Annotated in this window: 55 protein-coding genes, 2 tRNA genes and 1 rRNA gene; 31 read left to right on the top strand and 27 right to left on the bottom strand. The window is 71.3% G+C overall.

Going from position 1 to position 56,119, the window contains the following annotated elements; translation table 11 throughout:
* Nucleotides 1-37 precede the first annotated feature (37 nt).
* Nucleotides 38-628: a type III secretion system chaperone family protein gene (locus QSK20_RS22600; protein ID WP_285790595.1), complete on the top strand. Its 591-nt coding sequence runs from the start codon at nt 38-40 to the stop codon at nt 626-628.
* Nucleotides 629-789: 161 nt separating this feature from the next.
* Here QSK20_RS22600 and QSK20_RS22595 read toward each other — a convergent pair whose 3' ends face one another.
* The 8 genes from QSK20_RS22595 to QSK20_RS22560 form a co-directional block, all read right to left on the bottom strand.
* On the bottom strand, nt 790-1,176 hold the full coding sequence (locus tag QSK20_RS22595; protein ID WP_285790714.1) for a globin: 387 nt from the start codon (nt 1,174-1,176) through the stop codon (nt 790-792).
* Between the two features lie 149 nt (nt 1,177-1,325).
* The gene (locus QSK20_RS22590) at nt 1,326-2,756 is read right to left on the bottom strand and encodes an MFS transporter (RefSeq protein WP_285790594.1); all 1,431 of its coding nucleotides are present in this window, start codon (nt 2,754-2,756) and stop codon (nt 1,326-1,328) included.
* A gap of 256 nt (nt 2,757-3,012) precedes the next feature.
* Complete coding sequence (locus QSK20_RS22585; protein WP_285790713.1) at nt 3,013-3,990, bottom strand: mechanosensitive ion channel family protein; 978 nt, start codon at nt 3,988-3,990, stop codon at nt 3,013-3,015.
* A 324-nt stretch (nt 3,991-4,314) separates the two neighbouring features.
* On the bottom strand, nt 4,315-5,553 hold the full coding sequence (locus QSK20_RS22580) for a tyrosine-type recombinase/integrase (protein WP_285790593.1): 1,239 nt from the start codon (nt 5,551-5,553) through the stop codon (nt 4,315-4,317).
* A gap of 1 nt (nt 5,554) precedes the next feature.
* On the bottom strand, nt 5,555-5,740 hold the full coding sequence (locus tag QSK20_RS22575; protein WP_285790592.1) for a helix-turn-helix transcriptional regulator: 186 nt from the start codon (nt 5,738-5,740) through the stop codon (nt 5,555-5,557).
* Entirely contained in the window at nt 5,737-7,035 is a 1,299-nt protein-coding gene (locus tag QSK20_RS22570; protein WP_285790712.1) for a replication initiator, read from the bottom strand. Before QSK20_RS22570 ends, QSK20_RS22575 begins: the two co-directional genes overlap by 4 nt.
* A 136-nt stretch (nt 7,036-7,171) precedes the next feature.
* Nucleotides 7,172-8,116: a hypothetical protein gene (locus QSK20_RS22565; RefSeq protein WP_502888989.1), complete on the bottom strand. Its 945-nt coding sequence runs from the start codon at nt 8,114-8,116 to the stop codon at nt 7,172-7,174.
* The gene (locus QSK20_RS22560) at nt 8,113-9,201 is read right to left on the bottom strand and encodes a P-loop NTPase family protein (protein ID WP_285790711.1); all 1,089 of its coding nucleotides are present in this window, start codon (nt 9,199-9,201) and stop codon (nt 8,113-8,115) included. The genes QSK20_RS22565 and QSK20_RS22560 overlap by 4 nt, the downstream gene beginning before the upstream one ends.
* On the opposite strand from QSK20_RS22560, the gene QSK20_RS22555 reads away from it, so the two are divergent.
* Nucleotides 9,161-9,298 (top strand): hypothetical protein, encoded by a 138-nt coding sequence (locus QSK20_RS22555; protein ID WP_285790721.1) that lies wholly within the window; start codon nt 9,161-9,163, stop codon nt 9,296-9,298. The genes QSK20_RS22560 and QSK20_RS22555 overlap by 41 nt on opposite strands.
* Before the next feature lie 284 nt (nt 9,299-9,582).
* On the opposite strand, the gene QSK20_RS22550 is transcribed toward QSK20_RS22555, so the two are convergent.
* Entirely contained in the window at nt 9,583-9,819 is a 237-nt protein-coding gene (locus QSK20_RS22550) for a hypothetical protein (protein ID WP_285790590.1), read from the bottom strand.
* A complete protein-coding gene (locus tag QSK20_RS22545; RefSeq protein ID WP_285790589.1) occupies nt 9,819-10,094 on the bottom strand; it encodes a hypothetical protein in 276 nt (91 codons plus the stop codon). The genes QSK20_RS22550 and QSK20_RS22545 overlap by 1 nt, the downstream gene beginning before the upstream one ends.
* 78 nt (nt 10,095-10,172) lie before the next feature.
* Between QSK20_RS22545 and QSK20_RS22540 the strand changes: the two genes are divergently transcribed.
* Nucleotides 10,173-10,529 (top strand): GntR family transcriptional regulator, encoded by a 357-nt coding sequence (locus QSK20_RS22540; protein ID WP_285790588.1) that lies wholly within the window; start codon nt 10,173-10,175, stop codon nt 10,527-10,529.
* Nucleotides 10,530-10,791: 262 nt separating this feature from the next.
* Entirely contained in the window at nt 10,792-12,006 is a 1,215-nt protein-coding gene (locus QSK20_RS22535; RefSeq protein WP_285790587.1) for a helix-turn-helix domain-containing protein, read from the top strand.
* Between the two features lie 1,154 nt (nt 12,007-13,160).
* Here the strand turns inward: QSK20_RS22535 and QSK20_RS22530 are convergent.
* A complete protein-coding gene (locus tag QSK20_RS22530; protein ID WP_285790586.1) occupies nt 13,161-13,307 on the bottom strand; it encodes a hypothetical protein in 147 nt (48 codons plus the stop codon).
* A gap of 531 nt (nt 13,308-13,838) precedes the next feature.
* Here QSK20_RS22530 and QSK20_RS22525 point away from each other — a divergent pair.
* Both QSK20_RS22525 and QSK20_RS22520 read left to right on the top strand, forming a co-directional pair.
* Complete coding sequence (locus QSK20_RS22525; protein WP_285790585.1) at nt 13,839-14,327, top strand: hypothetical protein; 489 nt, start codon at nt 13,839-13,841, stop codon at nt 14,325-14,327.
* A 308-nt stretch (nt 14,328-14,635) separates the two neighbouring features.
* Nucleotides 14,636-15,193: an HNH endonuclease gene (locus QSK20_RS22520; protein ID WP_285790584.1), complete on the top strand. Its 558-nt coding sequence runs from the start codon at nt 14,636-14,638 to the stop codon at nt 15,191-15,193.
* Nucleotides 15,194-15,497: 304 nt separating this feature from the next.
* Here QSK20_RS22520 and QSK20_RS22515 read toward each other — a convergent pair whose 3' ends face one another.
* From QSK20_RS22515 to QSK20_RS22505, 3 genes are all read right to left on the bottom strand, one after another.
* Nucleotides 15,498-16,517 carry a class F sortase gene (locus tag QSK20_RS22515; RefSeq protein WP_502888987.1) on the bottom strand — a complete coding sequence of 340 codons (1,020 nt, stop codon included), beginning with the start codon at nt 16,515-16,517 and terminating at the stop codon, nt 15,498-15,500.
* Between the two features lie 12 nt (nt 16,518-16,529).
* Nucleotides 16,530-17,111: a hypothetical protein gene (locus QSK20_RS22510; RefSeq protein ID WP_502888986.1), complete on the bottom strand. Its 582-nt coding sequence runs from the start codon at nt 17,109-17,111 to the stop codon at nt 16,530-16,532.
* 168 nt (nt 17,112-17,279) lie between these two features.
* Entirely contained in the window at nt 17,280-17,759 is a 480-nt protein-coding gene (locus QSK20_RS22505) for an Lrp/AsnC family transcriptional regulator (protein WP_285790583.1), read from the bottom strand.
* A 144-nt stretch (nt 17,760-17,903) separates the two neighbouring features.
* Here QSK20_RS22505 and QSK20_RS22500 point away from each other — a divergent pair, with 144 nt between their 5' ends.
* The 4 genes from QSK20_RS22500 (at nt 17,904) to QSK20_RS22485 (ending at nt 21,163) form a co-directional block, all read left to right on the top strand.
* Nucleotides 17,904-18,806, top strand: a complete 903-nt coding sequence (locus QSK20_RS22500) for a tryptophan 2,3-dioxygenase (protein WP_285790582.1) — start codon at nt 17,904-17,906, stop codon at nt 18,804-18,806.
* 136 nt (nt 18,807-18,942) lie between these two features.
* Nucleotides 18,943-20,409 carry an amidase gene (locus tag QSK20_RS22495; protein WP_285790581.1) on the top strand — a complete coding sequence of 489 codons (1,467 nt, stop codon included), beginning with the start codon at nt 18,943-18,945 and terminating at the stop codon, nt 20,407-20,409.
* A gap of 54 nt (nt 20,410-20,463) precedes the next feature.
* A complete protein-coding gene (gene ctaJ, locus QSK20_RS22490; RefSeq protein ID WP_435830280.1) occupies nt 20,464-20,769 on the top strand; it encodes an aa3-type cytochrome oxidase subunit CtaJ in 306 nt (101 codons plus the stop codon).
* A complete protein-coding gene (locus QSK20_RS22485) occupies nt 20,756-21,163 on the top strand; it encodes a DUF5130 family protein (protein WP_285790580.1) in 408 nt (135 codons plus the stop codon). Before ctaJ ends, QSK20_RS22485 begins: the two co-directional genes overlap by 14 nt.
* A gap of 72 nt (nt 21,164-21,235) precedes the next feature.
* Here the strand turns inward: QSK20_RS22485 and QSK20_RS22480 are convergent, their stop codons facing one another.
* Together QSK20_RS22480 and pepN are read right to left on the bottom strand one after the other, a co-directional pair.
* Nucleotides 21,236-21,796, bottom strand: coding sequence for a Uma2 family endonuclease (locus QSK20_RS22480; protein WP_285790579.1), 561 nt, complete (start codon nt 21,794-21,796; stop codon nt 21,236-21,238).
* 78 nt (nt 21,797-21,874) lie between these two features.
* On the bottom strand, nt 21,875-24,424 hold the full coding sequence (pepN, locus tag QSK20_RS22475) for an aminopeptidase N (protein WP_285790578.1): 2,550 nt from the start codon (nt 24,422-24,424) through the stop codon (nt 21,875-21,877).
* Nucleotides 24,425-24,662: 238 nt separating this feature from the next.
* Here pepN and QSK20_RS22470 point away from each other — a divergent pair, with 238 nt between their 5' ends.
* The 4 genes from QSK20_RS22470 to QSK20_RS22455 all read left to right on the top strand — a co-directional run bounded on the left by QSK20_RS22470 (nt 24,663) and on the right by QSK20_RS22455 (nt 27,485).
* Nucleotides 24,663-25,283, top strand: coding sequence for a DsbA family protein (locus QSK20_RS22470; RefSeq protein WP_285790577.1), 621 nt, complete (start codon nt 24,663-24,665; stop codon nt 25,281-25,283).
* Between the two features lie 171 nt (nt 25,284-25,454).
* Nucleotides 25,455-25,685 carry a hypothetical protein gene (locus tag QSK20_RS22465; RefSeq protein ID WP_285790576.1) on the top strand — a complete coding sequence of 77 codons (231 nt, stop codon included), beginning with the start codon at nt 25,455-25,457 and terminating at the stop codon, nt 25,683-25,685.
* 46 nt (nt 25,686-25,731) lie between these two features.
* Nucleotides 25,732-26,931 carry a DUF1015 family protein gene (locus QSK20_RS22460; RefSeq protein ID WP_285790575.1) on the top strand — a complete coding sequence of 400 codons (1,200 nt, stop codon included), beginning with the start codon at nt 25,732-25,734 and terminating at the stop codon, nt 26,929-26,931.
* 86 nt (nt 26,932-27,017) lie between these two features.
* A complete protein-coding gene (locus QSK20_RS22455) occupies nt 27,018-27,485 on the top strand; it encodes a ribose-5-phosphate isomerase (protein WP_285790574.1) in 468 nt (155 codons plus the stop codon).
* Nucleotides 27,486-27,552: 67 nt separating this feature from the next.
* Here the strand turns inward: QSK20_RS22455 and QSK20_RS22450 are convergent, their stop codons facing one another.
* Complete coding sequence (locus QSK20_RS22450) at nt 27,553-27,879, bottom strand: hypothetical protein (RefSeq protein ID WP_285790573.1); 327 nt, start codon at nt 27,877-27,879, stop codon at nt 27,553-27,555.
* A 110-nt stretch (nt 27,880-27,989) separates the two neighbouring features.
* Between QSK20_RS22450 and QSK20_RS22445 the strand changes: the two genes are divergently transcribed.
* Nucleotides 27,990-28,529, top strand: coding sequence for a hypothetical protein (locus QSK20_RS22445; RefSeq protein WP_285790572.1), 540 nt, complete (start codon nt 27,990-27,992; stop codon nt 28,527-28,529).
* A gap of 313 nt (nt 28,530-28,842) precedes the next feature.
* On the opposite strand, the gene QSK20_RS22440 is transcribed toward QSK20_RS22445, so the two are convergent.
* On the bottom strand, nt 28,843-30,870 hold the full coding sequence (locus QSK20_RS22440; protein WP_285790571.1) for a hypothetical protein: 2,028 nt from the start codon (nt 30,868-30,870) through the stop codon (nt 28,843-28,845).
* Between the two features lie 245 nt (nt 30,871-31,115).
* On the opposite strand from QSK20_RS22440, the gene QSK20_RS22435 reads away from it, so the two are divergent.
* The 6 genes from QSK20_RS22435 (at nt 31,116) to QSK20_RS22410 (ending at nt 39,849) form a co-directional block, all read left to right on the top strand.
* Nucleotides 31,116-31,913, top strand: a complete 798-nt coding sequence (locus tag QSK20_RS22435; RefSeq protein ID WP_285790570.1) for a S1 family peptidase — start codon at nt 31,116-31,118, stop codon at nt 31,911-31,913.
* A gap of 345 nt (nt 31,914-32,258) precedes the next feature.
* Entirely contained in the window at nt 32,259-35,873 is a 3,615-nt protein-coding gene (locus QSK20_RS22430) for a non-ribosomal peptide synthetase (RefSeq protein WP_285790569.1), read from the top strand.
* Nucleotides 35,874-35,889: 16 nt separating this feature from the next.
* Complete coding sequence (locus QSK20_RS22425; RefSeq protein ID WP_285790568.1) at nt 35,890-36,873, top strand: aldo/keto reductase; 984 nt, start codon at nt 35,890-35,892, stop codon at nt 36,871-36,873.
* Nucleotides 36,874-37,090: 217 nt separating this feature from the next.
* Complete coding sequence (locus QSK20_RS22420; RefSeq protein WP_285790567.1) at nt 37,091-37,828, top strand: sulfotransferase-like domain-containing protein; 738 nt, start codon at nt 37,091-37,093, stop codon at nt 37,826-37,828.
* Nucleotides 37,825-38,670, top strand: a complete 846-nt coding sequence (locus QSK20_RS22415) for a family 3 encapsulin nanocompartment shell protein (protein WP_285790566.1) — start codon at nt 37,825-37,827, stop codon at nt 38,668-38,670. Before QSK20_RS22420 ends, QSK20_RS22415 begins: the two co-directional genes overlap by 4 nt.
* 12 nt (nt 38,671-38,682) lie before the next feature.
* Nucleotides 38,683-39,849, top strand: coding sequence for an MFS transporter (locus tag QSK20_RS22410; protein WP_285790565.1), 1,167 nt, complete (start codon nt 38,683-38,685; stop codon nt 39,847-39,849).
* A 51-nt stretch (nt 39,850-39,900) separates the two neighbouring features.
* Here QSK20_RS22410 and QSK20_RS22405 read toward each other — a convergent pair whose 3' ends face one another.
* The 3 genes from QSK20_RS22405 to QSK20_RS22395 all read right to left on the bottom strand — a co-directional run bounded on the left by QSK20_RS22405 (nt 39,901) and on the right by QSK20_RS22395 (nt 43,670).
* Complete coding sequence (locus tag QSK20_RS22405) at nt 39,901-41,013, bottom strand: NAD(P)/FAD-dependent oxidoreductase (RefSeq protein ID WP_285790564.1); 1,113 nt, start codon at nt 41,011-41,013, stop codon at nt 39,901-39,903.
* A 124-nt stretch (nt 41,014-41,137) separates the two neighbouring features.
* A complete protein-coding gene (locus QSK20_RS22400) occupies nt 41,138-42,367 on the bottom strand; it encodes a S8 family peptidase (RefSeq protein WP_285790563.1) in 1,230 nt (409 codons plus the stop codon).
* Nucleotides 42,368-42,437: 70 nt separating this feature from the next.
* Entirely contained in the window at nt 42,438-43,670 is a 1,233-nt protein-coding gene (locus QSK20_RS22395) for a S8 family peptidase (protein ID WP_285790562.1), read from the bottom strand.
* Nucleotides 43,671-44,126: 456 nt separating this feature from the next.
* Here QSK20_RS22395 and QSK20_RS22390 point away from each other — a divergent pair, with 456 nt between their 5' ends.
* Complete coding sequence (locus tag QSK20_RS22390) at nt 44,127-45,623, top strand: amino acid adenylation domain-containing protein (RefSeq protein WP_285790561.1); 1,497 nt, start codon at nt 44,127-44,129, stop codon at nt 45,621-45,623.
* A gap of 57 nt (nt 45,624-45,680) precedes the next feature.
* Here QSK20_RS22390 and QSK20_RS22385 read toward each other — a convergent pair whose 3' ends face one another.
* A complete protein-coding gene (locus QSK20_RS22385) occupies nt 45,681-46,184 on the bottom strand; it encodes a hypothetical protein (protein ID WP_285790560.1) in 504 nt (167 codons plus the stop codon).
* 82 nt (nt 46,185-46,266) lie between these two features.
* On the opposite strand from QSK20_RS22385, the gene QSK20_RS22380 reads away from it, so the two are divergent.
* A complete protein-coding gene (locus QSK20_RS22380; RefSeq protein ID WP_285790559.1) occupies nt 46,267-46,905 on the top strand; it encodes a lipoprotein in 639 nt (212 codons plus the stop codon).
* A 10-nt stretch (nt 46,906-46,915) separates the two neighbouring features.
* Complete coding sequence (locus QSK20_RS22375; protein ID WP_285790558.1) at nt 46,916-47,542, top strand: class I SAM-dependent methyltransferase; 627 nt, start codon at nt 46,916-46,918, stop codon at nt 47,540-47,542.
* Between the two features lie 44 nt (nt 47,543-47,586).
* On the opposite strand, the gene QSK20_RS22370 is transcribed toward QSK20_RS22375, so the two are convergent.
* From QSK20_RS22370 to QSK20_RS22355, 4 genes are all read right to left on the bottom strand, one after another.
* Nucleotides 47,587-47,976 carry a hypothetical protein gene (locus QSK20_RS22370; RefSeq protein ID WP_285790557.1) on the bottom strand — a complete coding sequence of 130 codons (390 nt, stop codon included), beginning with the start codon at nt 47,974-47,976 and terminating at the stop codon, nt 47,587-47,589.
* Complete coding sequence (locus QSK20_RS22365) at nt 47,973-48,305, bottom strand: PadR family transcriptional regulator (RefSeq protein ID WP_285790556.1); 333 nt, start codon at nt 48,303-48,305, stop codon at nt 47,973-47,975. Before QSK20_RS22365 ends, QSK20_RS22370 begins: the two co-directional genes overlap by 4 nt.
* 184 nt (nt 48,306-48,489) lie before the next feature.
* Entirely contained in the window at nt 48,490-48,819 is a 330-nt protein-coding gene (locus QSK20_RS22360) for a CPCC family cysteine-rich protein (protein ID WP_285790555.1), read from the bottom strand.
* Nucleotides 48,820-49,370: 551 nt separating this feature from the next.
* A tRNA-Gly gene (locus tag QSK20_RS22355) sits at nt 49,371-49,444 on the bottom strand.
* A gap of 268 nt (nt 49,445-49,712) precedes the next feature.
* On the opposite strand from QSK20_RS22355, the gene QSK20_RS22350 reads away from it, so the two are divergent.
* From QSK20_RS22350 to QSK20_RS22325, 6 genes are all read left to right on the top strand, one after another.
* Nucleotides 49,713-49,786: transfer RNA gene (locus QSK20_RS22350), tRNA-Pro, on the top strand.
* A gap of 139 nt (nt 49,787-49,925) precedes the next feature.
* Nucleotides 49,926-51,278: a trigger factor gene (gene tig, locus QSK20_RS22345; RefSeq protein WP_285790554.1), complete on the top strand. Its 1,353-nt coding sequence runs from the start codon at nt 49,926-49,928 to the stop codon at nt 51,276-51,278.
* A 170-nt stretch (nt 51,279-51,448) separates the two neighbouring features.
* The gene (locus QSK20_RS22340; protein WP_088982517.1) at nt 51,449-52,090 is read left to right on the top strand and encodes an ATP-dependent Clp protease proteolytic subunit; all 642 of its coding nucleotides are present in this window, start codon (nt 51,449-51,451) and stop codon (nt 52,088-52,090) included.
* A gap of 14 nt (nt 52,091-52,104) precedes the next feature.
* Nucleotides 52,105-52,767 carry an ATP-dependent Clp protease proteolytic subunit gene (locus tag QSK20_RS22335; protein ID WP_145836594.1) on the top strand — a complete coding sequence of 221 codons (663 nt, stop codon included), beginning with the start codon at nt 52,105-52,107 and terminating at the stop codon, nt 52,765-52,767.
* Between the two features lie 209 nt (nt 52,768-52,976).
* Nucleotides 52,977-54,272, top strand: a complete 1,296-nt coding sequence (clpX, locus tag QSK20_RS22330) for an ATP-dependent Clp protease ATP-binding subunit ClpX (RefSeq protein WP_091651797.1) — start codon at nt 52,977-52,979, stop codon at nt 54,270-54,272.
* A gap of 63 nt (nt 54,273-54,335) precedes the next feature.
* On the top strand, nt 54,336-55,133 hold the full coding sequence (locus QSK20_RS22325; RefSeq protein ID WP_285790553.1) for a carbon-nitrogen hydrolase family protein: 798 nt from the start codon (nt 54,336-54,338) through the stop codon (nt 55,131-55,133).
* Nucleotides 55,134-55,137: 4 nt separating this feature from the next.
* Here QSK20_RS22325 and QSK20_RS22320 read toward each other — a convergent pair whose 3' ends face one another.
* The gene (locus QSK20_RS22320) at nt 55,138-55,368 is read right to left on the bottom strand and encodes a hypothetical protein (RefSeq protein ID WP_285790552.1); all 231 of its coding nucleotides are present in this window, start codon (nt 55,366-55,368) and stop codon (nt 55,138-55,140) included.
* 641 nt (nt 55,369-56,009) lie between these two features.
* Here QSK20_RS22320 and QSK20_RS22315 point away from each other — a divergent pair.
* A 16S ribosomal RNA gene (locus QSK20_RS22315) occupies nt 56,010-56,119 on the top strand; the annotation flags it as partial.

Below are 56,119 nucleotides of genomic sequence, written 5' to 3'. Positions count from 1 at the left end.
GGCGTCCGGATCCGCTGGGGAGTGAGGTGCGCGAGTGATGCCGTGGTGGTCATGGCGCCCCGGCCACGCCAGTGGTGGCGAGCCGGACAGTCGGAGTGGGATCACAGTGGAGGGCAGTGTCCGGGTCGGACCACCGGCGCCACGCGAGCCGGGGGACGACTGTCTCGCCGCCGCGGCCGACCGGTCGGCACGCCAGGAGATGTCGGCCGCCGTCACCCCGGTGACCCTCGGCCGGGTCTGCGACGCGCTCGACCTGTTGGACGTCCGCTACCTGGCGGACGGCGACGGCAACCTGCTGGCCATGTGGGAACGGCACGCGGTGCTGGTCACGCTGGAGGGGCCGGAGGACGAGATCCTGGTCATGCGGGCCCGTCCACACGCGACCGTGCCGCCGGACTGGGCCGACCGGGCCTACCGGGTGGTCAACGAGTGGAACCACACGCGGCGGTTCTGCAAGGCGTACATCGGTGACCCGACCGAGCGTGGGCAGCTGCCGATCTACGCTGAGCTTCAGGTGCCGCTCGGGGCGGGCACGCACGACGCGCTCCTGGTCGAGCTGCTCGACTGCGGTGCGGCGGTCGCGACGAACTTCGTCGACTGGCTGCACGACGAGGGCGCTCTGCTCTGAGGCGACGACGTCGTCGGCGACGCCGGTCGGGATCCCCGACCGGCCGCCGACGTCGTTCTGCCGAATCTCCGCCCGGGGCTGCCTCGTGCCCGAGCTGCCCGGTTTCCGAGCCCTCCGAGCCCGGAGCCCTCCGAGCCCGCCCGGAGCGGCCCAGGGTCGGATCAGCGCGCGGCCGGGTCCTCCATCACGTTGACCATGAAGTACGCCGCCCGCTCCAGGTAGTCCCAGAGCACCGTGGCGACGTCCGGTGGCAGGTCCAGGGAGTCGACCGCCCGGCGCATGTGCCGCAGCCAGGCGTCCCGCTCGGCGGGCCCGATCCGGAACGGGGCGTGCCGCATCCGCAGTCGCGGGTGCCCGCGCTGGGCGGAGTAGGTGTTCGGCCCGCCCCAGTACTGCATCAGGAAGAGCGTCATCCGGTCCGCGGCCGGAGCGAGGTCCTCCTCCGGATACATCGGGCGCAGCAGCGGATCGTCGGCGATCCCGGCGTAGAACTCGTCGACCAGCCGGCGGAAGGTCGGCTCACCCCCGACCGCCTCGAAGAGGGTCATCTGGTCCCGGTCGGCGTCACCTGCGGCACTCACCGTTCCATCCTGCCAGGTGTCGCCGGACCCGGCGGGTACGGCCGCCCGCGCTGCGGTGCGGGCTCCGTCACAGGGGGCGGTACGCCGTTCCCGTCACCGGGCGGTACGCGGTCGGATCACAGCGTGGCGGTGCCGCCGGCGGCTGCCCGCCGTCCGGTCACCGGGCTCTCGTCACGGGACTCCTCGGCGGTCGGGACGGCACCGCGACCCGTCGCCGCGACGGGGGTGTCGGCAGGCGCCGACGGCGACGACTCGACGTGGGGCCGCGCGCCGGGCACCTTCGCCGCGGCGATGGCGGCGTCGAAGGCGGCGGCGCTCGGCCAGCGGGCCACCACCACGAGCATCAGGATCACGCCGGCCGCGCTCCACAGGCCGACCACCCCGGGAATGGAGAACCGCTCGGCGAGCAGCCCGGTGACGATCACCGCGAAGCCCTGGATCACCTGCATGCCGGTCGCCATCACGCCGAACGCCCGGGCGCGGTACCCGTCGGGCAGGGCCCGGACGAAGAGCCCGTTGGCGACCGGCAGCAACCCGGCGACCGAGAAGCCGCAGACCGCGACGAGCACCGCCACCACGCCCGGCGGCGGGTCGAGCAGGGCCGGCACCAGCACCAGGGGGGCCAGCACGGCGAACGGGCGGATCAGGGCCACCCGGCGGGCGGGCCGCACGGCTCGCCCGATGATCAGACCGCCGAGGATGAACCCGACCGGAGCGGCGGCCATGATCACGGCCTGGGAGGCGGCGGCGTCCACACCCTCGCCCGAGCGCTCGCCGGCCCAGGCCCCGGCCAGTCCCTCGGGGACGATGGAGAAGAGCATCGAGCTGAACACCAGCACGGCGATCGACCGCAGCACCGGGGTGCCGAAGACCATCCGGAAGCCCGCCCCGGTCTCCCGCAGCAGGGACGCGCGTGGCTCGCCGCTGACCACCCTGGGGTGGTCGCTGATCCCGAACCGCACGATCAGCGCGGACACGCCGAAACTGGCTGCGTTGACCAGCAGCGCGGCGGTGGGGCTGGCCGTGGCGATGGCGGCGCCCACCAGGTAGCCGGTCACCTGGGCGGCCTGGCCGACGCTGCTGTTCAGGGAGAGGCCGACCACCAGCCGGTCGCCGCTGAGGATCACCGGCATGAGCGCGGAGCGCGCGGCCTGGCTCGGCGGGTTGGCCAGCGTGGTGGCGAAGAGGAGACCGAGGATCGCCCACACCGGCAGGTTCGGCACGGCGACCAGCGCGACCAGCACCATCCGGAACAGGTCGGAGTTGACCATCACGGACCGGTAGCGGCACCGGTCGGCCACGGTGGACAGCAGCGGGCCACCGATCAGCCACGGCAGGTAGCTCACCGCGAACGCCGCCGCCGACAGGGCCACCGAGTCGGTCTCCCGGTAGACCAGGACGGTCACCGCCGCCTTCGCGATGTAGTCGCCGATCCAGGAGAGGGTGGTGGCCGTCAGGACCGCCCGGTACTCGCGCTGGGCGAACACTTCACCGAAGGTGGCCGGACCTTCGTGGAGGGGTCGCTCGTCGGACACCGTGGCCTCCATCGTCCCCGACGGTGCCACTCGTGGTGGTCGGGCCGGGAATCGTCGTCAGATCTACGGAGCAGCGAGGACGTGATCACGCTCCGGAGGAGCTCGTTCCCGGATTCTGCCCGATCGTCTGAAGGCTGGCTAGGGTGAACGGATTGATCGTCGCATCTCCGACTGAACGAACGGACGATACCCGAGGGGCCGGGCGGATCGCGACCCCTGGCGTGGTCGGCCCCTCGACGTTGGCCGGTCGACCGGAACGAGCCGCAGGTCAGACGGGGGCGGTCGGCCCGGCCGTGGGGATACCGGGGTAGAAGCGGGCCGCAGCGATCTTGGCGGTGATGCCCGAGTTCTCCAACGACTCGGCCAGCCGGCGGCGCAACTCCCGACCGACCGCGAACTGCCCGTCCGCGCTCGTCTTGACCACCGTACGGATCACCGCACCGTCGATGGTCACCTGCTCCACGCCGAGGACCTCCGGCGGCTCCACGATCTGCGGGGCCAGGTCCGGGTCGAGCGCCACCGACGCCGCGGCGGTCCGCAGCACCGCCGTCGCCTCCTCGGTGCTGGCGAAACCGATCGGCAGGTCGACCACGACCAGGGCCCACCCCTGGCTCTTGTTGCCGACCCGGATGATCTCGCCGTTGCGGATGTACCAGAGCACCCCACGGGCGTCCCGGACCGTGGTGACCCGCAGGCCAACCGACTCGACCACGCCGGTCGCCTCGCCCACGTCCACCGTGTCACCCACGCCGTACTGGTCCTCCAGCAGCATGAACAACCCGGCGATCAGGTCCTTGACCAGGCTCTGCGCGCCGAAGCCCAGGGCCACGCCGACGATGCCGGCGCTGGCCAGCAGAGGTGCCAGGTCGAAGCTGAACTCCCGGAGGATCATCAGCAGGGCGATGCCGAAGACGAACGCGGTGACCAGGCTGCTCAACACCGACCCGATCGCCTCGGCCCGCTGCCGGCGTCGCTCGGGCACGAACTCCCCGGGTTCGGTGGCGGCGGTGGGGATCCGCTCCCGCAACGGCTTCAGCAGGGTCGGCACCGACGCGTCCGTGGTGCTCCGGACCAGTCGTCTGATCGCCCGCTGCAGCAGGAACCGGGCGGCGGCGGCGAGCAGGACGATCAGCACGATCCGCAACGGCTTGAGCAGGATCCAGTAGCTGCCCTCGGCGAACCAGGTGGAGCCGGTCAGCTCGTAGACGTTCTTGCAGAGCGCGTCGGAGAGGCAGTCGGGACTCAGTTCCGGCTGCGGGGTCTCCGCGGGCGGTGGCGTCGGGGCAGCAGCAGTCACGTCTGTCTTCGTACCGCACGCCGCGCCGGGAGCGCAGGCCACCCCGTCGCTCGACCGGCCCGTCCCCGGTCGCCCCGTTCCCGGCCGACCCGCCCGGGTTCACCGGACGACACCAGTGATCAACCACGGCGAAAACGGCCATCGTTGCACAGTCGAAAAAAGCTTCACGAGGGACCCCGGATTAGTGCGTGCAATCCCGGATTGGCTGGTGTCGACCGGGTTTGAGCTGGGAAAACGCCCAGCAAAGATCATTCGGCACAAGCAGGGCACAACCTAGTGCGGATCTTGACCCGCCGAGGATGGTGTCTGACCGCCCTCCGTGGGCCGGAGGATCTGCCCCACGAGACCACGCCGGCGGTCCTTCTTCGGAAGCCAATGCACGTACTTCTCAAGCGTGGTCCGCAGGTTGGCGTGCCGTAGAGCCCTCTGCACCTCCTGGGGCTCGACGCCGTTGCTCATCAAGGTCGTTGCGAAGAAGTGACGCAGGGAGTGGAACGTCCCTTCCTTGGGCCAGCCCGCAGCTGACCGCCAGCCCTCCCACAGCTCAGACCAGTACCGGTCATTGATCAGCTTCCCGCCCGAGGTCGTGAACAGCAGAGCCGCCGGACGAGTCAGCCGCCGCGCACCAGTGATGTCCGGAAGCGCGAACTCGACCGCGCCGACCTCTTTGACGTGTGCTGCCAGTTCATCGGCCACGACGGCATCCAGATCGACTGTCCCCGCCGATCCACTCTTAGGCGGTGCGAGGTAGAAGCCGTCAAAATGCTCCGTGGAGCGCCGCAACTGCTGAACCACGTGCAGCTCACCACGAGCAACGTCCAGGCAGCGCGAGCCTTCTTCCATGCCCAGCACTTCCCCGATGCGCAAGCCCTCGCCAGCGCCCAGCCACATCGCGGCACGGAAACGCCGGGGGACGACATCGATGAGCCGGAGCACCTGACCCTCATCAGGTACCCACTTGGGTGCCCGTGACACCCCGCGCAGAAGCTGCGACAGGTTGACGCCGTCACAGGGATTCTCGGAGAGCACCTTGTCAGTGACGGCAGCGTTCAGGATGGTCTTCAGAACTCCGAAGTACAGGCCAATGGACGACTTCGCGACGCCTTCCACGAGCAGCCCACCGAGCCAGGCCATCACGTCGGTCAGGTTGATAGACCGAATGGCCTGATCCCCGAACGTCGGTAGAAGGCGCTTCCGGAGGTTCTGTGGTACACGTCGCCGCGTCTCGACGCTCCATCCCGCTTCCCGCGACTCCTTCCACCGCTGGGCGTACTCAGCGAAGGTGAGCCGGTCCATCTCCCGCTTGGCCTTCACCTCCGCAGCGACGCCCGAACGGCATTCGAGGTCGAAAGCGTTGGCGTCTTCCTTGCGCTCAAACAGCCGCTCCCGAGACTCCCCGCTCGCATCCTCGTATCGCACCCGCCAGCGCTTGCCCCGGCCGTGCCGCTTCGAGGGAAGCCGCCGCTTGTCCGGGCCACGCTGCCTCAGGTACCACAGGTCATCCACGGGCATGTCAGGCCGCCTGCCGATCGAACCAGGCCCGCACCTCGGCGGGGTCGTAGCGGAGGTGCCGACCGACCCGAGACGCGCGGGGACCGATCCGGCGGTGCCGCCACTGGTAGAGGGTGCCGACCGGGATACCGAGGAACGCCGACACGTCGGCGACGCTCCACAGGCGTTCAGTGGTGGGGGTGGTCATCGGGATTCCTTTCTGGCTTGCTGTCGTGCCGCTCGAATGCGGTCACCGATAGCGGTGGCGAGTTCGATTTGCTCGCGGGTGTCGTAGCCGATGCCGAGGATCTGCCAGTCGTTGACGACCAGGACGTCCGTGTCCTCAGGCAGACCGGCCTCGATGAGCGCGGTCTGTAGCTGATGCGCGCGACGCTCCGCGCGGAGGTTCTTGAAGGTCGTGCTGTAGATGCGCGACTTGGTGAGGAAGTGACCCCGGAAGCCGAGCATGTGCGCCCAGTGGCGCAACTTGAGGTCGGCGTACTGGTCGAGGCCGCCGAGGTCCCATGCGGTTTGGATCATGGCCCGGTGGTGGTCGGAGACGGTCAGCCGATCGATGTGCGCTTGCGAGCGGATGCGCCGGTCTCCGGTCTCCGTCGCGCCGGTGCCCTTGGTGGCGTACTTGGCGATGTAGCCGGCAAGCCGGGTGTCGGCCACCGCCTGGTCCCCGTCGTCGTCGGCCCCGTCGGGAATGTCGATGTCGGTGGCGGTGATGTCCTTGACGTCAACCTGCGTGCCCCACCGCAGCGGCAGCGGAGTTCCATCGGGGCGGACGGTGCCCAGCTCGACGGACGAAGCCGCGGAACGCACCGCATCGGCCAACACGTCGGGGGTGATCCACGCGGGGGGTTCCGAGTCCGGACCGGTCGGGCCGTCAACGCGGATGACCGCGTGGAAGTGGACCAGGCCGCGCCCCTGATACTCGGCAACCTTGGCGTAGGAGATCCGCATGTGCGCCCCGGACTCGCGGACGGTAAGGCCACTGGCGGCGGCAACCGCGCGACGTAGGGCGATGGTGAACCGGTGCCAGAGCTTCCCGCTGTGCGCCTGCCACAGCACCGCGCCGACGTAGTCGTAGGCGCCCGGGTTGATCGGGCTACCGAGGAGCCGGTAGCCGTCCGGGTGCCAGCGCCCGCAGGAGCAGGGCCGCTTGCCGGGCCGGTTGTGCACCGCGCCGAAGCTGGGAGCGGTCAGGGTCACGAACAGCCGCGTGGACCGGGCGACGGTGTCGGGGACGCCCTTGCCGCCGGACATGCCCGCGTGGATCAGGTGCCAGGCGTCGGCGGCGTACCGGTCGGCGCAGGTCGGGCAGACAGCGGCGCGGCGGGTGCCGCAGGAGGCCCACACCCGACCCTGCCGGGAAGCGATCAGGTCACCGCTACCAAGGTGGCGGACCTCCCACTTGCCGGTGAGCCGGACCGGCTGTAGGCAGCCCTGGACGGACTCGACGCCGGCCCGCCATTCCTTGTAGGCCGGCGAGCGCATCCACCGCGTCAGCGCCGCCTCAGGGTCATGCACGGGCCACGGGGGTGAGGACATAGGGAATCCCTCCGGATACGGCCCTGCCGTGCCCCTGAGGACGTGTAGGGGCACGGCAGGACAGAGCGAGAAGGTGCGAGGGTCAGTGCGCGTAGCCGTTGGCACCGACCGGGGTGAGCCGGTCGACCACCCGAGCCGCAATCGTCAGCGGCAGCCGCGTAGCGCGTTGGATGTCGGCGGCCGTCACCGGGTCGGGTGAGTCCGCGACGAGTTGCCGGATCTGCGCCTGCATCGCCACGGGGATGCCGAGCCCATCCAGCTCGACCGCAGGCGCCGGAGCCGGGGTCTCCACCGGGGCGACCGGGGGCAGGGTCGCCACGGTCGGGGGCATCACCGGGGTGGGTGAGGGCTCGACCGGGACGGCCGGCGGCGGGGGTACGACGACAGCCGGCGCTTCCACCGATGAGGCCGGCGGCTCGACGGCCGGGGCCGGGGCCGGCGAGGCGGGTTCACTGGTCTGAGGCTTGGTCAGGGTGACCGCCCGTCGCGCCTGGGTGCAGCGCGCCTGAACGATCGGCATGACCTCGGCCAGGAAGAACACCAGGACCGGCACCATGATGTGCGCCGCCAGCATGCCCGCGCTGATCCCGCCCTCACGAGGCCAGAGCGCCGGCACGACGTTCATGACCAGGGTGCAGGTGAGGAGGAACCGCTTGAGCCAGTCGACCGCTTTGGAGCCGATCTCGATTTCTCGGGCGATCATCGCCGCTTCCCACCGCAGGACGGTGATGAGGACGCCGACAAGGCAGGGCTCGACGCCCCAGCAGCCCCACCACACCGGGTCGGCCGGGGTGAGGTGCCCGGCGAGGAAGTCCTGAACGCCGGTGGTGGTGAACACCGACCCGACCGCCAGGAAGATCCACAGCGACCGCGTCACGGACACCCGAAGCCGTTCGATGTCGACGATGTCCAGCGCGGCATCCTGCTCCAGGTCGTGAAGCTGCCGCGCCACGTCTAGGCGCTTGCTCAGCCGGCGGACCTGTCGAGGCTGCCGAGCCTGCTTGTCGTCCCGCTTCACGTCGCTCACCCCTGCCGCGCAGTGGCCAGCTCGGACACCGGCCAGCCGGCGACCCGGACGAGTTCGGCAATGTCGGAGTCGTCGCAGTACGCGGCCCGCACCCGCATCGGAGTACGGGAACGCTGCTTGACGACGAAGCCGATCCCGGCCGAGTCCGGCACGTTGGGGATCTCGTCGGCCAGAGCACCCCGACGGCGCATGTCCTCACCAAGGACCATGTCGACGTGGCCGGCCGAGGTGGCGCGCAGGCACACCCGCAGGGAGAACAAATCTCTTTGCGGAAGGACGTCCTTGGTCGGTTCCTGGAGCGCACCGATCACGCTGCCGCCCAGCGCCCGAGCCTGCGACAGGATCAGCGGCAACGCCGCCTGAGCACCCTTGGTCAAGGACCGGTCGCCGTAGCCGGTCACCGCGCCCAGCTCATCGAGCACCAGGAGATCGAGCGGGGTGTCCCGCGACATGGCGAAGGTCCGCCGGCCCTGCTCCGCCAAGACCTTCTTGCGGTCCTGCATCGTGGCCCAGAAACCGGCGATGACATCCACGATGTCGGCGTCCGTCTCGGCGTACCGGTACGACACCGGCCGCAGGGCGTTCAACTCCGTGCCCTTGGGGTTGACCACGTGCACGCGCACCAGGCCGTCACGGATCAGCGGAGCGCACGCCCGCAGCGCCTGCCAGGTGATCGAGTTCTTGCCCGAGCCGGTGGCACCAGTGATCAGCCAGTGTTGCCCGATCAGCGGCGCGTGCCAGTCGGTGCCGTGCTCGGTCTCACCGAGGTACACCCGTGACAGGTCGACCGCGTCGGAGTCCGCCAGGATGTCCGGCGGGATGATGGCCTCCGTGAACGGCTCGGAGCGCTGGACGATCAGCGCGATGACCTGGGGGCGGACCCGCTCGACGCCGACCCGCTCAGCCTTGAGCGCCACGGCCAGGGCTTCGGCGGCTTCCTCCCACATCTTCGGCGTCTGCCCGAGCAAAAGCCGCACGTACACCGTCTCAGTGGACGGGGAGTGCGACCGGACCCGGATGATCCGGGGCACGGAGACGACGCCCGTGGACCGATGCACCGTCACCAAGCCGCACGCCTCCGTCACCCGGCCCCACCACGGCCCGAGGTACGCCCGCGACAACCACCGCCGACGCACCGCCCGCAACTGCGGAGCCGCCCACCGCGCCCACGAGTCCGGGTGACCCCGGTACCAGCTCACACCGGCCGCCACCGCACCCGCCAGCACACCGCCCGTCGTCATCGGCCCGAACTCGATCAGGCCGGCAGTGACAGCGGTCGGAGCCGCCACGAAACCGGGATGCCGAGCGGCCCACCCCGCGACCCGCCATTCCCACCCCTGAGTACGCTTACCCATTTCCCGCACCCACCTTCACCATTTATGAATGAATCGTCATGTGTTGTTTTTGGGCAAGAAAAGGCCCGGATCGGATCACCAATCCGGGCCTTTCCTGTAGAGCAATTACTGTCAGCTCACCGCCGAGAGCAACTGCTTCGCGCTCGACGTGGCCCGCTGCGCTTCCCGCGTCTCGTCCATCCACGGCGTGGCCTCTTCGAGGAGGACCAGGAGCACCGCGACCGACCGACGCAGTTCGTCGTACTGCCGCATGTACCGGTGCCGCTCCGGCATGCCCCTCATCGAATCCCGCAACAGGCGCATCGCCCGGTCGATGCCGTCATAGGTGTCGCCAATCTGGTAGGACATCAGCTCACCTTCCACGGCTTGGCGATCAGGTCCGCCTCGAACGTCTTCACCCGCAGATGGAACGCCCGCAGGTGTTCCGCCGCCTGCTTGTGCGCGTCTTCCAAGTCCTCGATCCGGGCCGAGTACTGGTACAGCGTGCCCGGCGGCGGCTCACACGCGTTGATCAGGCTTTTCACGCCGTCCAGCAGCATCGCCAGACCCTGCGTGTTACCCATCAGCGCCTCGTACCGCCGTCTGCCGGTCAACTCCTTCACGAACTCCGGCACCAAATCCATGCCGCTCTAGCATCTCAGTCGACACTGTCAACACAGTAGCTGAGTTGAGTCACTAAGCTGAGGCGGTACGCTGGGAAGATGAGCTTGGATCCTGACGACAGTCGGCCGCCCTACCAGCAGCTAGCTGACAAGCTGCGGGGCGGCATCCAGCGCGGCGAGTTCCCGCTTGGCTCGCAGTTGCCGTCGATCACCGAGTTGGCCGAGCGATACCAGGTCGCCAAGGGCACGGTCCAAGCGGCGCTTCGGGTTCTCCGTGAATCCGGGCTAGTTGTCGCTAGGCATGGCAAGGGCGTGTTCGTCCGGACCGATGCCAACATCGACGCGCCTGAGGCGGATCTGTCGACCGTTGTGCGTCAGGTCCAGGACCTCACGAATCACCTTCACCGATTGACTCAGCGGGTCGAGGAGCTGGAACGGTCGAACCGCCCCCGATGACCAGTTCTCCGACCCGTTCGCAGAGTCCGCGCAGCTCGAAGTCCAACCAAGCAAGCTGCTCGGACAGCTCCCGGATCTGGTCGACCACCCCGTTGCTCGACATCGGCCATTGCTCCTTACCTGACACCGTCGATCGTCGTCGGTCCACTGTGCCCTCAGGATCTACCTGCGACGAGATCTAGCTGTCGCCTAGGAGCTCAAACAAGCACAGGCGACACGTGGAGAGAGGCCACAGATGCCGACGGCGATGAGACTTAAGCCCATGAGTGCGCCCATACGGTTCGGTCAACTGCTGCGGGAGCTGCGTACCGATCGCGGCTGGTCACTGCGTGATCTCGGGGAGAAGATCCAGTTCAACCGGGGATACATCGGCAAGGTGGAGCAGGGGGAGAAGTTCCCCGATCGTCAGTTCGCCGAGCTGGCAGACCCGGCGCTTGCTGCGCATGGTGCCCTGATCGACGCCTGGCAGGCTGAAGCCGAGGAACGCCGCAAATCCGAGCGGGTTGGCCGTCTACTGACCGCGTCAGTCAAGGACTCGCTACAGCTCATGGCGACTCCGGACGAGCAGCTACTACTACCCGAGATCGATCAGGGTGCCCGGTCTCTTGCAGTGGATTACCTCGCCAAACCGCCGGGGCCGATGCTGCAAGCCGCGGTAGAGCTGCGCAGCGAGGTCATCCGCCGACTGCGCCAACACCACTACCGGCCGCACGAACTGGCCGACATGTACGTGACTCTCGGCCGCATCCAAGGTGTCCTTGCGTACGCCGCGCTCGACCTGGGCGACGCAGACGGCGCGATGGTGCATGCGAACGCCGCATGGACTTGCGCCGAACGTGCCTCAGACAACGAGCTGCGCGCGTGGGTACGCGGCACACAGAGCCTGATCGCCCGCTTCAACACCGACTACAACAGCGCCTTGAACTACGTCCTTGACGGGCTGTCCTGGCCGACCACCGGGACCGGTCGGCTGCGCCTGCTGTGTGGCCTGGCACAGTGCCGAGCCAACCTCGGAGACTCCAACGGGGCAAATGCGGCGCTCGACCAGGCCCAGCACGAACGCGAGGCGCTAACCTCCACCGATTCCGTCCAAGGTCTCTTCACCTTCTCTGAGGCCAAACAGCACTACTACGCCGGTAGCAGCCTGATATGGCTTCCCGGTGCCGCCGATGCAGAGCGCGCCGTACGGGAAGCGCGGCAGGCTATCGAGATGTGGGAGAGCGAGACGCCCGAGGCCCGCTCACTTGATGACGAGGCACTGGCCCACGTCTACCAGGCGACCGCCCACCTTCAGCTCAACGAGCTGGACGCCACCTACACGGCCCTACGCCCTATCCTGGACCTCCCCGAAGACCGCCAGATTTCCTGGATTAAGAAAAGGATGGACCGCATCGCCGGAATGCTGAGAGTCGAGAAGTATCACGGTTCCGGCCTCGCCAATGATCTCCGTGAAGAGATCAGAAGCTACGCCACCTGACAGAGGTCTGTAGCTGCGCCTTGCGATAGAACTTCTAGTCGTATCGCTTTACCTCAAGCCAGTCAAGGGGGCAACTATTCAGTTCCTCAGGGGTAATTTCCAGGGGAGTTGCTGATAAGCTGCTGCCGGGAATTGTCGGAACGCTGTTCGGCTCATGGATAAACTGAAGCATTAGCTTGTCGCTGCGCTCCCACACCACTATCCTGCAAGGCGTCTCCACGGCGCTCTCCGCAAGACCCGCAATCTTGGCTTTGTGGGCGCTTGTGTCAAACGAGAGAGTTGGCTTGCCGGTAGGCAGGAGCGTTGGTAGCGCAGTCTGCAGGGTGGTGTTGGATACCATGCATAGTCCACCGATGCAGGCAGCCAGCAAAGCAGTGACGGAGGCCATTCTTCCAGTCCGAAGAGTGGCCCTTGCCGTGATCTTTGCAGCCTGAACCTCGGGGTGCTGGTCGCGAGACACGTCTCTATTCTTCCACAGTGGTATGCAGTGGCCCGAGCGTAGTGTGTTCAGACTTTCTTTACTTGGTCAAGGGCGGGCCTTCGGCCCGCCGCCGTGTCGCGCCGGGGCGCGCGTGCGGCCTGGCGGCCGGTCACGCCCCGGCGCACGGCACAGCAGGAGTTAGCGCCGACCGCCGCCGGAGCGCAGCGCCGAGAATGCCCCGCAAGGCTCGCCCGGCAAGCCCCAAGCATGGGGGCGGTGTCCGCTGTGCCCGAGCAAACGACGCCCACGTCAGCCGCTACCGCAGTCCACCTCAGGTCAAAACCGGCACCTGGGAAGGGGGTGGTGGCCGCCGTGGTCGGGCCGGTCGCCCAGGAGCCGACGCCGTAGCCGGTCGCGGTCAGGTCAAATGCGCCGCTGTGGCGGTGTCCGCCGGGGGCAAGGTCCGTAACACGAGAGCCAACTAGGCGTGCGCCGGAGCCGGTGCCAGGGCTGGGGCCGACACCGCAGCCCGAGGAGGCCGCAGCGCGCCGAAGGGCGAGCGGTGGGCATCGCCGCAGTTGCCCGTTCGTACTCTGAACGGGAGAGCGGTGCTGTCGGGTTCTATACAAATAGCCATCATTTTTCATGTCGTGAATAGTTTTGCCCATAATCCGCTATTGGTGTCCATGTTGTTGGAGTATCGAGCTTCGTCTAGTCGATGCTCTAGGGGGTCTCAAGTGGTGCTGTCAAAAGCGATCAGCGCATTGACGATAGTAGTCACGCTGTTGTTGGGCTTGGCTGTCCCTGCATCGGCCAATTCGAACGATGCTCCCAGTACCTCGGTCGAGGCTGCGGCAACTCGATTGGACGCCTGCTTCACGGGTGCCTGCGGTAGTGCAACGTTCACATGGCAGTCCGGAGACGATGTTTCCGGTATCAGTATGTCTGTGAGGGACACCAGCTGTGATGGTCACGGCGTCTACATCCGCTTTAGGGTCTTTGACGGCACCACGGATGAAGGGCACGCAACGACAAAGCGGTGGAACAAGAGTGGATGTCAAGCTGATTACGTCCGGTGGAGTAATCTCTACATCAACTGGGGAGTGCGAATCTACGCTCTGCGTGTCGAGGTCTGTGTAGATGACGCAGGAGAGGACACTTGTCGGCGTTCAGCGCCTGCATATAATCCTTACTGGTGATTTTCTGTCCGTGACGCCCCCGGCGATCGCTGAATTGACCACGTGCCAACTTTGCGAGTTTAGCTCTCGGCCGTACTTGTGAGTTGCTCTGTTCCCGGGCCTAGTCGATCTATCGTGCTCAGATGACCTTGGGGGAGGATGTGCCGGCGCGCGTGCCGGAACGGCGGGTTCGGCCGTTCCGGCCGCGTCGACGTTGGCCGATGGTGGCGGCTGTGGCGGTGGCAGTGGTGTGCGCCACCCTGTTGACCACGGCGGCGGTGGTGGCCGGTCGGGTGCAGGCGGACGCCGAACGCGGAGAGGCGACCCCCGAGGCCGCGGTGACCGTGTGGGTGCTCCGGCTTAGCGCGGGCGAGCGCATCGGGTTGTCGCGGGTGCTGGCCAACGAGCGGCACGACGAGCTGCGCGACCAGTGGCAGGTGTACCGGGCCGCGATGGAGCGCAGTGGGCGACCGCCGTCGAAGGTGGAGACGGTCGGCCGCCTGGTCGTCGACGAGCGCGGCGAGGATCGCGCCCTGGTCGTGGCGCAGGTGCGCGGGGTCTGGTGGGACGGACCCAACGCGATGGCCGGCGCGGCACACCCGTGGCGGTGGGAGACGCGGCGGGATGCCGGCGGGTGGCGCGTCTGGTCGGCCGAGCTACCGCCATGGTGCGGCACCCATGTCCGGGCCGATCTCTGCCCGCAGGAGCGACCGCAGCAGTAGCACCGGACCGGTAGCCATCGATGCCGTCACAAGATCATCGGGCACAGATTCGGCACAACTGAGCCCGGAAACGGGTGTAAGACGTCGACAGCCGTTGAGGGGTGTCGCCCTGCTCTGACGCCGGGTCTGTCCGATCTGCGCTGATCGATGGTCCGCATCTCGCATTAGTGCGTGCAATCCGGGGTCCGATCAGGGACGATTGGCGCACGGAACGTCGGTGATCCTTCCGGCGTCGGCCGCGGCTGGGTTCGTGTTGCCCGCGGTCGGCCGCGAGGACGCGACGCGGCTAGACCCGGAGGGTGAGCACGATGCCTGACATACGACCCGCAACAGGCTCCGGCGCGTTGGTCCTCAACGCCACCTACGAGCCGTTGTGTGTCGTGTCGGTCCGGCGGGCCGCGATCCTGGTGCTCACCGCCAAGGCCGTCTGCGTGGCCGACGGTGACGGTGTCCTGCACAGCGCCTTCGACGCGCTGCCGGTCCCCTCGGTGGTCCGCCTCACCCGGTTCGTCCGGGTGCCGTACCGCACCCACGTCGGGCTCTCCCGACGGGCGATCTTCGCCCGGGACGGGTGGCGGTGCGCGTACTGCCGGGGCCCCGCCGAGACCATCGACCACGTCTTCCCGCGCAGCCGGGGCGGCCGGCACGCCTGGGAGAACGTGGTCGCCGCCTGTGCGCGCTGCAACCACACCAAGGGCGACAAGACCCCGGCGGAGCTGGGTTGGCGACTGCACGTCCTGCCGGTGGCCCCCAAGGGCACGGCGTGGCGGGTGCTCGGCCACCGTGCGCCCGACCCCCGCTGGGCGGACTGGCTCGACCTGCGGGAGGGCGAGTCGGTGGCCGCGCCGGTCGCCGAGGCGGCCTGAGCGGGGCTCCGTGCGGGCTCTGGGTGGCGGGGTTCGGGTCCTGAGGCGATGGGGTCCGGGGCTGGGGTGGTGGGGTTCCGGGCAGCCCGACCCGCTCCGGGCGGTCAGGCTTGGTCCCTGCGCGGGCCGGGCTGCCCGGAACCCTGACCCGGTCCGGGTGGGCGGTCCCTGACCCGGTCCGGGTGGGCGGTCCCTGACCCGGTCCGGGTGGGCGGTCCCTGACCCGGTCCGGGTGGGCGGCTCCGTGGCCCGGTCCGGGTGGGCGGCTCCGTGGCCCGGTCCGGGTGTCGGCTTCGTGGGCTGGTCAGGGGTGGCGTGCCTTGACCAGTGAGGCGAAGACGACGACGTTGTCGGCGTAGCCGGTCGCACCGCCCACCCAGCGGCCACCACAGGTGATCAGCCGCAGGTTGGGGCGGCTGAAGTCGCCGAAGACCTCGTCCACCGGTAGTCGTTCCTTGTCGAACCGTTCCACCGCGTTCACTTCGAAGACCGCCACCGACCGGTCGGACCGGTCGACCTCGATCCGGTCGCCGGACCGCAGCCGCTTCAGGTCGTGGAAGACCGCCGGCCCGGTCGAGGTGTCCACGTGGCCGACGATCACCGCCGGGCCGTACTGGCCCGGGGTCGGGCCCTGGTCGTACCAGGCGGCCTCGTGGGCGCGTTTCTCGTCCGGTACGCCGATCGTCCCGTCGGCGGCGAGCCCGACGTGGTGGACGGGCGCGCGTAGGTCCAGCGCCTGGATCTCGATCTCCACCGGTGGGCTCTCCGGCAGCACCGGGAACTTCCGGGGCGGCGGACGCAGGCCGGCACCGAGCCGGTCCGGCAGCAGACTGGTGCCGGTGACCTGCTCGACCCCGAGCATTCCCATGACCAGCACCATCAGCGTGGCGACCACCAGCACCGGGGCGCCCGGACCCGAGCGCGCCGACCGCCGTCCCGCCCACCGTCGGGTGGGCGTCGTCCGGCGTGGGTCGACCGCCTGCCGCCGGGTGGCCGGGTCGACGACCAGCAACCCCGCCCGGCTCGCCTCGGCCGCCACCCTCCGCAGCCGGCGCAGCCCGCGTCCCAGGCCCCGACCGATCCCGAGGCCGGCGTGGCCGAGGGCGACACCCCCGTGCCGCACCAGGACAGTGTCGTGTCGCAGTCCCCGCCCGACGAGGACGAGCGACCACCACAGGGCACGGACCAGCCCGACCGCGCCGTGCCCCAGCAGGACGGGCAGCCGCCCCGGGCCGGGACCCTGGTGCCGGGCGGTACGAGCGGGAGCCGATCGTCGGGTCGCCCGACGGTCCCGACGCGGGTGGCGCTGGCGTGAGCCGGCCATGGCGTACCCCGGTCAGGGGCTCCCGGGCCGGCGGCGGCTGCCGAACAGGCCCAGCCCGGCCGCGACGGCGGCGGTCACCAGGCCGCCCACGAGCAGCAGCGAGCCCGGCCCCCGGCCGCCGGAGGTCCCCCCGCCGCCGGTCGCCGGTCCCTTGCTCGGCTGGGTCATGTTCAACACCGTCAGCACGGTGCTCGCCCGGTCGCCGTTCGGGCAGCGCAGCTCCACCGGATAGTCACCCGGGGCGGTGTCCGGCGGGACGGTCACCGCCCCGGTGAGGAAACCGCTGTCGGCGCGGTTGCCGTTGGGGTCGGGCTCGTTGGCGTTCGGGTCGTTGCCGCCCCACCGGTCGTCGTGCGGGCGGAGCACCACCCGGCCGAAGGCGTCGGACGTCGCCTCCGCCTGCCGGTTGTTGTTCCGGTCGCAACTGGCCCGGATGTCCACGCGGCTGCCGGCCTGGACCGTGCTCGGCCGCACCTCGATGAAGACGTTCTCCCCCGCGTGGGCGGGGGCCTGTGTGGCCAGGACGAAGACCCCGACCAGTGCGATCATGACCAACGCCGCCGACACGGCGCGGCCGGGTCCGTGACCCCGCATGATCCTCCCCTTCCCGGCACCGGTGGTGCGCTGGGCGACCCGCCCTGCATTCCCGTTGCCGGAGAGGCAAACCCGACCCCGCCCGCCCCCGGGCGGCCCCGCGTCGGCCGGTTCGGGGGCATCGGCCGGGCGGGGCGGACCGGTTCGGCGGCGGCCGGGCGGGGCGGGTCAGCGGCGACGGCCGGGCGGCTCCGGACGGTCGGTCGGCTCCGAGGCGAGCGGGGTGACCGGCTGCCAGCCGAGCGGAGTGGAGAGGACCATGGTGCTGGACGGCTGGCCGTACGGGGCGAGGCGGTCGATCACCGCCTCGAACTCGTCGATCGAGCCGGCCGCGACCTTGAGCATGCTGCACGCGTCCCCGGTGATCCGGTGGATCTCCAGGATCTCCGGCCAGTCGGTGACGGTCGGGTCGTGCAGTATGCACCGGGGGCCGTAGCAGGACATCCTGATCAGGGCGAGAACGCTCCGGCCGGCCCGGGAGAGATCCACGTGGGCGTGGTAGCCGGTGATCACCCCGGACTCCTCCAGCCGGCGTACCCGCTCGGCGACCGCCGGTGGGGAGAGGTGGACCCGACGGGAGAGCTCGCTGAACGACAGGCGCGCGTCGGCCTGCAACTCCCGCAGCAGCGCCCAGTCCATGTCGTCCACGCTGAACCTTCCTTTCCTGAAGTGCTTCGACCCTTCCACCTTTGCTCCGACAGGTGGCCAAGGGCAAGGACCGTCGTTCCGGCATTCCATCTGACGTTCCGCCCGCGAGATCATGAGTGGACCGGCTCACGGAGGGAGACACAGGTGGAGAAGACGGACCTGCGGGCGCCCACCCTGACCGCGACGGTGCGCCCGCTGACCCCGCGGCAGCGCGCGGCCCGGGCGGACCGCAACGGTGGCAGCCCGACGCTGGAGTTCACCGACCGCGTTCCGTACGACGCGTACGTGCACGCCAGCACGCTGCACACGCTGCAACAGCCGCTCAGTGACGACCCGGGCGAGATGTCCTTCCTGATGATCAGCCAGATCATGGAGCTGTACTTCGGGCTGGCCTGCCACGAGCTGCGGGAGACCCAGCGGCTGCTCCGCGCCGACCGGATCGCCGACGCGTTGGCTCCGCTGCGTCGTACCGCCCTGCACCTGGAGGGGCTCAACGCCGCCTGGAAGAGCCTGCGCTGGATGACGCCGGCCGACTTCAACCGGTTCCGCGACCTGCTCGGCGAGGGCTCGGGATTCCAGTCGGCGAAGTACCGGGAGCTGGAGTTCCTGCTCGGGCTCCGCAACGCGGCGCTGATCCGTCCGTTCCGGCGGCAGACCGAGGTGTACGCGCAACTGCGCGCCGGGATCGAGGCGCCGAGCGTGTGGGACGACGTGATCGCCCTGCTCGCCCGGCACGGGTTCGACCTGCCGGCCGACCTCCTCGACCGCGACGTGACCGTCGAGCACGAGTCGCACCCGCTGGTCGAGTCGGCCTGGGTGCACGTCTACGCCGACGCCGGGCCCGACAACCATCTCCGGCTGCTCGGCGAGGCGCTCACCACGGTCGCCGAGGAGTTCGGCGACTGGCGGTACCAGCACCTCAAGGCGGTGCAGCGCGCCATGGGCGCCAAGGTGGGCAGCGGCGGCTCGGCCGGGCTGTCCTGGCTGCGCCGCAGCATGGAGCGGGTGGTCTTCCCGGAACTCTGGTCGGCCCGCACCGCCATGTGACCACCTGCCGCCGTGAGCGGTGAGGTGGAGTGGGGTGGGGTGGGGTGGTAGCAGGGGTCCCCTGTTACTCGTTCTTGATGAGGAGGGGGCCCCTGCAAACACCCCAGCCCCCTACAAGCAGGGGCAGGATGACGTCATGGCCGAGCCACACGACCTGAACGCGTTGGAGCAGGCAGACGCCCTGGCCCGGGGCGACCTTTCCAGCGTCGAGCTGGTCGAGCACCATCTCGTCCGGGTCGAGGCGCTGGGCGACACCGTCGGGGCGTTCGTCACCGTCACCCCGGAGGAGGCCCGCCGGGCGGCCCGGGCCGCCGACGCGGTGCCGCCCGCCGAGCGGGGCCCGCTGCACGGCGTACCGACGGCGGTGAAGGACCTGACCCTCACCGCCGGGGTACGGACCACGTTCGGGTCGGCCGCCTTCGCCGACTTCGTGCCGATGGTCGACGCCGACGTGGTGCGGCACCTGCGGGACGCGGGGCTGGTCAGCCTCGGCAAGACCACGACCTCGGAACTGGGCTGCTCGCTCTACTCCGAGGGGCTGGTCGCGCCGCCGGCCCGGAATCCGTGGCATCTGGCGTACACGGCGGGTGGATCCTCCGGTGGCGCGGCGGCGGCGGTCGCCGCCGGGCTGGTGCCCGTCGCGCAGGGCTCCGACGGGGGCGGCTCGGTGCGCATCCCGGCCGCCCTGTGCGGCCTGGTCGGCCACAAACCGAGCCGTGGGCTGGTCTCCGGCGGTCCGCTCGGCTCCGGCGCGTTCGGCCTGCCCACCAACGGACCGATCGGCCGGACCGTCGCCGACGTGGCCGCGCTGCTGGACGTCATGGCCGTCCCGGTGCCGGGGGAGCCCTACCTGCCGCCTCCGCCGCCGCCCGGTGGTCACCTGGCCGCGGCCCGCCGGGCCGCGCCCGGCCGGCTGCGGGTGGGGCGGTTCACCCGCCCGATGCTCGTCGACGGACCGGTCCACCCGGACTGCGTGGCCGCCGTCGACCGGGCCGCCGCGCTGCTCGCCGGGGCGGGGCACGAGGTGGTCGAGGTGGATCCGCCGCTCGGCCCGGAGTGCTGGCCGCTCTTCGAGACCCTCTGGTACGTGCTGTCGCTCGCCCCGGTCACCCCGGAACGGGAGGGCGACCTGCTGCCGCTGACCCGGCTGATGCGTGAGCGGGGCAGCCGGATCTCCGCCGCCGCCCTGACCGGCACCCTCGCCGAACTCCAGGCGCTGGTCCGCCTCGGTGCCCGGCGGACCGCCGGGGTCGACCTGTTGCTCTGCCCGACCGTGGCCACGCCGCAGGCTCCGGTCGGCTGGTTCCACTCCGGTGTCGACCCGGCGGAGGACTTCGACCGGCAGCGGCGGTTCTCGCCGTACTGTGCGGTTTTCAACCTGACCGGCCAGCCGTCCGTCTCGCTTCCGGTCGGCCGTACCGGCGAGGGGCTCCCGGTGGGTGTCCTCCTCACCGGTCGGTACGGCGACGACGCGCGGCTGTTGGCCGCTGCCGCCGAGGTCGAACGGGCCGACGGCGGGTGGGATCATCGCCACCCCGCGATATGGCGGGCCGTCGGCTCCGCTAACGTGAACAGCAGCGGGGTCGGAGGGGCGACACCATGACGCCCGATCCGGCCCGGTGGATCTGGTCTCTCTTTCCGCCTGGGGGCGTTGGGATTGTCTGTTACCGAGACGTTGCTGGTCTTCGTCGGCATCCCGGCGGCGGCGACGCTGGTGATCGCCGGGTTGGCCCTCGCCAGTGGTGGTCGCGGCGGCCGTGGTGGTGCCAAGCGCTACCGGCCGGGCCGGCCCTTCGACTTCACGCCGGTCTGGTTCCTCGGCCGGCCCGAGCAGCTGGCCGACTCGGCCGGCACGGCGCTGGCCGCGGGCGCACAGGCCCCGGCGTTGAGCAGCCGCAAGCAGGAGCAGGCCGGCATCGAGGCGCCGGTCGGGGTAACCGGAGGCGCAAGTGACCGTTGGTGAGAAGCAGATCGAGGCGGGCAACCCGCCCGAGGTGCTGGACGGCCCCTTCACCACCCGGCAGCTGCTCCGCATCGACGAGGCGCTGCGCCTTGCCGACCAGGGCACCGGGCTGGTCTTCTCGGTCTTCGTCGGCGGGCTCGACGAGCCGACCCGCGAGCACGCCGAGCGGCTGCACCGGCAGCTCGCCGAGCCGGAGCGTTCGGTCCTGATCGCCGTGTCGCCCAACCAGCGTCGGCTGGAGGTCGTCACCGGCAAGCAGGCCCGCAAGCGCATCCCCGACACGTACGCCAAGCTCGCCGCGCTCTCCATGGTCGCGGCCTTCGGCGGCGGCGACCTGGCCGGCGGGATCATCAACGGCCTCGACCAGCTCGCCACGCACGCCGGCAAGGGCTGACCCACCTTCGACGCGACGACACCCGGTCCGCCGCTCGGCGGGCCGGGTGTCGGTGTCTGCGGGTCCGCAGGGTCAGCGGGGCCAGGTGGCCGGGGTGAGGGTCATCGGCCAGGGCTCGGTCACCGTGACCGGGTCGTCCGGCCCGACCGTGCCGACCAGCCGGTAGTGGTCTCCCTTGGCCAGCTCGTACCGGTGGATCACCGGGCCGAAGTCGCCCCGTTCCACCCGCCAGTAGGCGGGAATGCCGGCCTCGGCGTAGAGCGCGGGCTTGGTGAACCGGTCGTGCCGCCGGCTGCTCGGCGACTCCACCTCGACGACGAGCGCGACGTCGACCGGCTCGGCCCACATGCCGTCCGCAGGCACGCCGGGTCGGAGCACCGTCACGTCCGGGATCAGGTTGCCGCCGGGGACGCGTACCCCGATCTCCCGGATCACCCGCCACCCCTCCGGCGCGGCCTGTCGCAACGCCATCCGGATGTCGTCCGCCAGCTCGTGGTGCGCGTATCCGGCCGGTGGGGTCACGTGCAGGCTCCCGTCGACGATCTCGTAGCGGTTTCCGTCCTCCGGCAGGTCGCGCAGGTCCTCCTCGCGCCAGGCCCGCGCGGGCGGTCGCCACTGGGTCGGCTGTGCCATCACGTCCACCTCCGTCGGTAACCGTAACGGGCCGGGGCGGGCACGGGTTACCCCCGCGCCCGCCCCGGTCGGTGCCCGTCAGGCGCTCTGGGCGTCCCTCTCGCGGGCCTTCAGCGCCCGCACCACACCGTCGCGCCCCTCGGCGACCAGCCGGCGCAGCGGGCCCGGGTGTCCCTCGCCGGCCAGCCATGCGTCGGTCGCGGCCACGGTGTCCTCCGAGACCAGGTACGCCGGGTACGCCAGCTGGGTGAACTCCTGCGCCGGCTCGCTGTCCCGGTTGGCCCAGACCTGCGCCACGGTGGCGAAGTACCGCTCCCGGTAGGGCGCGACCAGTTCCACCTGCGTCGGGTGCGCGAAGCCCTGCAACAGCGCCCGGTTACGCCAGTTCGGCAGCGCCTCCGCGCCGGTGAGCTGGGCCCAGACCGCGGCCTTGTTCTCCGGCGTCGGCACCAGCGCGTGCGCGTACGCGGCCTCCCGCTCGCCGCTGGCGGTCTTGTCGCGGGCCAGCTCGGCCTCGATCTCGGGGGCGCCGGCGCGACCGTTGGCGACCAGCGACTGAAGCAGCGACCAGCGCAGCTCGGTGTCGATGGTGAGCCCGGTCGGCACGTTCGACCCGTCCAGCCAGCCCCGCAGGGTGGCCAGGTCCTCCGCGGAGCGGGCCGCCGAGATGTACGTCCGTGCCCAGGCGAGCTGGAAGCCGCTGCCCGGCTCGGCGGCCTGCATCGCCGTCTTCGTGGTGCGGGCCAGCTCCGCCCAGCCGGTCGGGGCCCACGCCGGGTCGGCGTAGAAGACCAGCGTGCTGACCGCCTGGCGGAGCGTCGCGGTGACCAGGTTGATGTCGGACTCGGCGGGCAGCCCGGCGAGCGCCAGCGCCACGTAGTCGCGGGCGGAGAGTTCCGCGTCCCGGACCATGTCCCACGCGGCGGTCCAGCACAGCGCCCGGGCCAGCGACGACTCGAAGCCGGCGATGTGCTGCACCACGGTGGACATCGACCGCTCGTCGAGGCGGAGCTTGGCGTAGGTGAGGTCGTCGTCGTTGAGCAGCAGCACGTCGGCGGCCGGCTTGCCGTGCAGCGCGCTGAGTTCGGTCAGCTCGCCGGTCACGTCGACCTCGATCCGGTCCCGGCGAGTGAGCCGGCCGTCGGCCAGGTCGTAGAGGCCGACCCCGATCCGGTGGGTACGCAGCGTCGGGTGCCCGGCCGGGGCGTCCTGGTGCACGACCACCCGCTCGTAGCTGCCGTCGTCGCCGATGACGACCTCGGGACGCAGCGTGTTGACCTGGGCGGTCTCCAGCCACTGCGCGGCGAACTTGCGCAGTTCCCGACCGGAGGCCGACTCCAGTTCGGTGAGCAGGTCGTCGAAGGTGGCGTTGCCCCAGGCGTGCTTGCCGAAGTAGCTGCGCAACCCGGCCAGGAACGGCTCCATCCCGACGTACGCCACGAGCTGCTTGAGCACGCTCGCGCCCTTGGCGTACGTGATGCCGTCGAAGTTGACCTCGACCGCCTCCAGGTCCGGCATCTCGCAGTAGACCGGGTGGGTGGAGGAGAGCTGGTCCTGCCGGTAGCCCCAGTTCTTGCGGACGGAGAGGAAGGTCGTCCAGGCGTCGGTGAACCGGGTGGCGTGGGTGTTGCACCAGTGGCTGGCCCACTCGGCGAACGACTCGTTCAGCCACAGGTCGTTCCACCAGCGCATGGTGACCAGGTCACCGAACCACATGTGCGCCATCTCGTGCAGGATCGTGTTGGCGCGCTGCTCGTACTCGAAGTCGGTGACCTGCGAGCGGAAGATGTAGTGCGACTCGGCGTGCGTGACGCAACCGAAGTTCTCCATCGCCCCGGCGTTGAAGTCGGGCACCCAGAGCTGGTCGTACTTCGGCAGCGGGTACCGCACGCCGAACTGCTCGTGGAAGAAGTCGAAGCCCTGCCGGGTGACGAGGAACAGGTCGTCGGCGTCGAGGTGCTGGGCCATCGACGCCCGGACGAAGAGGCCCAGGTCGATGCCGTCGTGGGTGTCCCGCACCTCGTGGTACGGACCGGCGCAGAGCGCGGTGATGTAGGTGCTCATCCGCGCCGACTCGACGAAGTGGACGGTCTTGCACCCCTCGGCGGCCGGCTCCTCCCGCTCGACCGGCATGTTGGAGACCACCCGCCAGTGCTCGGGGACGGTGGCGTGCCAGGTGTAGACGCTCTTCAGGTCGGGCTGGTCGAAGCAGGCGAAGACGCGCTGCGCGTCGGCGGTCTCGAACTGGCTGTACAGGTAGGTCTCGCCGTCCACCGGGTCGACCGTGCGGTGCAGGCCCTGCCCGCTCGTCGAGTACGCGAAGTCGGCGTCGACCACGAGGGTGTTCTCGGCGGCCAGTCCCGGCAGCGTGAGCCCCTTCTCGGCCGACCAGCCGCCGGTGTCCAGCGGCGTGCCGTTGAGCGTCGCGGACCGCACCGCCTCGGCCGCCACCTCGATGAAGGTGCTCGCCCCCGGCTCGCTGCACCGGAACCGGACCTCGGTCACCGAGTTGAACGTGTGCCCGTCGGCTGGCTGGACCGCCGACGACAGGTCGAGCTTGATGTCGTACCCGGTCACGTCGAGCAGGCGGGCCCGCTCGGTCGCCTCGACCTGCGTCAGGTTGCGCACTCCCGGCACTGTCTGTCTCCATCCCACTGTCAACGGCGTCCTTGCCAGCTTGCCGGCCCGGTGGCCGGACCGACAGCGGATTCGAGTCTTCCATGCAGACGCCCTGCCGGGGTGGCGAGGTTGTCCCGCCCGGTGGCCGAGGTCACCGTGGGATGCGCTGCCGGGCGGCGGTGCGGGAGACGAAGATCGGGGGAGGTGCCGCGCCGCCGGCGCGGCCGGGTTCGCGAAGGGAATCACCGTGGCCGAACGCGTCACCGTCGACATGTGGTTCGACCCGACCTGCCCGTGGGCGTGGGTCACCTCCCGCTGGCTGCTGGAGGTCGAGCGGGTCCGTCCCGTGGACGTCCGCTTCCACGTGATGAGCTTGTCGGTCCTCAACGAGGGCCGGGAACTGCCCGAGCGCTACCAGGAGCTGATGCGGTCGGCCTGGGGGCCGGTCCGGGTCTGCGTCGCCGCCGAGCAGCGGTACGGCAACGAGGTGCTCCGGAAGCTCTACACCGCGCTCGGTACCCGCATCCACCTCGGTGGCCAGCGGGGCCCGGAGACCATCGCGGCGGCGCTCGCCGACGCGGAGCTGGACCCGGCGCTGGCCGAGGCGGCCACCAGCACCGACCACGACGACGCGCTGCGGGCCAGCCACCACGCCGGCATGGACCCGGTCGGCTACGACGTCGGCACCCCGGTGATCCACGCTCCCGGCCCGGACGGCAAGCCGGTCGCGTTCTTCGGCCCGGTCGTCACCCCGGCCCCGAAGGGCGAGGCGGCCGGACGGCTCTGGGACGGCGTCCTCCTGGTCGCCGGCACCCCCGGGTTCTTCGAGCTGAAGCGTTCCCGGGACGTCGAGCCCAGCTTCGAGTGACCGGGGCGGGGCCCGGCCGTCGCCTGTCGAGGGGGATGGCCGGGCCCTCGCCGGCCGCACCCGGTGTCCGTTCGCCGGCCACGTCCCGTCACCGGGCATCGGGGTGGTCGTTGCATCCGGTGTCGCTCCCGCCGGTCCGTTCCGGACCGCGCCCGACCCGGAGGAATCCCGATGGCGAACCACCGCCGTGTGTCCACCCGTGAGGCCGCCCGCCGGCCCGTCGCCGAGCCGGTCGGTGAGTCGTACTGGTCGGTGGACGCCGGTGCCTGGTCGTCCGTGCGGCCGGGCCTGCCCGCGCACCTGGTGGACCTGCTGGCCCCACCGATCGTGGTCGGGGTGGCGCGGGCTTCCGGCCGGTCGAACCGCTTCGGCGGAGGAGTCCCGCGCCCGGGACCGCGCTGACAGGGGGCCCTCTTTTCACCTGGTGGACCCGGTAGCGTCAACGCACATGACGGTCGTGCATCCGATCGCCCGGGCCTGGATCACCACTGGCGGCACCGGCGCGCAGAACTACGACGAGTTCGCCGACGACGCGGAGATCACCGCGATCATCGAGGCGAACCCGCACAGTGCCCTGGGCATCGAGATGCCCCACCGGGCCCCGGAGAGCCTGGGCAAGGCGTTCCTCGACGCCCTCCCCGACGCGGCGGCCCGGCTCGCCGAGGCCAAGGCCGACGGCAGCTACACCCCGGCGGAGCAGGTGGTCGTGCTCTACCGGATCAGCGCGGCGGGGGAGGAGCCCGCGTACGGGATCTTCGCGATGGTCGACACCGACCAGATCTCCACGAGCCGGGACGAACCAGGCCTGGTGATCCGGAACGAGGACGTCTTCATCGCCAAGGTGCGGGAGCGGGTCGCGCTGGCCGAGACGCTCGGGCACCTGCTGTCCCCGGTGCTGCTGCTCCAGACCGGCACCGGCGAGGAGCTGCACGCCCGGCTCGCCGCCGCCACCGACGCGGCCGGCCCGCCCGCCGCCACCGACACCGACCAGGCCGGGCGGACCCACGCGATCTGGCTGGTCGGCCCGGGCCCGGAGCAGGACGCGCTGACCGCCCTCGCGGGCGGCGGGGAGCTGGTGGTCGCGGACGGCAACCACCGCAGCCTGGCCGCGCAGACCGGTGAGCTGCCGCGTTTCCTGGCCGTGGTCACCACGCCCCGCTCGGTGGCGATCCAGCCCTACAACCGGCTGGTCAGCGAGCTGACCAGCAGCCCGGAGGAACTGCTCGACCGACTCCGCGCGGCCGGCGCGGAGATCAGCCCGATCGACGGCCCGGTGGAGGTCCCGGCGGCCGGCGGCACCGTGCACCTCCGCCTTCCCGGCGGGGGGTACGCGGTCACCCTGCCCCACGGCGAGCAGGGACGACTGGAGAACCTCGACCACGCGCTGGTCGAGCGGCTGCTGCTGCGGGACGCCCTCGGGCTAGACCCGGGCGACAAGCGGATCACCTACGTCGGCGGCGACTACCCGGCGAGCTGGCTGACCGGCGAGGTGGACGCGGGTCGCGCCGAACTCGCCGTCCTGATCGCGTCGGTGACCGTGGACGACTTCGTGGCGGTCAACCTGGCGCGGGAGAAGATGCCCCGCAAGAGCACCTGGTTCACCCCGAAGGCCCGGGGTGGCCTGGTGGTGGCAGAGCTGTCCCGCTGACCCGTACGCCCCGGTGATGTGACGAACCGGCTCCGCGGTGCCGCCCTCGGCGACACCGCGGAGGACGGCCTGACAGACTGCGCGGTATGCGCGTCTACCTGGGTTCCGACCACGCCGGTTTCGAGTTGAAGGTGCACCTCGCCAACCACCTGGCCACGCAGGGGTACGAGCTGGTCGACGTCGGCCCGCACGCTTTCGACCCCGACGACGACTACCCCGCGTTCTGCCTGCACACCGGAGACCGGGTGGTGCGCGACCCGGGCAGCCTCGGGGTGGTCATCGGCGGCTCGGGCAACGGCGAGCAGATCGCCGCGAACAAGATCGCCGGGGTGCGGGCGGCGCTCGCCTGGAACATCGACACCGCTCAGCTGGCGCGGCAGCACAACGATGCCAACGTGGTCGCGGTCGGCGCCCGGCAGCACACGCTGGACGAGGCCACCGCGATCGTGGAGGCGTTCCTTGCTACGCCGTTCTCCGGCAACGAGCGGCACGCCCGCCGGATCGCCCAGGTCGCCGCGTACGAGACCTCCGGCAAGCTGCCCGACCTGCCCTGAGGCGTGCGGACCTGCCCTGCGGGGTGCGGACCGGTCCGGATGGGCGGACCGGTCCACGGCCGGCGGGTCAGCGACCGGAGCGGGGCAGTTCCTCGCGGGGCACCCAGTTGCGTCGCACCAGCACCAGCCGGGCTTCCGCCTCGGCCACGTCCTGCGCGGTGGGTCGGCTGGCGTCCCGTGCCCGCAGCGCCGCCGTGATGCCGACCTGCGAGGTGCCCGAGCCGACCAGACCACGCAGGCCACGGTCGCCGTCGCGTTCCTCCGGCCCACCACGGCGGCTCGGGGCGGGTGTCCCGTCGTGCGTCCCGGCGGTCGTCGCCGAACCACCCGCCTGCTCCCGGTCGTGTCCGGTCGGGTGCCGCAGGCGCCGTCGCCGACGCTCGGTGTCCGCCATCCGCCGACGGTACCGCACCGGGGGATGCGCGCGCGGGGCCTGCGGTACGCGCTGGCTACCCTCGGAAGGGACAGACCGATCCGCAGGGCCGGCGTCAGGGAGGAAATGAGATGTCAGACCAGACACAGCCGTGGGCGGAGCGGACCGTCGAGGTGCCGAAGGACTCCGGCCCGGTGGTTCCTCCCCAACGGGACGGGTTCCAGCGGGGAGTGGCGTCGGTCGGCCGGCCGAAGGCTCCGCGTACCGAGACGTTCCCGGCGGTCGAGTCGGAGGAGCCGACGGGCTGGTTCTCGCCCGGTCCCAGCCGTCCGCTGAGCTGGTATCTGGCGCAGTGGCGCAACGGGGCCGAGTGGACCGCCGCCGGAGGGCTGTTCGCCTTCGTCTGCTGGGGCATCTGGGCGATCTCCTCCCGGGGTGACCTGACCTCCCCGGTGGTGACCTTCCTGCTCACCCTCGTGGTCGCCGCCGGTCTCTTCGCGCTCGCCCGGCTGCTCGGCCGGCTGGTGTGGGAGCGGCAGCTCGGCCGGGTGCGGCGCAGCGCGCGGGGAGCCCACGCGGTGACCGCGATCTTCCTGGTCGGTGTCGGTGTCGCCTATCTCCAGCAGACCGACTGGGTGGTCTCCGCCTGGAACTGGGTCACCGGCGGCTGAGGCGTACCGCAGGGCGGAAATGACGCCCGGGTGGGTCGGCATCGTGCCGCCCGCCCGGGCGTCGTCGTCGCGGCCCACCGCGACAGCGGTCCTCCTCCACCAGGCCGACCGGGCTTACCCGGTCGACCGGGGTTCATCCCACCGGGCCCGCCCGCCCGCCGCGTTGGTTGGTAGCAGGGGCCCCCTGTTACCGCTTTTTGCCGAGCAGGGGGCCCCTGCAAACACCCGACGCGCCGCAACACCCGACGCCGCAACACCACGCGGGGCGAGCACCCGGCACGGCGAGCACCCGGCACGGCGAGCAACTGAGCGGTCAGCCGGTGGGGGCGGTGCAGGGGACTCCCGTGCAGGTGTCCACCAGCGTGCCGGAGTCGAGGAAGCGCGCGATCATCGCCCGGATCTCCGGTGAGTTCCGGGGGTGCCCGTGCGGGTCGAGACCCTCGCGGGGCGGCACGTTGCCGGCCGGTGGCGCGGGCGAGCCGCTGTCGACCATGACCAGCACGCTTCCGGCGTAGGGCAGCGCCGGGACCGCCGGGATGCCCCAGAACGGTACGACGTCGGGGCTGCGACCGGCCGCCAGCGCCGGGGTGCGCAGGCGTGCCCCGATGGTGCGGGCCTGCACCTCGGTGGCGATGTTGGCCACCTGGTGGTCGCCGAACGCCTCGATCATGATCACCTGCTTGGCCGGGGTGCCGGGCAGCGGGTCGCCGGTGAGGTGGTGCAGGTAGCCGTTCGCCTCGCCCCGGTCCCAGAGCATCTGCGCCAGGGCCAGGCAGAGCTGCTGGTCGACCGGGTCGGGGTAGGCGTTGTGGAAGACCGGGTGGAACTGGTCGAAGTCGACGCTGCGGTCCAGCAGCGTCGAGTAGTTCGCCGCCGGTACGCCGAGCGCGCAGCGGGTGAAGTCGGTGGCGACGGCGCAGAGCGCCCCGCCGAGGATCCCGCCCTGGCTGTTGCCGAGGTAGACGAGTTGGCCGGTACCGGTGCGGGTGAGCGGACCGGTCTCGTCCCGGAAGGCGTCCTTCGCGGCGGCGCCCCGGGCGTGGATCAGCGCGCGGCCGAGGTAGAGGAAGTTCAGGAAGGACTGCTGGGTGCGGTCCGGGATCGTGCCGAACCGCGAGAAGTCGCCGAGCGAGCGGATGACGTTCGGGACGTCCGTGGTCGCCATGCCGATCCACGGGGTGGCGCAGAGCATCGAGTTCGACTCGTTCGAGTACTGCTTGAGCTTGCGGGAGTCGATCTCGGTGGGAGAGCCGAGCAGGCCGTGGCCGTACAGGGTCGGCCGGGCCGGGGCGGCGGCGCTCGCCGATCGGGGGATGTTGCAGTAGAACTTCGCCGTGATGTTCAGGCTGCGCTGCTCGGGCAGCCCGTCGGGGCCGTAGTTCAGCCGCGAACCGGGTGGGCCGAGCGGGGTGTCGAGGTAGCTCGGTACCCGTACGCTGCCCTCGACCTGCCGTCGGATGTCCGGGTCCTGCTCGACGGTGTAGTCGGTGACCTTGTCCACGGTCACCACCGGGGAGGCCGTGCCGAGTTGGCCGAACGCCTCGTCCCGCATGTGCCGGACGCGTTCGGTCAGGCTGCGCTCGCTGGCCACGGTGAAGTCCCACGCGAGGTGCAGGGCGGCCGGGTCGACCCCGGCGGTGGAGAGCGCGCCGATCGCCCGCTGCGCGTACTCCCAGCGGCGGTGCAGCGCCGGGTCGGCCGGCGCGGTGGGCGCCCGCAACGTGGCGAACAGCTCCGACGCCGGAATCGTCGTCCCGGCCGAGTCGCGCAGGTGGCGCAGGCCGACCGCGTACCGGGTGTTCTCGTCGAGGTTGCGGGCCGGCCGGATGATCAGCGCCTGGCGGTCCGGGTCGTCGGCGGCGTTGGCGTCGAGTTCGGCCCAGTACGGGTGCCGTTCCCCGGTCCTGGTGTTGACCAGCACGATCGGGGCGTCCGGTGCGAGGGACCGACCGATGTCGGTGGACGGGGCGATCCCGGAGGTCACCGGGTCGAGCCCCGGTATCCGGGTGAGCAGCATCGATCCGGGGGAGAAGCCGTCGTTGCGGTTCCAGTCCGTCGGGTCGATGTTGGTGCCGAAGATGTTCTCCGGCATCGCCGCGCGTTGCAGGTCGACCCGGATCCCGGTGTCGGTGGCCGGGTCGGCGACGGTGTACAGGTCGCTGGGGAACGGCAGCAGACAGGCGGCCGGGTCGACCGGGTCGCAGCCGTCGGCCAGGCTCCCGGCGCCCCCGTCCCCGGCGCGTGGCGGGGGCGCGGCGGTCGCCGGTACGGCGGCGGCGGGCACGGCGAGCAGCAGCGCCAGGACGGCGGAGCGGAGTACGTACGCGCTTCGTGGACGCATGGGCCCCTCCGGGAGCGGGTGGCCGGCAGGTTACGCCCATCACACCCCGTACACATATGGACGTCAATACGTAACGCGGGGTTGATCATTGTGCATGATGGACGATCGGATGGTCCGGGTGGCGGTATGACGAATGCGGAATAGTCGCCATCCATTGCCAATCTTCGATGGAAAAACGTAGGCTTCCGCCATCGTGACCTCGGCACGCCGACGGCGTGCCACCCCCAGGTTCGGGAGGCTCCCCCATGGCACCCTGGCGCAGATTCCTCCGCCGTACGGCTGTCGCGTTGGCGGCGGTGACCGTCGGTTCCTTCGTCGTGGCGGCTCCGGCCGTCGCCCAGCCCGAGGCCGACGTGACCCCGCAGGTCGTCGGCGGCACGCGGGCCACCCAGGGCGAGTTCCCGTGGATGGTGCGGCTCTCGATGGGCTGTGGCGGCTCGCTCTACAGCCCGAACCTGGTGCTGACCGCGGCGCACTGCGTGGGCCGGACCGGGTCGAACACCAGCATCACCGCCACCCTCGGGGTGGTCGACCTCCAGTCGTCCAGCCGGATCACGGTCCGCTCGAACTACGTCTACCGGGCGCCCGGCTACAACGGTTCCGGTGACGACTGGGCCCTGATCCGGCTCGCCACCCCGGTCACCACGCTGCCGACCCTGAAGATCGCCAACACCACCGCGTACGACAACGGGATGTTCACCGTGGCCGGCTGGGGTGCGGCCCGTGAGGGCGGGGCCCAGCAGCGGTACCTGCTGAAGGCGCAGGTGCCCTTCGTCGACGACGCCACCTGCCAGTCCAACTACGGCGGCGACATCATCCCGGCCGAGGAGATCTGCGCGGGCTACGCCAGCGGCGGGACCGACACCTGTCAGGGTGACTCCGGTGGCCCGATGTTCCGCCGGGACGCCGCCAACGCCTGGGTCCAGGTCGGCATCGTGAGCTGGGGCAACGGCTGTGCCCGTCCCAACTACCCCGGTGTCTACACCCAGGTGAGCTACTACGCCTCGGCGATCGCCTCGGCGGCGGCCAGCCTCGGCGGCTGACCGGTCGACGCCCGGCGCGACCGGCCGACCGCCGCGCGCCGGGCGGACGTCCCGAGGGACGTGCACCACCTGCCCGGCGGTGGGGACCCCGCCGCTTCCGCCGGGACGGATTCCACGGTGGCCCGGTCGACGGACATCCCGTCGACCGGGCCACCGGTGTGTCCGGTTCGACCCCGAACCGTCCCGTGAGCAGGACTTCCGGCGCCGGGAATGCTGTCACCTAAAGTTACATATTCCCATGGCTCGATGTTTGCTCTAGTGTCCCTGCGCAGCAGCGAGTGATGTCTGTCACCTGTGGACGGTGTCGGCGCTGCGTCGGGCCCGGCAGAGGACGTTGGGGGCGGCATGAGATCCGGTGACACCGGCTCGGCAGTACCGGTCCACGCCGGTGACGGCCTCACCTACCGGTACACCGTTGTCCGACCGGCGGTCCGCGCCGCCCACGACCACGCCGCCGCGGCGCTGCTGGCCGCCGTCGAGCTGATCGACCGGCTCGGGCGGGAGCTTCCGGTCCGGGTCCGGACCGGTGTCGAGACCCTCGACCTGCCGGAGTGGCCGGCGAGCCTGCACCGGCTCCCCGGCGGACCGGCCCGCGCCACCGTCCGGTCGCTGGCCGCCGTCGGACCGCCCGTCGACGGCGACCCCGGAGCCCTGGTGGTGCTCCTCGACGACGACCCGGGAGTCGACCCGACCACCGGGCCGCTGCTGCTCCCCGACGGCGACCCCGGAACCGACCTGGTCACCGTGCCGGTGCTGTTCCGTGCCACGGTCACCGCCGACGGGGTCACCGCCGTGGTCCACTGCGCCCCCGCCGATCCCTGGTCGGTGAGCGTGCCGGCGGTGGCCGAGATCTTCGCCGAGGTGTTCGCCGCGCTGCTGGCCGACCCGCGGCTTCCGTCCGGTCGGGCTCCCGCGGTCGGCCCGGTCACCCGGGCACTGGCGTTCGGCCGCCGGGCCGGACGGGCGGTGGACGACACGCCCTTCCGGGCGATCCCCGCCCTGATCGAGGAACGGGTCGACGCGCATCCGGACCGGCCCGCCGTCGCCTTCCGGGGACGCCGGCTCAGCTACCGGCAGCTCGACGAACTGGCCAACGGCTTCGCCGCCGGGCTCGCCGCCCGGGGCGTGACCCGTGGCGACGTGGTGCCGGTCCTCCTCGCCGACGGGCTGGAACTGCCGGTCGCGTACCTGGCGCTGATGAAGCTCGGGGCGGCGTTCGTCCCCTTCGACCCGGGGTGGCCCGCCGACCGCCTGCACGCCGCCCTGGCGGTGGTCCGCCCCCGGCTGATGGTCACCGCCGCCCCGGACGACGCGCACCCGGTGCCGACCGTGCCGGTGCGGCTCGACGCCGTCCCGCCCACCGCCACCCGGCCCGGCGTCCCGATCGGACCCGACGACCTGATCTACGGGATCTTCACCTCCGGCACCACCGGCACCCCGAAGTGCGCGATGAACCGGCACGACGGGCTCGCCAACCGGTTCCGCTTCATGACCCGCTGGTTCCACGCCACCGGCGACGAGGTGGTGCTCCAGAACAGCCGGCACACCTTCGACTCCTCGGTGTGGCAGTTGTTCTGGCCGCTCGCCACCGGCGGCCGGGTCGTCGTGCCGGTGCAGGGCGGCTTCCTCGACGTCGAGGCCACCGTCCGCACCATCGCCGACGAGCGGGTCACCATGACCGACTTCGTGCCGAGCATCCTCGGGCTCCTGGTGGCCATGGTGGACCGGGACCCGGACGCCCGCCGGGCGATCAGCACCCTGCGCCATCTGATCGTCGGCGGCGAGGAGATCGACCCGGCGGCGGTGCACCGGCTCGGCGAGCTGGTGCCGGCCATCGCGGTCACCAACGGGTACGGCCCGACCGAGGCGTCCATCGGCATGGTCTTCCACCCGGTCACCCCCGCCGACGGCGACACCATCCCGATCGGCCGACCGATCGACAACTGCCACGCGGCGGTGGTCGACGCGCACCTGCGTCCCCTGCCGCCCGGCGCGGTCGGCGAGATCGTCATCGGCGGTGTCTGCCTCGGCGCGGGCTACCTCGGCGCGCCCGCCCGCACCGCCGAGGTGTTCGTGCCCAACCCGTTGCCGGAGATCCCCGGCCGTCGGCTGTACCGCACCGGGGACCTCGGCCGCCTCGACGCGGACGGACGGCTGCACTTCGTCGGCCGCCGCGACTTCCAGCTCAAGGTCAACGGCGTCCGGATCGAGGCCGGCGAGATCGAGACCGCGGCCACCCGGTTCCCCGGGATCCACCAGGCCAAGGTCATCGTGGCCCGGGACGGCGGCAGCAGGTCCCTGGCCCTCTTCGTCGCCGCCGACCGCGAGGTGCCCGAACCACGGCTGCGGGAACACCTGCGTCGGCTGCTGCCCCGGACCAGCGTGCCCCGGCACCTGGTCGTCCTCGACGCCCTGCCGCTGACCCGCAACGGCAAGGTGGACCGGCGGGTGTTGCAGGCCCGCCTCGACGGCCTGCTCGACGAGCGGGCCACCCGGCTGTCCGGCGCCGGCGGCGGGCTCCCGGACCCGGTCCTGGCGGTGTTCCGGGCCGTCCTCGGCCAACCCGACCTCGACGCCGACACCGACTTCCTGGCCGCCGGGGGCGACTCGCTCCAGGCCGTCGCGGTGACCACCGCGCTCGCCGGGGAACACGGCGTCCCGCTCGGCGTCCAGGATCTCTTCGAGCACCCCACCCCCGCGCGGATGGCCGGGCTGCTGGCCCGGCGTCGGCGCGTCCCGGTCGCGCCCGAGGCGGACCTCGTCGCGGCCGACGCCCGTCTCCCCGTCGACCTGCTGGTCCGCGCCGCCGACCCGCGCCGGGAGGTCCGCAGCGTGCTGGTCAGCGGGGCGACCGGGTTCGTCGGCAGCCGCCTGGTGCACGAACTGCTCACCACCACCGACGTACGGGTGCACTGCCTGACCCGGGGCGCGGACGACACCGAGGCCACCGCCCGGGTGGTCCGGTCCCTGGCCGACCGGGGCCTGTGGGCGCCGCACCTGGCCGACCGGCTCGCCGGCTACGCCGCCGACCTGTCCCGCCCCGCCGTCGGCCTGGACGCCCGCACCTGGGACCACCTGGCCCGGGACTGCGACCTGGTGCTGCACGTCGGCGCGCTGGTCAACTTCCTCTTCGACTACCGCGCCCACCGGCGGACCAACGTGCACGGCACGGCCGAACTGCTCCGGCTGGCCCTGACGGACCGGCCGAAACCGCTGCACCACGTCTCCACCCTGGGCGTGCTCGACACCGAGGCGGCCCGGCACCGGCTGCCCCTGCCGGAGACCTTCGACCCGTCCGCCGCCACCCCACCGAGCAGCGGGTACAGCCGCTCCAAGTGGGTGGCCGAGCGGTACCTGACGGCCGCCCGCCGTCGGGGCGCGACGGTCACCCTGCTGCGCCTGGGCGAGGTGATGCCGGCCGCCGACAACGGGACACCGAACCGCCGTGCCCTCACCCACCTGCTGCTCGCCGTCGCCCACCGGCTCGGCATGCGGCCCGACGCCGCGGTCCGTTCCGACTGGACCCCGGTCGACTACGCGGTCCGCCGGATCGTCGCCGCCGTCGCCGACCGGACCGTCTGGGGGCGGGCGCTGCACGTGCTGCACCCGCAGAGCGTCGACTTCACCGAGCTGCCGGGCGGCGACGCCGTACCCCGGGTCAGCTGTGCCCGGTTCCTCGCCGCGCTGCGGGACGCGGTGACCGACGGCGACCGGGACGCGGCGGCGCTGCTGGCGCTCTTCCCCACCCGGCTCGGCGCGGACGAGGAGCAGCTCCGCGCGGTGTTCGGCGCGCTGCTCACGGACAACCCCCGGCTCTTCCGCCGGGACGGGTGCGACCGGCTGGAACGCCGGCACGGCCTCACCGACGCGGACCTCGGCCCGTCGGTCGACGCCTACCGGAGATGGCTGACCGGGCCGGGACGGACCGGCGGGGACCGGACCCCGGCCCCGGCAGCGTGACGAAAGGAACATGAGCATGCGTTATCGCAGGTTGGGCCGCCTCGGCTGGGAGGTCAGCGAGGTCGGGTACGGCATGTGGGGCATCGGTGGCGGCCCCGGCGGGTTCACCGGCTGGGACTACGACGTCGCCCCCCGCTGCCTCGACGAGGCGGTGGAGCAGGGGTGCAACTTCTTCGACACCGCCTGGGTGTACGGCCGGGGGGTCAGCGAACGCCTCCTCGGTGACCTGCTCCGCCGGCACCCGGACCGGCGGCTCCACGTAGCCACCAAGATCCCGCCGAAGAACCGGGAGTGGCCGCCCGGCCCGCAGGACACCCTCGACGACGTCTTCCCGGCCGACCACATCCGCGAGTACACCCGGTACAGCCTGGAGAACCTGGGCGTGGAGCGGATCGACCTGATGCAGTTCCACGTCTGGGAGGACCGCTGGGCCGCCGACGGACGCTGGCAGGAGACGATCGCCGACCTCAAGCGGGAGGGGCTGATCGACGGGGTGGGCATCAGCGTCAACCGCTGGGAGCCCACGAACTGCCTGGCCGCCCTGGACACCGGCCTGGTCGACGTCGTCCAGGTCATCTACAACATCTTCGACCAGGCCCCGGAGGACGAGCTGTTCCACCGGGCCCTGCGGGACGACATCGGGATCATCGCCCGCGTCCCGTTCGACGAGGGCACGCTGACCGGCACCCTCACCGCGGAGAGCACCTGGCCGCCGGAGGACTGGCGCAGCACCTACTTCGGACCGGAGAACCTGCTGCCCAGCGTGGCCCGCGCGGAGAAGCTCGCCGCCGACCTGCCGCCCGGGACCACCATGCCGGAGCTGGCGCTGCGCTTCATCCTGCACCACCCGGCGGTGAGCACGGTGATCCCCGGCATGCGCCGACCCGAGCACGTCCGCGCCAACCTGGCGGTCAGCGACGGCCGGCCGCTCGACCCGGAGCTGCTGGGCCGACTCCGCGCCCACCGCTGGGACCGTCAACCGACCTGGTGGTCGCAGTGAACCCGGCGGGACCGTGGCGGACGGGAGGCTGTACGCCGCCGCCCGGCGCGGTCGTCCGCACCGGACCCCGCCGCCCGGTCGCGCCCACGCCCCCCACCCGTCCCGTACGCCCCGCACGGCCCGCCCCGGCGGAGGCGGCCGGCCGTCCCGCCGCACCGGAACCGGTCCGTCCCGGCGCCCCGGCGGCGGTACCGCCCGGGCGTCCGACGGAGGCGCCATGGCGCTGATCGCCATGTGGGCACACCCCCGGGCGATCTCCACCGCGTTCCTGCGGATGATGATCGCCCGGGGGGACGTCACGGTGGTCCACGAACCCCTGGTGACCCTGGTGGACACCGGTCGGGTCGAACTGCCCGCCGCCGACGGGGGCCGCGTCACCGTCACCAGCCCCGCCGAGGTCACCGCGCACCTGCTCGACCTGGGTCGGGACCGTCCGGTCTTCGTCAAGGACACGTTGGAGTACCGGTACGGGCACCTCTTCGACGCCCCGGAGCGGATCGCCGACGTCACGCACACCTTCCTGGTCCGCCACCCGGCCCGCACGATCAGCTCGCACCACGCGATCAAACCGACCGTCGCCTGCCACGAGATCGGCTACGAGCACCAGTGGGACCTGTTCGAGCTGGTCCGGACGACCGCGCGCCGACCCCCGGTGGTGCTCTCCGCCGAGGCGCTGCTGCGCGACCCGGCCCGGGTGGTGGCGGCCTGGTGCGCGGCGGTCGACCTGCCGTACCGGCCGGAGGCGCTGACCTGGGACCCGGGGGACCGGGCGGAGTGGGCCCGGACCCGCATCTGGCACCTGGACGTCGAGCGGACCTCGGGTTTCCGCCCGGTGGCGAAGGACTTCCCGGTGACCGTGGAGAACGACGCCACCCTGCGCGCCTACTACGACCACCACCTGCCCTTCTACCAGCGCCTCGTCCAGCACGCCATCCCGCTTGAGGAGCCGTCATGACCAGCGCCAGCGCGCCGCCCGTCACCCGATCCCCCGGCGAGGAGTTCGCCGCGGCGTACGCCGCCGACCCGGCCGGTGCCGAGGTCCGGTTCGACTTCACCATCACCGACGCCTTCCAGCCCACCAAGGAGCGGCCCCGGGTCACCGTCCGCAACCTGTTCCGGAAGCGGCCGGTCGGGACGGACCCGGTCCGGTTCTGGTGCGAGGGTCGGCCGGACGCCACCGAGGCGGCGGCGGTGCGGGAGTCGGAGCTGCGCCGGGAGGCGGCCTTCCGGTTCGGCATGGCCGAGGCCGGGGTGCACCCGATCCGCGCCTGGGTGCAGATTCCCGAGGAACTGGCGAAGGACCCGGAGGGGCTGGCTGTCTTCGTCGACTACCGGCTGCTGGTCCGGCTCGCCACCGCCGAGAACCAGGCGCTCACCATCGGCGAGCACGGGCTGCTGCGCCACCCGGAGATCGCGAAGCTGCCGTACCGGCACGACTGGCTCACCGGGCTGCTGGCCGCCTGCGACGAGATCGAGCAGACCGGGGCCACCCCGCACGCGATGATCGTCAACCCCCGGGACTACTACACCCACCTGCTCGGTCGGGGCGGGCTGCTGGCGGACCTGGCCCGCAACGGCGTACAGATCTCCCGTACCCGGATGGTGGCGCCGGGGGAGGCGGTGGTGGGGGACTTCGCGATGGCCGCGCGGCTGCTCGACGCCGGACGTTCGGCGATCCGGATCGCCGTTCCGCCGCCCGGTACCTTCGCCACCGACGGCCCGGCGGTCTGCGCGGAGATCCACGAGGGACTCGCCATCCACCTGCCGACCCACTTCTTCCACGTCGTCCCGGCCTAGGAGAGACCGCTGATGACTGCGACCGCGCCCGGCGGCACCCTCACGTTCTACCGGCCGTACCTGCCGCTCTTCGGGGCGATCCTGCTCTGCCTGCTCGGGGTGGGGGCGTCCCTGGCGGTGCTGCCGTTCCTGGTCCTCGACGAGTTGGACGGCAACCGCGTCGAGGTGGGCGTGGTGATCGCGGCGATCGCGGTCGCGGCCGTCGTCGCCCGGCCGATCGCCGGCCGGCTCGGCGACCGGCACGGCTACCGGACGGTGATGCTCGCCGGGGCCGCCCTCTGCGGCCTGGCCAGCCTCGGCTACCTGGTCGCCGGGAGCATTCCGCTGCTGGTCGCGGTCCGGATCGTGCACGGCGTGGGGGAGGGGGCGGTCTACACCGCCGGGGCAGCCTGGCTGGTGGCGCTCGCGCCGACCGAACGGCGGGGCCGGATCGTCGGGCTCTACGGCATCCACATGTGGGCCGGCATCACCCTCGGCGCGCTGCTCGGCACGGTCCTGCTGCGGGCCGCCGGGGGATACCCGGCGGTCTGGGTGTTCGCCGCCCTGACGTCGGCGGTCGGGCTGGCGCTGGTCGCCGGTCGGCCGCGACCGGCCCAGGCGTCGGCCGCCGGACCGGCCGGGTTCCTGCCCCGCAGCGCGGTCGCGCCGGGCGTCGCGCTCTCCCTCGCCGGCCTCGGGTACGCGGGCCTCGCCGCCTTCGCCGCGCTGCACCTGGCCGACCGGGGCGTGGAGAACGGCATCGCCGCGTTCAACGCCTTCGGCGTCACCTACGTCGGGGTACGCCTCTTCGCCGGTGGGCTGCCGGACCGGCTGGGGGCGGGCCGGGTGGCGCTCTGGTCGGCCCTGGTGGAGGCGGTCGGCCTGCTGCTGGTGGCGGTCGCGGAGAACCTGTGGGTGGCGATCCTGGGCGGCCTGGTCATCGGGGCGGGGCTCTCGCTGCTCTTCCCGGCGCTGGCCCTGCTGGTGATCAACCGGACCGACCCGGCGCACCAGGGCGCGGCGCTGGGGGCGTTCACCTCGTTCTGGGACATCGGCCTGGTGGCCGGTGGACCTCTCGCCGGCCTGGTCGCCAGCGCTGCCGGCTACCCGGCGGTCTTCTGGGTCACCCTGGCGGCCGCGCTCCTCTCCGCCGCCATCTCCGCCTCGCCCCTGAGCGCCCCCACCCCCAGGTCCCCCTGAACCCGGGCCGCCCGGTGCCCGGCACGTCGATTCCCGAGGTCGGCGTCGCCCTCACGGCCGGCCGGCGGTGAGGCGGGCCGGGGAGTAGGGGGTGGGGTCGACGGGGGGCGGCCCGGCGGTGACCAGCGCGGCGAGCAGGGCTCCGGCGGCCGGGGCGGTCTGCACGCCGTAGCCGCTGAGCCCGGCGAGCCAGAAGAAACCGGGCTCGTCCGCCGCGGGCCCGATCACCGGCACGTCGTCCGAGACGGCGGTACGCAGTCCCGCCCAGGCGTGCCGGATCCGCCGGACGGTCAACGTGGTCGCCTCCTCCACCCGGGCGGCCCCGAGCGCGACGTCCAGGTCGTCCGGGCGGACGTCACCCGGCGGCACCGGCGTGGCGTCCACCGGGGACACCAGCAGGTGGCCCGACTCCGGCTTGAGGTAGAAGGTCCCCGCCACGTCGGCGACCATCGGCCAGCCGGTGACGTCCAGGCCGGCGGGTGCGTCCACCAGGAACGCGGTACGTCGCAGCGGGGTCAACCCCACCGGGCGTACGCCGGCGGCCCCGGCGACCTCGTCGGCCCACGCCCCGGCGGCGTTCACCACCGTACGGGCGGCCACGTCCCCGGCGTCCGTGCTGACCCGCCAGCGTCCCTGCTCCCGGCGGAGCGACCGGACCCGGGTGAGCCGGCAGAGCGTGCCCCCGGCCGCGCGGATGCCCCGCAGGTAGCCCTGGTGCAGCGCGTCCACGTCGACGTCCCGGGTGGCGGGCCTCAGCATCGCGCGGCGGAACCGGTCCCGCCGCACGATCGGGCAGATGCCCGGCACCTCGGCGACGTCGATCTCCCGGGCCGGTGGGTCGACCTCGGCCCCGTCGCGCAACTGCGCGTCGAAGAGGTCCTCGTCGCCGGGCGGGCAGAGGGCCAGCGTGCCCCGTGGGGTGAGCAGTGGGTGCGCGGCGAACCCCGGGGGCGGGTCGGTCAGCGGGTCGCGGCTGGCCCGGGTCAGGGCGCGGACCGCCGGGCCGCCGTAGTACTCGGAGAACAGGGCGGCGGAGCGGCCGGTGGAGTGGTGCCCGAGCACCTGCTCCATCTCGGCCAGCAGCACGCGGCCGTACCGGGCGAGGTGGTAGCCGGCGGTGGCGCCCGCGATGCCACCGCCGATGACCATATAGTCAATCGTCACTGGATTGGCCGGTGGTGGGGTGCATGGCCACGGGCGACGCCTCCTCCGTGGGTGACTGCCGTGGCCACCCGGGAAGACCGGGTGGCCACGGACACGCCGGGTGGATCGGGGCTCGGGCGACGGGTCAGGGGCCGCAGTAGAGCAGCCGGTTCGGGGTGCCGCTGGGCACGCCGGTGACGATGTTGGCCGTCGCCCGGGTGGTCAGGTAGTTGGACACCTGGGCCGGGGACCAGGTCGGGTTCGCCGACAGGGCGAGCGCGGCGCAACCGGCGACGTGCGCGGAGGCCGCCGACCCGCCGCTGATCGTGTTGACCGCCGTGTTGCTGGTGTACCAGGTGGACGTGATGTTCTGGCCCGGCGCGTACAGGTCGATGCAGCTGCCGTAGTTGCCGCTCGACAGCCGGGCGTCGGTCGCCGAGGTGCCCACCACGGTCAGCGCGCCGGGCACCCGGCCGGGCGAGTAGTTGCAGGCGCTCCCGTTCGAGCTGCCGCCGGTGGTGACGTAGGTGATCCCCCGGTTGATCGAGTTGGTCACCGCCGTGTCCAGGGAGGTGTTGGCGGACCCGCCGATGGCCAGTTCCACCACCGCCGGCCGCTGGGCGTTCGCGGTGATCCAGTCGATGCCGGCGATCACCGTGGCGAAGCTGCCGCTGCCCTGGCAGTTCAGGATCCGGACCGGGTGGATCATGACCTCCTTGGCGACCCCGTGGCTGGTGCCGCCGATGGTGCCGGCGAGGTGGGTGCCGTGGCCGTTGCAGTCGTCGGCCGGCAGCGCGCCGTCGACCAGGTCGATCCCGCCGGTGACCCGGGAGCCGAAGTCCAGGTGGGTGGCGCGGACGCCGGTGTCGGCGACGTACACGTGCACGTTGTGCGCGGTGTTCGGGTAGCTGTACCGGTTGTCCAGCGGCAGGTTCCGCTGGTCGATCCGGTCCAGGCCCCAGGACGGCGGGCCGAACTGCGTGCCGGGGCCGATCAGCGGGGTCACCCGGTTCTGCTCCACGTACGCCACCGCCGGGTCGGCGGCGAGGCGGCGGGCGGCCCGCTCCGACAGCCGTACCTCGAAACCGCTCAGGGCGCTGCCGTAGACGTGCCCGACGGTCCCGCCGTAGCGGGCGCGCAGCCGGTCCGCGACGCGGGTGACCTCGGCGGTGGCGTTCGTGTCGGCCCGCCGCGCCACGTCGTCGCGGAGCACGACGATGTAGCTGTCCCGGACGGCGTCGGCGGCCCCGGCGTGGCGGACGGTTCCCTCGGCGGCGCCGGCCGCCGACGCGGTGCCGGTCGGGGCGAGAACGGCGGTGAGGGCGGTGGCCAGGGTGAGGGCGAGCAGCCGTCCCCGCAGGCGTGATCTGGTCATGGTCTCTCCTCCCAGATGGGGCCGGCCCCGGGGCGAGAGGTCGCCTCGGGGCCGGTGGAGCCGGGGTGGATCAGAAGGTGGGGGCCAGGTAGAGCAGGCGGTTCGGGGAACCGGTGCCCGGGCTGGTCACCACGTTCGTGGTGGCCTGGCTGACGATGTACGAGTGCACCTGGGCCGGGGTCCAGGACGGGTTCACCTGGAGCACCCGGGCAGCCGCACCCGCGACGTGCGGGGAGGCCATCGAGGTGCCGCTGATGCTGTTGGTGGCGGTGTTGCTGGTGTGCCACGCCGACAGGACGCCCACGCCCGGGGCGAACAGGTCGGTGCAGGTGCCCCAGTTGGAGAACGAGGCCCGCGCGTCGTTGCTCTGCGAGGCGTTGACGGTCAGCGCGGTCGGCACCGACGCCGGCGAGAAGTTGCAGGCGTTGGCGTTCGAGTTGCCGGAGGCCACCGCGTAGGTGACGCCGTCGGCGATCGAGTTGGCCACGGCGGTGTTCAGCGAGGCGTTGGTCGCGCCGCCGAGGCTCATGTTCGCCACCGCGGGCTGGCCCGGCTGGTGGTCCGAGGTCACCCAGTTGATGCCGGCGATGACCTGGGCCCAGGTGCCGCTGCCCTGGCAGTTCAGCACCCGGACGGCGACCAGCGTGACGTCCTTGGCGACGCCGTAGCTGGTGCCGCCGACGGTGCCGGCGACGTGGGTGCCGTGGCCGTTGCAGTCCGCGGCCGGCAGCGCGTTGTCGATCGCGTCGTAGCCGTCGATCGCCTGGCCGCCGAAGTCGTTGTGGGTGGTCCGGATGCCGGTGTCGACGATGTACGCCTTCACCCCGGCGCCGGTGCTGGCGTAGGTGTAGCTGGCGTTCAGCGGGAGGTTCCGCTGGTCGGTACGGTCCAGGCCCCACGGCGGGTTGACCTGGGTCGCGTCCATCGTGACGGTGTGGTTCTGCTCCACGTAGTCCACCGCGGGGTGGGCGGCGAGCCGCTTGGCGGCCCGCTCCGACAGCTTCACCTCGAAGCCGTTGAGCGCGTCGCCGTAGACGTGGCCCAGGCTGCCGCCGAAGCGCTCGGCGAGCGAGCTGGCGGTGCTCTTCACCGCGGCCTGCCGGGTGCCGGCGCGGCCACCGACGCTGCTGTCCTTGAGTACCACGATGTAGCTGTCGGCCACGGCCGTCGCGCCACCGGCGCTCCGGATCTCGCCGGACGGGGCTGCCGTTGCGGGAGCGCTGGCCATGGCGGTGACCATGGCGGCGCTGGCGAGCACGCCGACCGCGGCGAAGGTACGCCGGTGAGTGCGGGGGAGTGTCATCTCCCGGTCCTCCTACTGTGGTGACCTCTCGTGGGACTCGGGGCCCACTCGAGAGGTGCTGGACGATGGGAGAATCCTAGCGTCGATATTTACAAACCTGGATCTCTGCAATGTTCACGATCTGAGGATGATATTGACGAACTTCTACCCGTGAAACGTTGTCTCACGGGTCCCGGGCGCGATAGACACGACAGTTGGCCTGCGGTGCGGGTGAGCGCGACCGAGGTGACGCGGCACGGGGTCGGTCACGCCGCCACCCGGGTCGGCCCGACCCGGACCGCTTCGGCCCGGCCCGGGGCCGACCCTTCGGCGGGACGCCCCAGGACCGGTCGGAACTGGCCCGACGAGCGCACGATCGACATGATCGTTGCCATGTTCCTGCGCCGCCGACGCCACCACGACCACCCTCCCGTCCGCGCGGCAGCGCAGCCGGACCCGGTGCCAGCGGAGGTCGCCGTGGCGATCTCCCGTGCCGCCGCCGGCGGCGGGGAGGACCTCGAACGCCTCCTGGGGGCACTGGCGGCCCTCGACGCCACCGGTACCCCGGGGGTCGCCCGGGCCGTGCTCGGTCTGCTGGCCCGCGAACCGAGAACCGTGGCCCGACTCGACGAACACGTCCGACAGGACCCGTGGCGCCTGCCGTACCGGTCGCCGGGCCTGGAGAAGTTGACCGCCCGGCTCGACCGGCCGGCACCCGGAGCGGTCGCCGTCGCCCTGACCAGCGCGCACGGTGACGGGCGGATCCGGGAACGTGCCGTACGGGCCATGCTCGCCGCGCCCGTCGCGGAGATGACGCCCTTCCTGGTCCTGCGGACCGGGGACTGGGTCGCACAGGTGCGCGATCCCGCCCGTGCGGGCCTGGCGACGCTGCTGGCCGACGACCCGGCCACCCACCTGCCGGCGGCGCTGCCCACCGCGCTGCTGGTCGGGGCCCGCTCCCGGGGCGGCTTCGCGGTCACCCAGGTCACGGCCGCGCTGCTCGCCGCCCCCGCGCCGGTACGCCAGGCGCTCAGCCGGTCCGGTCCCGCCGCGCAGCGCCGGCTCGTCTTCACCATCGGCCTGGCCCACGGCTGGCTGCACCGCGACGACCTCGTCGAGGCGGCGGAGTCCGACCCGGACGTGCTCGTCCGGGCCCGGGCAGCCGAGGCCGCCTGCCGGGACGCCGTGTGGACCGGCCGGCTCCCGACCCTGCGGCGTCTCGCCGGCAACCGCCGTCCGGCGGTACGGGCGACCGCGCTCACCGGACTGCTGCGACTCGGCCGGCTCGCCGACGTGTCGGCGCACCTCGACGACCCCGCCGACCTGGTCCGGGCCATCGCCCGGGAGGCCGCCCGACGGGACGGCATCGACGCGCCGGCGCATTACCGGCGGGCTGTCACCGGGGACGCGCCGCCCCCCGGGGCGGTCGCCGGATTCGCCGAGACCGCCCCGTCGACCGACGCGGTGCTGCTGCACCCGCTGGTCACCCACCCGGCCGCGCCGGTCCGAGCCGCCGCCGTACGCGGACTGCGGCTCCTCGCCGCCGTCGAACCGTCCCTGGTCCTCCCACTGCTGCGCGACCCGGCACCGGCCGTCGTGCGGGAAGCCGCCACCGCGCTACGTCCCGTCTCCGGCGCCCTGCCACCCGTGCTGCCCTGGGAGCTGCTCGCCGACCCACGGGTGGAACGCCGCCGCGCCGGCTACCGCCTCCTCGGCACCCGGGACGTGCCGGCGAGGCTGCGCGCCGGGATGCTGCTGGCCCTCGACCCCGATCCGGGGCTGGCCCGACGCGGTCGCGCGGACGTCGTCCGGCTGGCCCGTGACGTCGGCCGTCCGGACCGGCGGCACACGTCGCCGCCCGTGCCGACCGGCACCGCCGCCGAGCGCGACGACCTCGCCCGACTGGCCCGGCGCGCCGCCCCCGTGCTGGGCGACGAGTGTGTCGACCTGCTCACCAGGTGGTTGCGCAGTTGACCGCCACACTCGTCGCCGACCACGGTGCCCACATCGGCCTACCGCCGTGTGGTGCCGTCAGAAGGCGACGTCCACGCCCGCCTTCTTGCAGGCGGCGGCGAGGTCCGTGCCGGCCTTCTCGAAGGCCGGGTTGTCGGCGGCCGACGCCGGGTCCGTCGCCTTCGCCGCCTTGGCGGCCTCCGCGGTGAACGCCTGGATGGCGGTGGTCACCGCGGTGTCGCCCCCGGTAGCGGCCAGCGCCGTCAACTTGCTCTCCAGCTCGGTGAGGACCTTCCGGAACGCTTCCGGCGCCGCCGCCGGGTCGGCCTGGAGAGCGGTGACGACCGAGGCCTTCATGTCGTTCCCGGCCTTCTTGGCGGACTCGCAGAGTTCCTTGTCGCTCGCGCCGCCCGCCGGGGCCGACGGTGCGGGCGCCGAGGAGGCGGAGGCGTCAGGTGCGGAGGTGGTGGAGGAGGGGGAGGGAGCGGACCCGGCCGTCGTGTCGTCCTCCCCACCGCCGCAACCGGCGAGGGTCAGGGAGGCGCAGATCAACACGGCGGAGACGATGCGGAATGGTTTCACGGGCGCGGACGCTAGCCGAAGCCCGCCCGTTGTTCAAAGTGGTTGTCGCGCGTAGCGATGCGGGCCGTAGACTCCCGGACCCGTGAGAATCCGAACGTACGGCGGCCGGGCCGCGCCCGTCGTCGCCCTGGTCGCCTCGACACTCGCCCTGACCGGCTGCGGGCAGACCGACGCGGAGGCCCCGGAGGCCACGCCGGGTACGGCGGGGCAGTCCACGACGCGCCCCCCGGTGCCGGAGGGGGCCCGTGTCGGTGCGCCGGACAGCGCCTGCGACATGCCCGTCACCTTCGCGCTCGCGGAGTCGTGGAAGCCGAAGGCGGTCACCGTCGCCCCGGACAATCCGCTGGCGGAACTCGCGCGCCGAGGTCCACTCACGATGGTGTGCGAGATCGACGCCAAACCCGCCGGCAACATCGGCTTCCTGCGGGTGTGGACCGGAGCCGGGGACCAGCTACGGGCGAGCCTGGAAGCCTTCGTCGGTACGGACGCGCACCAGCCGACCTACACCGACCTGCGGGTCGGTGACCGTCCCGCGCTGGAGGTCGTCTACCAGGAGAAGAGCCAGCTCGACGACGAGATGGAACCGGAACGGGTGTTCGCCGTCCAGACCGCGCGGGGCATCACGGCCGTCTCCCTCGACAGCTTCGGCAGCGACGAGCACACGGCCATGTTGCCCGCCTACGAACTCGCGAAGAGCAGCCTCCGGCAGCGGGACTCGTAGCCTTCCCGGGATGGACAAACACGACGAACGTGACCTGGTCCGACGTGGGTACGACGCACTCTCCCACCACTACCGGTCCGACGACGCCGAGGACGGTCGGTACGCGCCCTGGCTCGCCGACCTGCACCGACGCCTACCGGCCCCGGCGGCGGTCCTCGACCTCGGGTGCGGCTGCGGTGTGCCGGTCGCCCGCTTTCTCGCCATCGCCGGGCACCACGTCACCGGCGTCGACATCAGCGACGTCCAGATCGAGCGGGCACGCCGCCTGGTGCCCACCGGCACGTTCCTGCGCGCGGACGCCACCCGGCTCGACCTGCCGCCGGCCTCGTTCGACGCCGTGGTCTGCCTCTACGCCCTCATCCACATGCCCCTGGCCGACCAACCACAGCTCATCGACCGGATCGCCACCTGGCTGCGCCCGGGCGGCTGGCTGCTCACCACCGTCGGCGACACCGCCTGGACCGGCATCGAGGACAACTGGCTCGACGGCCCCGCCACCATGTGGTGGAGCCAGGCCGACGCCTCCACCTACCGCTCATGGCTGCGACAGGCGGGGCTGGCGATCACCGCCGAGGACTTCGTCCCGGAAGGCTCCGGCGGGCACGCTCTCTTCTGGGCTCAGCGCCCACCGAGCTGAACCGCCCCGGGGAAACGGCTTCGTCAAGCGTCAGGGCGGGCGGTTCAGGTCTCGCTGTTCTTGGCCTCTACCCGGACCCGGCTCCGAGGAATGCGTATCTCATACGGTAAGTCCCACTTTCCTCCGCCGTTGCCGTAGATGATGATCTCGTCATTCTTCTTCTCCGGCTGAAAGAGGGTGAGGGATCTTGCCGCGGAGCGGCCTGCTGCTGCGAGGGCGAACCGCAAGGCGGTCAAGAGCTTGAACAACTTGCCCGGTCGATCCTCGATGATCGCCGCCCATTCGTCGGCATACGCCTCGGCCAGCCCCGGGTCGGATGTCCAGCGGTACGCCGACCAGCGGACCAGCTTCTTCGCCAGCCAGGGGGAGACGTCGGTGATCTCGTTGACGAGCAGCCCGAACAGGATGCCGAGGATGATCTCCCACTGGTTCACGCCTGCCCCCGTCCGAAGGCGAGACGGGTCCGCGTCGTGGTCGCGGCCTTCGTCTGGCGTTGGGCGACCAACTGTCGGGCGCTGGCGACGCCGTGGCCGGTGAGTTGGTAGTAGCGGCGACGCGGCTTGCCCGGCGCGGCGTCCTCCTCCCAGCGGGAGGTCACCCATCGGGCCTCGGCGAGCCGTTCCAGGATCTTGTAGATGGTGGGTCCGGACTTTCCGGTCGTCTTCATGATCGCCCAGCCGTGCAGCTCATGGTCGTTCGCCACGAGCAGGGCGTTCAGGACGGCGAGGAGGGGTCCGGTCACCCGTACGGGTCCGTCTGGCACCCGCTTAACGATAGTAGGTGAAATAAGCCGGGTCCACCTGGGACACCTGGTGGGGGCCAGGCTGTAGGTGGGGCAGGCTGGATCGGCTCGCAGGCCTGGCCGCGACCCCGCATCGCGGCAGGCTTCTCAACACGCTGTGAGCAGGTGATGGATACCTGCTCGTGCTTGTCGCCGACGCGACTTGTCAGTTCGGCGGTATCCCGGACTGACGGCCGCCCACGGGGTGTTCGTCAGGCCTGGGCGGTCGCACGTGCTCGAGGTCCTTCGGGTCGCTGGCCCCGTACTTGGCGAAGTTGCGGCGGGCGTCGAGCAGGCTCAGGTTCCGGTTTGGTCCACCCCGTACGTGTGCGGCGTCGTGGTCGTCCTGGCCGTCGTCCTCCCAGAAGCACACGTCGCAGATCTCGTAGCCGCCGCGTTCAGCCAGCGTCAGGTAGCCGCAGCACGGGCACGCGTACGCGGCGTCTTGCGGCCCTCGGCTGACGTCGGCGGACGGTCCGTGATCGGTCGGGGTCACGCCGGCAGCCTGCCACATCGACCGTCAGAGGTGTGCGTCCAGCCTTGACTCAGGAGCAGGTCGTGCTCCTTCAGCTTTCACGATCGGGGGCAAGGCACGGCTGCTCAAGACGTCCGCTAAGCCACCGGTCGAGCCATTCCACGAGAGAGATCCCCTCGGCATAGAACGAGTGTTCGGCCAGGCCCGAGTTCGGGTCGAAGCCCCACATCATCGCTCCCCGGCCGGCGCAGTCCACGTACGAGTAGATCGCACATCCCCAATAGGCGATCGGCAGTAGGCCGGGGGGCTCTCGTGAGTCGAGCCGCTCGACCGCGGTACGCCCGAGATCGTCGGTGGAGCCACCAGCGACGCCTATCACAGGACCGAAGCCGCCGTTGGCGACCTCCAGGTAGATGCGCCGAAGCAGGGGCGGTAGCCGAGGCAATGCCAGCCGGCACGGAAGGCGGCCCCGGACGGCATGCCGTGCGCTACTGGGCACGCAGGAGCACAGAGGGCTGAGACGAGAACGGCCCAGGCTCGACGGGAACGCCGCTGACCTGGGCCGGAGAATGTGGAGCGGGCGACGGGAATCGAACCCGCACCGTCAGTTTGGAAGACTGAAGCTCTGCCATTGAGCTACGCCCGCGTGTTCCCGGTTCCCCGGGACGCGCCGACAGCCTACCGCGTACCCCGACGCGCCGCGCAGCCGCATTCCGTCCCCGCCCGGACGTCGTCACCGGAAGGTTCCCGCCCGGGCGGCTGGCGCGCCCCTGCCGTACCGCACACTCGGCTCCGGGTGCCCTGCTGGCGGGCGGCTTCCGGACCGACCCGGGGGGAATTTGTCGGAATCTGTCGCCGAGTGCCCCGCCCGGACGCCCCTGCCCCGCGCCGACGGCATACACTTCTGGTCGCCACGGGGTGTGGCGCAGCTTGGTAGCGCACTCGCTTTGGGAGCGAGGGGCCGTGGGTTCAAATCCCGCCACCCCGACTGTCGTCGCGGCCGGGTCGCCGGAGGGCGGTCGTCGCGGTACCTGGGCGGCTGCCGGAGCGTCCGGCCGGCTCGCCTACACTCGATGGGCTGAATCACGCCCAGACTCAAAACCGAGATCCGTTCAAGGAGTACGCCTGTGAAGAGCACCGTCGAGACTCTGAGCCCGACGCGCGTGCGGCTCGCCATCGAGGTGCCGTTCGTCGAGCTCGAGCCGAGCCTCAAGAAGGCGTACCGGGAGATCGGCCAGCAGGTCCAGGTTCCCGGCTTCCGCCGGGGCAAGGTTCCGGCCGCGGTGATCGACCAGCGGGTCGGCCGGGGCGCCGTCCTCAACGAGGCGGTGCAGGAGGCGATCCCGCAGAACATCCTCGCCGCCGTCCGCGAGCACGACCTGAAGACGCTGGGTCGCCCCGAGGTGGAGATCACCGAGTTCAACGACGGTGACAGCCTCAACTTCACCGCCGAGGTCGACGTCCGTCCGGAGCTCACCCTGCCCGACCCGGCCACCATCGAGGTGACCGTCGACGAGCTCCAGATCGACGACAGCGAGATCGACGAGCAGGTCAAGAGCCTGCGCGAGCGGTTCGCCACGCTCAAGACCGTCGAGCGCGCCGCCCAGGAGGGCGACTTCGTCCAGATCGACCTGAACGCCACCGTCGACGGCGAGGACGTGCCGGGCGGTTCGGCGACCAACCTCTCCCACGAGGTCGGCAGCAAGCAGCTCCTCCCGGGCCTGGACGAGGCCGTCGTCGGCCTCGCCGCCAACGAGAGCGCCACCTTCACCACCCAGCTCGTCGGCGGCGACTTCGCCGGCAAGGACGCCGAGGTGGCGGTGACCGTCCGCACGGTCAAGGAGAAGGAGCTGCCCGAGCTGAACGACGAGTTCGCCCAGATGGCGAGCGAGTTCGACACGCTCGAGGAGCTCCGTGGCGACGTGCGCGAGCGGATCACCAAGGGCAAGCGGGTCGAGCAGATCTACGCCGCCCGGGACAAGGCCCTCGAGCAGCTCGTCGCCGCCGCCGAGGTGCCGGCGCCGGAGGGTGTCGTCACCGAGGAGGTCGCCAGCCGTAAGCAGGCGATGGTCGACCAGCTCGAGCGGATCGGCGCCTCGCTGGAGGAGTACCTCGCGGCCGAGGAGAAGACCGAGGAGCAGCTCGACGAGGAGCTGAAGACGGCGGCGACCGAGGGCGTCAAGATCCAGCTCCTGCTGGACACCCTGGCCGACGCCGACGACGTCCAGGTCTCCGACGACGAGTTCGGCCACGAGATCGTCCACCGGGCGCAGCGCGCCGGGATGCCGCCCCAGCAGTACTACGACCAGCTGGTCCGCTCGGGCGCGGCGGCGGCCGTCTTCGGCGACGTCCGGCGCGGCAAGGCGCTGGCCTCGGTGATGGAGCGTGTCACGATCAAGGACGCGGCCGGCAACGCCGTCACCCTGGACGCCCTGAAGGCCGAGGGCGACGAGGCGCACGAGCACGACCACGAGCACTGATCGCGGGGTCGGCCGCCGTCCGCCGTTCACGGCGTTCGGCGGCCGAAACCCTTTTCCGGGTACGGATCCCGGGCAGCTGCGCTGAGAGCGAAAAGCACCCGGACCGGGAGTGTGTCACCCGGTGGAGCGGTTAGTGTCGGGTAAGACGGTACGGAGAGCGAAGGGCTGCCATGACCGACAAGCACATCCCAGCGATGCCGCTCCGGGCGATCGAAGCCCGCGGTGGCGATCCCCTTGGCAACCTCGACGACTCGGTCTACAACCGGTTGCTCAAGGAGCGCATCATCTTCCTGGGCAGCGAGGTGACCGACCAGGTCGCCAACCGCATCTGCGCCCAGCTGCTCCTGCTCGCGGCGGAGGACCCGCACCGCGACATCAACCTCTGGATCAACTCACCGGGTGGCTCGGTCTACTCCGGCATGGCGATCTACGACACCATGCAGTTCATCGACAACGACGTGTCGACGGTGGCGATGGGCATGGCGGCCTCCATGGGCCAGCTGCTGCTCTGCGCCGGCACCAAGGGCAAGCGGTACGCCCTTCCCCACGCGCGGATCATGATGCACCAGCCGTCCGGTGGCATGGGTGGTACGGCTTCCGACATCGCCATCCAGGCGGAGCAGATGCTCTACACGAAGCGGATGTTCCAGGAGCGGGTCGCCTTCCACACCGGGCAGGAGCACGCGCAGATCGAGGCCGACTCGGACCGCGACCGCTGGTTCACCGCCCAGGAGGCCATGGACTACGGCTTCATCGACAAGGTGATCACCGGAGCCACCCAGGTTCCGGAAGGCGCCGGGACCCTGAGCTGATCGAGGAGCTGACGATGACCGACCTGAGCCTGCCGCCGCGTTTCGCGCCGGTGCACAACCGCTACGTCCTGCCGTCGTTCGTCGAGCGCACCTCGTACGGGGTGAAGGAGTCGAACCCGTACAACAAGCTCTTCGAGGACCGGATCATCTTCCTCGGCGTCCAGGTCGACGACGCGTCGGCCAACGACGTGATGGCGCAGCTGCTGACGCTCGAGGGCACCGACCCGGACCGCGACATCATCATGTACATCAACTCGCCGGGTGGCTCGTTCACCGCCATGACGGCGATCTACGACACCATGCAGTACGTCCGGCCGGACATCCAGACGGTCTGCCTCGGCCAGGCGGCCAGCGCCGCCTCGGTGCTGCTCGCGGCCGGCACGCCGGGCAAGCGGATGGCCCTGCCGAACTCGCGGATCATCATGCACCAGCCGGCCACCGAGGGCGGCTACGGGCAGGGCTCGGACATCGAGATCCAGGCCCGGGAGATCCTCCGGATGCGGACGCAGCTGGAGGAGATGTACTCCAGGCACTGCAACCAGCCGGTGGACAAGGTCCGCAAGGACATCGACCGGGACAAGATCATGACGGCGGAGGAGGCCCGCGAGTACGGCGTGGTCGACACCATCCTCACCAGCCGTAAGAAGGGTCTGCTGGCCGCCAACGCCGCCAGCTGAACAGTTGGGGTCGGAGGTCGGCCCGGGGGTGCTCCCGGCGCCGGCCTCTGACACACCCGTTTTGGGGGTCGGAGAAACCCCCGGCAGCGGGTAACGTCGGGTCTGTGCCCCTTCGCCGGGTCGGACCGGCGGGTGAAGACACGGACACGGGGATCAACGTCCTCAAGCCAGGGCCGGCGTACCGGCCGACGAGTGCAGGGAGAACGTAGGTGGCACGGATCGGTGACGGCGGCGACCTACTGAAGTGCTCCTTCTGTGGCAAGTCGCAGAAGCAGGTCAAGAAGCTCATCGCGGGCCCCGGGGTCTACATCTGCGACGAGTGCATCGACCTCTGCAACGAGATCATCGAAGAGGAGTTGGCCGAGTCCGGCGAGGTGAAGTGGGAAGAGCTTCCCAAGCCGATGGAGATCTGCCAGTTCCTCGACAACTACGTCGTCGGTCAGGACCAGGCCAAGAAGGCCCTGGCGGTCGCGGTCTACAACCACTACAAGCGGATCCAGGCCGAGGCGGCCGGCGCGCCGGGCTCCGGCAGCGACGCCGTCGAGCTGGCGAAGTCCAACATCCTGCTCATCGGTCCGACCGGCTGCGGCAAGACCCACCTCGCGCAGACCCTAGCCCGGATGCTCAACGTGCCGTTCGCCATCGCCGACGCCACCGCGCTGACCGAGGCCGGGTACGTCGGCGAGGACGTGGAGAACATCCTCCTCAAGCTGATCCAGGCCGCCGACTACGACATCAAGCGCGCCGAGACGGGCATCATCTACATCGACGAGGTCGACAAGATCGCCCGCAAGTCCGAGAACCCCTCGATCACGCGGGACGTCTCCGGCGAGGGTGTCCAGCAGGCGCTGCTCAAGATCCTGGAGGGCACGGTGGCCAACGTGCCGCCGCAGGGCGGTCGGAAACACCCCCACCAGGAGTTCATCCAGATCGACACCACCAACGTGCTCTTCATCTGTGGTGGTGCCTTCGCCGGCCTCGACCAGATCATCGAGGCCCGCACCGGGCAGGGCGGCACCGGGTTCGGCGCCCGTCTGCGGGCGGTGTCCGAGCGTTCGACCGACGACATCTTCGGTCAGGTCATGCCGGAGGACATGCTCAAGTTCGGCCTGATCCCCGAGTTCATCGGCCGGCTTCCGGTGATCACCAACGTCCGCAGCCTGGACCGTCAGGCCCTCGTGCAGATCCTCACCGAGCCGCGTAACGCCCTGGTCCGGCAGTACCAACGTCTCTTCGAGCTCGACGGGGTCGAGCTGGAGTTCGAGCAGCCGGCCCTGGAGGCCATCGCGGACCAGGCGATGCTCCGTGGCACGGGGGCCCGGGGCCTGCGGGCGATCATGGAAGAGGTCCTCCTCTCGGTGATGTACGAGGTTCCGAGCAACCCGGACGCCGCTCGGGTTCTGATCACCCGTGAGGTGGTCCTGGAGAACGTGAACCCGACGATCGTGCCCCGCGAGTTCACCGGCCGGCGGGCCCGCCGGGACCGCGAGGAGAAGTCCGCCTGACCGCGGTTCGACGTCCGGGTACGGGACAGCGCGTACCCGGACCACGCCCTTAGTCTGGTGTGTATGCGTGTCGCCGTCTGCCAGCTGAACGCCCGCGAGGACCGTAAGGCCAACCTCGCGACCGCCGAACGTCTCCTGGTCCGCGCTGCCGACGCCGGCGCCGACCTCGCCGTCCTACCCGAGTACGTCGACTACCTCGGCCTGGCCGAGGGGCTGCCCGAGCCGGAGTCGGTCGACGGCGAGGTGGGCAGCTTCTTCGCGGAGGTCGCCGGCCGGCTGGGCATGTGGGTGATCGCGGGTTCGTTCCACGAGCGGGGGCCCGACCCGGAGCACACGTACAACACGTCGCTGGTGTTCGACCGTTCCGGTGCGCTGGCGGCCAGCTACCGCAAGATCCACCTGTACGACGTGGAGATCCCCGGACGGGTCTCGTACCTGGAGTCCGCCACCGTCGCGCCCGGCGCGGAACCGGTGGTGGTCTCGGTCGAGGGCCTCCGGGTGGGCCTGTCCATCTGTTACGACCTGCGGTTCCCCGAGCTGTACCGGCAACTGGCCACCGAGGGTGGTGCCGAACTGCTGGTGGTGCCGGCGGCCTTCATGATGCACACGGGCCGGGACCACTGGGAGGTCCTGTTGCGGGCCCGGGCCATCGAGAACCAGTGCTTCGTGGCGGCGGCCGGACAGACCGGCGACCACGAGCCGGGCCGGACGTGTTTCGGCCGCAGCATGGTGATCGACCCCTGGGGCACGGTCCTCAGCCAGGTGCCGGACGGCACCGGTCTCACCGTCGCCGACCTCGACCTCGACCGGCTCCGGACGATCCGGGCGGAGCTGCCCAGCCTGGCGAACCGTCGACTCTGAGCGGTCACGTCTCCTGGAGAAGGACACCGATCACGGCCAGCCCGGCGATGGCCGCGGCGGTGACCAGCAGAGCGGTGCTCATCCGGGAAGGGCCCCGTCGGGCCAGCCGTCGCACCGAGGCCACCACGGCGAAGAGCACCAGGACCGCGATGACCAGCTGCCAGATCGGCAGCAGGAGCCCCAGCAGCGCGTCTTCGGCGAGCACCGACGTCGGGGACCGTGGTAGGTCAGCCATGTCAGACACTCTGGCACGCCGGACCGACTCCTGTCGGGACACCAGCAGTTGGACCTTCGACAGCCCGCGCCGAGGGGCGTCGAGATTACAGTGACGGACGTTGATTTGCGTCCTGATGGCCGGACGCGTAACTTTCTCTCTGCAAGCGGGAGGCCGGACAAACCGGCCGAAGCGAGCACCAGGCTCAAGGCGGGAACGCCGAACGAGACTGGTCCGGGCGGTGCGAAGTTCCCCGAAAGTTGGGGTTGCGATCGCGAAGTCGACCGGGTATAGTACCGAAGCCGGCAGGAGCCGGGCGGAACGCCGCAGAGCGGCGATCGGCCGGTCTGCGGGAACCCCACCTCAGAAACGACCCCCGATTGTCGGGGTGCGTCAGAGTGGGTCTGACTGAAGCCAGCGGAAAGAATCTTGAAAGAGATGCTTGCCAGGCGGGTCGAGGTTAGGTAGGTTGGAGCGGTTGCCCCGGATGGGGCCCCTGAGGGGGTTGCCGGATGGTGTGTGGTTGTTCTTTGAGAACTCAACAGGGTGCTTGATAAGCCAGTGCCAATTAAGTTATACCCCGTGCTGGTCGGGCTTGATGTCTGGCTGGTGGGGATTCCTTTGGCAACACTTTGTTGCTGGGATGATTGTTCAACAAGTTTTTGTTGGAGAGTTTGATCCTGGCTCAGGACGAACGCTGGCGGCGTGCTTAACACATGCAAGTCGAGCGGAAAGGCCCTTCGGGGTACTCGAGCGGCGAACGGGTGAGTAA

The sequence above is a fragment of the Micromonospora sp. NBRC 101691 genome (genome assembly GCF_030269285.1).
Classification (GTDB): Bacteria; Actinomycetota; Actinomycetes; order Mycobacteriales; family Micromonosporaceae; genus Micromonospora; species Micromonospora echinospora.
The sequence above is the reverse complement of the archived record's forward strand: the minus strand, read 5'-3'. Positions and strand labels throughout refer to the sequence as shown.

Bases quoted from the DNA above. Each gene is read 5' to 3' on its own strand.
- QSK20_RS22600 (WP_285790595.1), top strand. From the start codon at position 38: ATGCCGTGGTGGTCATGGCGCCCCGGCCACGCCAGTGGTGGCGAGCCG.
- QSK20_RS22595 (WP_285790714.1), bottom strand. From the start codon at position 1,176: ATGACCCTCTTCGAGGCGGTCGGGGGTGAGCCGACCTTCCGCCGGCTG.
- QSK20_RS22590 (WP_285790594.1), bottom strand. From the start codon at position 2,756: ATGGAGGCCACGGTGTCCGACGAGCGACCCCTCCACGAAGGTCCGGCC.
- QSK20_RS22580 (WP_285790593.1), bottom strand. From the start codon at position 5,553: ATGCCCGTGGATGACCTGTGGTACCTGAGGCAGCGTGGCCCGGACAAG.
- QSK20_RS22575 (WP_285790592.1), bottom strand. From the start codon at position 5,740: ATGACCACCCCCACCACTGAACGCCTGTGGAGCGTCGCCGACGTGTCG.
- QSK20_RS22570 (WP_285790712.1), bottom strand. From the start codon at position 7,035: ATGCGCTCGCCGGCCTACAAGGAATGGCGGGCCGGCGTCGAGTCCGTC.
- QSK20_RS22550 (WP_285790590.1), bottom strand. From the start codon at position 9,819: ATGTCCTACCAGATTGGCGACACCTATGACGGCATCGACCGGGCGATG.
- QSK20_RS22545 (WP_285790589.1), bottom strand. From the start codon at position 10,094: ATGGATTTGGTGCCGGAGTTCGTGAAGGAGTTGACCGGCAGACGGCGG.
- QSK20_RS22540 (WP_285790588.1), top strand. From the start codon at position 10,173: ATGAGCTTGGATCCTGACGACAGTCGGCCGCCCTACCAGCAGCTAGCT.
- QSK20_RS22535 (WP_285790587.1), top strand. From the start codon at position 10,792: ATGAGTGCGCCCATACGGTTCGGTCAACTGCTGCGGGAGCTGCGTACC.
- QSK20_RS22520 (WP_285790584.1), top strand. From the start codon at position 14,636: ATGCCTGACATACGACCCGCAACAGGCTCCGGCGCGTTGGTCCTCAAC.
- QSK20_RS22515 (WP_502888987.1), bottom strand. From the start codon at position 16,517: ATGGCCGGCTCACGCCAGCGCCACCCGCGTCGGGACCGTCGGGCGACC.
- QSK20_RS22510 (WP_502888986.1), bottom strand. From the start codon at position 17,111: ATGCGGGGTCACGGACCCGGCCGCGCCGTGTCGGCGGCGTTGGTCATG.
- QSK20_RS22495 (WP_285790581.1), top strand. From the start codon at position 18,943: ATGGCCGAGCCACACGACCTGAACGCGTTGGAGCAGGCAGACGCCCTG.
- QSK20_RS22480 (WP_285790579.1), bottom strand. From the start codon at position 21,796: ATGGCACAGCCGACCCAGTGGCGACCGCCCGCGCGGGCCTGGCGCGAG.
- QSK20_RS22465 (WP_285790576.1), top strand. From the start codon at position 25,455: ATGGCGAACCACCGCCGTGTGTCCACCCGTGAGGCCGCCCGCCGGCCC.
- QSK20_RS22460 (WP_285790575.1), top strand. From the start codon at position 25,732: ATGACGGTCGTGCATCCGATCGCCCGGGCCTGGATCACCACTGGCGGC.
- QSK20_RS22455 (WP_285790574.1), top strand. From the start codon at position 27,018: ATGCGCGTCTACCTGGGTTCCGACCACGCCGGTTTCGAGTTGAAGGTG.
- QSK20_RS22450 (WP_285790573.1), bottom strand. From the start codon at position 27,879: ATGGCGGACACCGAGCGTCGGCGACGGCGCCTGCGGCACCCGACCGGA.
- QSK20_RS22445 (WP_285790572.1), top strand. From the start codon at position 27,990: ATGTCAGACCAGACACAGCCGTGGGCGGAGCGGACCGTCGAGGTGCCG.
- QSK20_RS22440 (WP_285790571.1), bottom strand. From the start codon at position 30,870: ATGCGTCCACGAAGCGCGTACGTACTCCGCTCCGCCGTCCTGGCGCTG.
- QSK20_RS22435 (WP_285790570.1), top strand. From the start codon at position 31,116: ATGGCACCCTGGCGCAGATTCCTCCGCCGTACGGCTGTCGCGTTGGCG.
- QSK20_RS22430 (WP_285790569.1), top strand. From the start codon at position 32,259: ATGAGATCCGGTGACACCGGCTCGGCAGTACCGGTCCACGCCGGTGAC.
- QSK20_RS22425 (WP_285790568.1), top strand. From the start codon at position 35,890: ATGCGTTATCGCAGGTTGGGCCGCCTCGGCTGGGAGGTCAGCGAGGTC.
- QSK20_RS22420 (WP_285790567.1), top strand. From the start codon at position 37,091: ATGGCGCTGATCGCCATGTGGGCACACCCCCGGGCGATCTCCACCGCG.
- QSK20_RS22415 (WP_285790566.1), top strand. From the start codon at position 37,825: ATGACCAGCGCCAGCGCGCCGCCCGTCACCCGATCCCCCGGCGAGGAG.
- QSK20_RS22410 (WP_285790565.1), top strand. From the start codon at position 38,683: ATGACTGCGACCGCGCCCGGCGGCACCCTCACGTTCTACCGGCCGTAC.
- QSK20_RS22400 (WP_285790563.1), bottom strand. From the start codon at position 42,367: ATGACCAGATCACGCCTGCGGGGACGGCTGCTCGCCCTCACCCTGGCC.
- QSK20_RS22395 (WP_285790562.1), bottom strand. From the start codon at position 43,670: ATGACACTCCCCCGCACTCACCGGCGTACCTTCGCCGCGGTCGGCGTG.
- QSK20_RS22375 (WP_285790558.1), top strand. From the start codon at position 46,916: ATGGACAAACACGACGAACGTGACCTGGTCCGACGTGGGTACGACGCA.
- QSK20_RS22340 (WP_088982517.1), top strand. From the start codon at position 51,449: ATGACCGACAAGCACATCCCAGCGATGCCGCTCCGGGCGATCGAAGCC.
- QSK20_RS22335 (WP_145836594.1), top strand. From the start codon at position 52,105: ATGACCGACCTGAGCCTGCCGCCGCGTTTCGCGCCGGTGCACAACCGC.
- QSK20_RS22325 (WP_285790553.1), top strand. From the start codon at position 54,336: ATGCGTGTCGCCGTCTGCCAGCTGAACGCCCGCGAGGACCGTAAGGCC.
- QSK20_RS22320 (WP_285790552.1), bottom strand. From the start codon at position 55,368: ATGGCTGACCTACCACGGTCCCCGACGTCGGTGCTCGCCGAAGACGCG.